Raw genomic sequence first — 56306 nt, forward strand, 5'->3', positions numbered from 1 at the left:
ACCAGCATCTTGGTGTGTGCACTTCTGTGTGCACTGATCTGGGCGGCGGTAGGGGTGTAGCCTGTGTTTGTGCGGGCGCTGGCGGTGCACGCGGTTCCAAGCCACTCCGTCCTAAGGAGCGGGTCGGGGGTTCGAATCCCTCCAGGGGCGCCACTCTCGAACGTTCGCGTCTCTGCCACGACGATTGGCGCCAATGAGTCAGGATGGGGTAGTTGGCGGCGTGGATGCCGCTTGGTCGTCGCATACAGCAGGAGTGCCCATCAGTGGTGAATCACGTCGCCTTCATTTGGAACATCGCCGAGTCCCTCCGCGGACCGTTCAAGCCCTCCGAGTACGGGTCAGTGGTTCTCCCCTTCACGGTGCTCCGCCGCCTCGACGCCGTCCTCGCAGACACGAAGCCGGCCGTGCTCGAGGCGGCGAAGGGAATCGAATCGCTCCCCGAGATGCTGCAGGCGATCAAGCTCCAAGAAGCAACGGGCCACCAGTTCTACAACACGTCCCCGTTCGACTTCGGCAAGCTCGTCGCCGATCCGGCCGACCTCCGCGCGAACCTCTCCGCATACCTCGCGGGCTTCTCGCCGAATGTGCGGGACATCTTCGAGCGGTTCGAGTTCGATAAGACACTGAACAAGCTGGCAGAGAAGAACAAGCTGTTCGCGGTGACGGAGAAGTTCGCGCAGGCCGACTTCCACCCTCGCGCGGTCAGCAACATCCAGATGGGCCTGGTCTTCGAGGAGCTGATCCGGTTCGCGAACGAGAAGTCGAACGAGACCGCCGGCGACCACTACACCCCGCGCGAAGTCATCAAGCTCATGGTCGAGCTCCTGTTCGCGCTCGACGACGACGCCCTGTCGAAGTCGGGTGTGGTGCGGTCCATCTACGACCCGACCGCCGGCACCGGCGGCATGCTCTCCGTCGCCGATGAGTACCTCCGCACCCTCAACCCGGGCATCCAGCTGAGCCTGTATGGGCAGGACTACAACGACGCGTCGTACGCGATCTGCAAGGCAGACATGGTCATCAAGGGGCAGGACGTCAACAACATCGCCCTCGGCGACACCCTCACCGAAGACCACTTCGACGACAAGAAGTTCGACTACGGCCTGTCCAACCCGCCCTTCGGGGTCGACTGGAAGGATCAGCGCACCTACGTCGACGACGAACATTCGAAGCTCGGGTTCAACGGCCGCTTCGGTCCCGGCACCCCCGCGGTCAGCGACGGGGCGATGCTGTTCCTGCTGCACCTGGTGTCGAAGATGCGCGAGCTCGAAGATGGCGGCTCCCGCATGGCGATCGTCCTCAACGGGTCACCGCTGTTCTCCGGCGGCGCCGGCGGCGGCGAGTCGAACATCCGCAAGTGGCTGCTCGACGACGACCTCGTCGAGGCGATCATCGGGCTGCCGAAAGACATGTTCTACAACACCGGCATCTCCACCTACATATGGATCCTCACCAATCGCAAAGACGAGAACCGCAGGGGCCGCGTTCAGCTCATCGACGGCCGTGAGATGTTTACCAAGCTCCGCAAGGGCCTCGGCTCCAAACGCAACGAACTCTCTCCGAAGAACATCGAGACCATCGTGGGGCTGTACGCCGGATTCGAGGACGGCGAGCAGGCGAAGATCTTCCGCAATGAGGACTTCCTGTATCGCACGATCACGGTCGAACGCCCCCTCAAACTGAACTGGCAGGCCACCGCCGAACGCATCGACGCCGTGTTCGAAGCCAAGGCCATCCAGAAGTTGAACGAGACGGATGCTGCCGCCCTCCGCGCTACCCTCGATCGGCTCGGCACCGACACAGTCTGGAAGAACCGCACCGAGTTCCAGAAGGCGATGAAGGATGCCGCGAGAGCCGAAGGCCTCACCCTCGCTGCGCCGCTACTCAAGGCCGTGACGACCGAGCTCGGTGAACAGGACGACACCGCGGACACCTGCACCGATGCCAAGGGCAACCCGGAGCCGGATGCGTCGCTCCGCGACACCGAGAACGTGCCGTGGGAGGAGGATGTCGACGCCTACGTCGCCCGCGAAGTTCTCCCGTACGCTCCCGACGCGTGGGTCGACCACACTAAGACCAAGGAAGGTGCGGAGATCCCCTTCACCCGCCACTTCTATAAGTACATCCCGCCCCGCCCGCTCGAGGAGATCGACCGCGACCTCGACGCCGTCATGGACCAGCTCCGCGCGATGCTCGTCGAGGTGGAGAGGTGACATTCCCACGCATACCTCTCCGCCGCGCCGCCCGCATCCTGAACGGTGGAACGCCTCCATCTGGAGTTGCAGAGTTCTGGGATGGCGACGTGCCGTTCGTGACGCCACCTGATCTCAACGGTCTCGATGGGGCACAGCTGGAATCGACGGCCCGAACGATCACCGCGGAGGGCGTTGCACATTCGGGTCTAGCGCCCGCAGGCAGCGTGCTCCTTTCGACCCGAGCACCGATCGGGCATATCGGCCGGTTGACTTCGCCCGCCGCCTTCAACCAGGGCTGTCGCGCGCTCGTGCCGGCCCGCAACCACGAGGCGCGCTTTCTGGCGTACGCGCTCGTTGCCTCACGTGCAGACATGGAGGCTCGCGGGCTCGGGACTACCTTTCTGGAGCTGTCTGGGTCATCTCTCGCTCAGGTCGGCGTTCCTCTCGCCCCGCTCGATGAGCAGCGGGCGATTGCGGACTTTCTGGATCGGGAGACGGCGCAGATCGACGCGTTCATCGCGAAGAACGAGGAGCTCATCACCCTCCTCACCGAACGCCGCGCCGCCGTTACCGCGCAAGCGGTGACGCGCGGCATCGACGATTCCGCGGTGCTCAAGGAGTCAGGCCTCGGGTGGCTTGGCTCCATCCCGGAAGACTGGGAAGCTGTCCGCGTCAAGTTCGCTGTTCGATCTCTCCCAGGGTTTGCTTTCGCGAGCGGCGACTTCGTCGCCGACAGCGGCGCGACGCGCTTGCTTCGCGGCATCAACGTCGGAGTGGGATCCATTTCTTGGGGGGAGACGGTCGGGATCGAGAACCCTCCGGCGTACGTTGAGAGCCGCTACATGCTCGATGAAGGTGATCTTGTCCTCGGAATGGACCGCCCAGTGATCAGTGGGGGGCTCCGCGTCGCCCGGGTAGGCCAACGGGACGCCGGCACGCTGCTCGTTCAGCGAGTGCTCCGGCTTAGAGGCGCCCTCGTCCGCAACGACTACCTTGAGTACTCGTTGGCATGGGGCGGGTTCGCGATGTACATCGAGCCCGACTTCACCGGTGTTAGCGTGCCCCACATGAGCGAACAGCAGGTCGGCAACTTCACCATTGCGCTCCCGGACCTGTCCACGCAGGCGCGCATTGTGGAATACATCCGAGATCAGCACTCAGCAATCGACGCTGCTCTAGATGCCGCGCGGCGATCGATCGACTTGATGCGCGAGCGTCGTGCCGCGCTGATTTCGGCTGCGGTGACGGGAAAGATTGATGTGGGGGTGGCTGCATGAGCGGTGTCGCTGGGGCGCACCTCGAGTCTGTGCTGGAGAACGAGATCGCCGAGCACCTCGCCGCCAACGGCTGGCTGTACTCGCCGACCGGTACTGGGTACGACCGTGAACTCGCTCTGTTCCCTGAGGATGTTTTCGGGTGGTTGGAAGATTCGCAGCCGACCGAGTTCGCCAAGGTCGTCCGCCCCGGAGACACCGAAGCTCAGCGCAAGGCCGCGGGGAACAGCATCCTGAACCGTCTCGCGAAGTCGCTGGATCTGGATCCGTCGAAGAACGGCGGGGCGATCCGGATTCTGCATGAAGGTCTCTCGATGGTGCCGCTGCATGGGGGTGCGGTGAAGTTCCGGTTGGCGCAGTTCAGGCCCGCGACGACCAACAACCCGGACACGCTTGAGGCATACCGGAAGATGCGGGTGCGGGTGATGCGTCAGGTGCACTACTCGGCGAAGCATCCCAACAAGGCATTGGATCTGGTGCTGTTCGTGAACGGCATCCCGGTAGCGACGGTCGAGTTGAAGACTGACTTCACGCAGTCGATCGGGAACGCGGTGAACCAGTACCGGTTCGACCGGTCACCGGCGGGTGAGCCCTTGTTCGGGTTCGCGAAGCGGTCGCTGGTGCATTTCGTGGTGTCGAACTCCGAGGTGCAGATGACCACGCGCCTTGCCGGACCAAAGACGCGGTTCTTGCCGTTCAACAAGGGCGCGGACGAGGGTGCGGGCAACCCGCATAACCCAGACGGGTCGGCATCCGGGTACTTCTGGGAAGAGATCCTTCAGCGCGACACTTGGTTGCAGATACTGGGGTCGTTCGTGCACCTGCAGGTCGAGGTCGATGCCGACCCCGACACCGGGAAGAAGACCCGGTCGGAGAAGGTGCTGTTCCCGCGGTACCACCAGTGGCGGGCCGTGACCCGGCTGGTCGACGCGGCCCGGGTAGAGGGGCCGGGGAACCGGTACCTGGTGCAGCATTCGGCGGGGTCGGGGAAGACGAACTCGATCTCGTGGCTCGCGCACCGCCTCTCTCAACTCCACGACGACGCCAATGAGCGGGTGTTCGACACGGTCGTGGTGGTCACGGACCGGACGGTGCTGGACAAGCAGCTGCAGGACGCGATCAGCCAGTTCGAGAAGCAGGCCGGGGTGGTGCAGTCGATCACGAAGGATGCGGGCGAGTCGAAGTCGAAGCAGCTCGCCGCCGCGCTGACCGGTGGCAAGAACATCGTGATCGTGACGATCCAGTCGTTCGAGGCGCTGATCACCGCGATCCAGACCCTGCCTGAGTTGCAAGGGCGTCGGTTCGCGGTGATCGCTGACGAGGCGCACTCATCGCAGACCGGGTCGACCGCGGGCGCGTTGACGAAGGTGCTGTCTCCGGACGAGCAGGCCGCGGTCGCCGAGGGTGCACCGATCGATTCGGATGCGTACCTGCAGTGGGCGATGGAGGTCACCGCCTCCGCCCCCAACATCTCCTACTTCGCCTTCACCGCGACCCCGAAGGCTAAGACGCTTGAGCTGTTCGGGCGGGTGCCGGAGGGTGCGAGGCCGGATGCGACTCCTGAGCCGTTCGATCTGTATTCGATGCAGCAGGCGATCGAGGAGGGGTTTATCCTCGATGTGCTGCAGAACTACACGCCGTACAAGGTGGCGTGGAAGCTGCAGCATCCCGATTCTGAGTACGACGGTGCCGGTGAGGTTGACGAGTCGACCGCGGTGAAGGCGCTGGTGCAGTACGTCCGGTTGCACCCGACGAACATCAGCCAGAAGGCGAAGATCGTCGTCGACCACTTCCGCGCCTTCGTGCAGCCGCTGCTGGACGGCAAGGCGAAGGCCATGGTCGTCACCGGGTCACGTGTCGAGGCCGTGCGGTGGAAGAAGTACCTCGATCGGTACATCACGGACACTGGGGTTCTGGGGGTGCGGTCGCTGGTCGCGTTCTCGGGAACAGTCGAAGACCCGGACGATGTCGGTGAGGGGTTGACGGAGCGGACCCAGAACCCGGGGGTGCCGTCGGATCTCGCGGAGGCGTTCAAGCCGGCCACGTACAACGTGATGATCGTGGCAGAGAAGTTCCAGACCGGGTTCGACCAGCCCCGGCTGGTCGCGATGTACGTCGACAAGAAGCTCGGCGGTGTGCAGGCCGTGCAAACCCTGTCACGCCTGAACCGCACCTACCCAGGCAAAGACAAGACCTTTGTCCTCGACTTCGTCAACGACCCGCAGGAGGTGCTGGACGCGTTCCTGCCGTACTACCGGAAGGCGACGCTGACCGCGACGACCGACCCGAACCTGGTCTACGACCTCGTGGTCAAGCTCGACTCGGCCGGGATCTACGACATGTCGGAGGTTCAGCAAGCGTTCGACGCGGCCCTCTTTGGTGGGGTTAACGCGAACTCGAAGGTGTCGGCGGCGACCGCGCCGGCGGTGGACCGGTTCCAGAAGCGGTGGGTCGCCGCGGTGCTCGATGTCGACAAGGGCGAACAGGACGAGTTGCGGCTGTTCAAGGCCGATGTGGGCAACTTTGTGAAGTTCTACGACTTCATCTCCCAGGCCCGAAACCTCGAAGACACCGACCTGCCCCGCCGGCACTACTTCTTCCGCCGCATCCTCCCGCAACTGTCCACCGCGACGATCATCGAACCCGTCGACATCTCCGACGTCACGCTCGTCGGCTACAAGATCAGCGCGGGCGAGTCCGTGAAACTGAACCTCGGGCAGGGACCTGGCCTGGACCCGATCACCGCGATCGGATCGGGCGCGATCCACGAGAAGCACCGCTCCGCGCTAGAGGAAATTATTCACAAGCTCAACGAACGCCTCGGTGACAAGTATGGCGTCGGCGTGATCGACATCACGATGAACCACATCGTCGGGAAGCTGGCATTGGATGTGGAGCTTGCCAACCAAGCCGCAGTGAACAGCCCGCAGCAATTTGCCGAGTCCCCTGCGCTGCCGAAGGCATTCACGAAAGCCCTCCTTGGGGTGCGGGACGAGACACCCGCGTTCATCGACGACCTGTTCAACGACAGCGGGCTCTATGCGGAGATGGCAAGGGTGTTGCCGGCGATGCTGTATGAGTACCTGACCTTCGGGGGAGCTTCGAGCGGCGTTAGCGGAGGCGATGCATGAACATTTGGGGAGTCCATAACAATGCGCTCACGACCGAGCTCGTGGACGAAGGATTCATCAGTCTGGGTTGGGACGATCTCGGGGACCTGCGGTCCATCGGTTCGGGTCGAGAGGGCTTGAAGAGTGCTCTCGCCGAGGCGGAGCCGGACGCTAAGCCGCGTTCGATCGCCGGACAGGCCGGCGTGCTCACACGCTTTCGCGACGAAATGCGCCCGGGCGACGTCATCGTTGCGCCTTACAAACCGACCTCAACGATCAACCTCGGTCTTGTATCGAGCGAGTACTACTACGAGACAGGGGCTGAACGGCACCGGCACCGGCGCAGGGTCGAGTGGAAGAAGGTCGGACTACCACGCACGGTCTTCTCGCAAGCTGCGCTGTACGAGATCGGCTCGGTTCTTGCGGTGTTCCGCGTCCGTAGACATGGCGACGAGTTCATAGCCGCACTGGATAGTCCCGAAGAATCACCAGACGAGCTCGCCAAGACCGTCGATCTCGCGGCAGACCAGTCTGCGAGCGATGATGAGATCGATGAGCCGCGAGCATCTCGAATTGAGCGACACACCCGTGATTTCGTGCTCGAGACGCTGCACAGGAAGTTGACGCATCAAGATTTCGAGGAGTTCACAGCCGCGTTGCTCCGCGCAGTTGGCTATCAAGCCCGCGTGACTCAGTACTCGCAGGATGGTGGAGTGGACGTGCTTGCACATCGCGACCCGCTGGGAGTCGAACCACCTCTGATCAAGGTCCAGTGCAAGCATCGGACGGGCACGGTCGGCGCACCCGACGTGCAACAGCTCATCGGCACGCAAGGCCTCGGCGAGCTCTCTCTGTTCGTCACCCTGGGCAGCTACTCGCGCGACGCGCTCGCCATCGAGCGCCAACGCCCTGGCCTGCGACTTCTGTCTGGTGAGGATGTTGTCACGATGGTGCTCGAGAACTACGCTGCACTCCCGGAGTCCTGGCGCTCAATCATTCCGCTCACGCGAGTTCTGGTCGTGGCGGATGTCGTGGAAGGTTAGCAGCCATGAACAGAGTCGATGCTCAGGCGCGAATTACTCGCAACCTTGCCACGATCCGCTATCAGCTGGAGGATCTCGCGCGACGGGGCCTATACATGCCTCGATTCACTGAAGAACTGGTTCAGCGAGCGGTGGGAGCGGCCACTGGCCGGAAGGTTCTGGATCTCAACTCGGGCACGAACAACTTCCCCGGCATCGATCTCCGGACCGACGACGAAACTGTCGGGTATCAAGCAACGGTGCGCGCGACCAAGCAGAAGTTCGATCTCACTCGCTCCGCGCTCGCAAAAGAGGCCACCTCGTCGACTTCGAGAGTCAAGCGATTGGCAGATGTGTATGTCGTCGGGATCAGCTGCGTCGACAACGCGCAGATCCGGCGCTGGAACCCGGTGGACGCTCAGTCCAACGTTCGGATGCGAGCGATCGAGCTGTACTCGCTGCTCGACCTGGCGCACGTTGGTGACGACGCGCTATACGAAGTGGACGACGTTGTTCAGGGATTCGCGAACGACTGGGGGCGGCCGCGTCAATCGGACGCCCGAGAGATCGCGACGATCGTCGCGTGGTTGGATCGGCCCGCGATTCGCGACGCACGCCATTACGAGTCAAACTGGCAGGATCTGCGCACCGCGATGCAGGACATCAGGAGACTTCTTGCGCGGGGAGTGGATGATGCTGGTGATCGGATCGCCCGACCCAAATCAACTTTTCAGCCTCCTTACTCCGCGCCTCTGCAACAGATCTACAATGCCAGCCATCAGATCAGCCGCATCCTCACCGCTTCACTCCAACACGGATCGTCCCTGACCGGAAACGACATGGGCGCAATTGATGCCTTCCGACTTGAGATCCAGCGCAACGTGACTCTGGTATGTGACGAAGCCGGCCTCGAAGCGCCTCGCTGGTAGCCCGCGCGCGACGCAGGACCGAGGAGTCGCTTGATGCGCGCAGTCGAACAGACGCGGACTTCGATTGCCAACTGGACCCAGTCTCGCGACGGTGCACGTGTGCAGACGGAACCGGCCAGGAGTTGCACAATTGCTCCGCGCGACGCCTTTAACACGCGTCACAAGCACGATCGAGACGGGGCGGTCGAGACAGAGCGCTCGAGACAGGTCGATCGAGACAGCTCGATCGAGACAGCTCGATCGAGACAGCTCGATCGAGACAGAGCGATGCACGCAGGCACCCACGGTGGACGACGCCGTTTGAAACGGCTTTGCTACAGCTACCTGCAACGCAGAGAAATCCCTGAATAACCGCAAACTCGTCGCCTACTCTGGCGCCATGCGCGGAGGCCTGGAGCGATGGAAGAGAGGCGTCGAATCCCGCGGGGTCCGGCAGGCGATCTCGTACGCACTCGAGGGCACGTGCGACGCCCACATGCCATATCCGACGGGCGCCGAGGCGCTCGAGGCGTATGGCGCAGCATCCGATTCAACCGTCTCTCGGTTCATCGTCGACAACGGCGTCATCACGACTGACCAACTCACGGCCGGCGGCGTTCGCGTCTGGCTCACCGGGCACGACCCGGTCACGGGGGAGGAGCGCGGCCCCCAGCGGCTGAGCCCCGACGCCGACCTGCTGCTCGACGGAACGCTCAACCACCCGAAGTCGTACAGCATCGCCGCGCTGCTGCATCCCGAACTCGCCGCCCAGTTCGAAGCACTGCAGGACCGGCTGCGTGACCGCATCCTGCTGACGTGGCAGACGGAGCTCGACGCACGGCGCGGGCACGGCGGCCTCATCCGCGGGGAAATCACGCATATCGAGGTCGTTGAGTTGCAGCATCGGCGCTCGCGTGCGCTCGACCCGCACATCCACCGGCATCTCTGGCTGAACATCAAGGTGCTCGGCGACGACGACCAGTGGTCGAACCTCGACTCGCGCGTCGCGATGAAACTGCACACCGTCGTCAACGCCGAGGGCGAGCTCGCAGCCCACACAGATTCCGCGGGGATCGCCGCGCTCGCCCGGCACGGATACACGCTCGACGACACTGGAGAGATCGCCGAGCTCGCCGGCGCCGTCCGTCCCGTCTCGCGTCGGTCGGCGCAGATCGAAACCAACCGCGCGCGGCTGATCGCGGGGTGGTCGGCGGCGCACGGCGGATCTGCGCCGAGCGTCGAGGTGCTGCAGCAGATCGACCGGCGCGCGTGGGCGGTGTCGCGTCCGAACAAGCCGGCCGATCTCGATGAGGCGTCGTGGGAGGCGCGCGTCCGCGACGAGATCGGAGCGATCGATCCGAGTCTGACCAGCCGATGCGCTCGAGCCGGGAGGTGGAGCGTCGCGCTGACAAATGCGATGAGGATGGTCGCTCTCAGTAAGGGATCCGCAGGGCAGCATCCGACGAGTCCGCTCAAGAAGCTGATCAGTCGGTGCTCGCCTCTTGACTCCCGATGCCGATAGCCTCGTCAGCAATGAATAGGCGCGAAGGTATCTTGCTTGGCTTCGCCGGTTTGGCGGTCGCCGGTCTCGTCGCGTTGGCAATGCCGGCAGTCGCATCGCTCGCTGATTCGGTTGGGTTTGATCCTGAAATGGCTGACGTTAGTGCCCCAGAGGCCGCTGCGACGGAGAGCCCACCACTGGACCCTGGCGCCGAAACGACGTCGCCCGTCGACGCCGAGGGCGGCATTGCCGGGTATCAAGACGTCGGCGGTGGTGTCAGCATCCCCGCGAAAGGACCGGGCGACTGCCCGACGTGGGCGATCATCACTCCGTACGATGCATGGAATCCCGCGGCTCGGCTGTCTGGAGCGATGACGGACCTCGGCCCGACGGCCTACGCGTCCGGAGAGGTCGGGCTTGACGATGACGGTGAGATTGCGACCTATGCCGTGGCGGCCGGGGACACCGGGTACGGCATCGGGGACCGCTTCTGCCTCGACTACATCGCGATGTTGTCCTACAACGACAAGTCGTTCTCTGAACCGGAGCTCCAGCCGGGCGACATTCTGTTCCTCCGCCCGTAGCGCTCGGCTAGCATTTCCGCATGGCCAAAGCACCCCGGATCACGGACGTCTCGATCGGGAGCGACGGCATCCGCCTCGGCCAGTTCATGAAGTTCGCGGGCCTACTCGACTCGGGGGGCGACGTGAAGGAAGCCATCATCGACGGCTACGTGACGGTCAACGGTGAGGTCGAGCGGCGGCGCGGACGCCAGCTGCAGATCGACGACGTCGTCAGCCACGAGGATCGCACGGTCCGCGTCCGCCCTTAGCCAGCCATTACCGCGCGCGCCAGATGGAAGAATCATTCGGTGACCGCAACTCTCGTCGCTCAGGGCCTCGCCGGCGGATACGGCCACCGCACACTCTTCGACGGCGTCGATCTCACCGTCAGCCCGGGTGACGTCGTCGGTGTCGTCGGCGCCAACGGTGCCGGCAAGTCCACGCTGCTGCGCATCTTCGCCGGACGCGATGCGCCCCAGGCGGGAACCGTCAGCCTCGCTCCCGCCGACGCCTTCGTCGGCTGGCTCCCGCAGGAACACGAGCGCGTCGAAGGTGAGACCGTCGCCGCGTACATCGCCCGTCGTACGGGATGCGCCGAGGCGACGGCCGAGATGGATGCCGCAGCATCCGACCTCGGTGATTCCTCCATCCCCGGCGCCGACGACCGGTACGCCACCGCGCTCGATCGCTGGCTCGCGAGCGGCGCCGCTGACCTCGACGAGCGCCTTCCGATTGTGCTCGCCGATCTCGGGCTGGAGCTCGACGCCGACGGCATCCATATGACCTCCCTCTCGGGTGGGCAGGCGGCACGCGTCGGACTCGCGGCGCTGCTGCTCTCGCGCTTCGACATCGTGCTGCTCGACGAGCCCACGAACGACCTCGACCTCGACGGGCTCGAGCGTCTCGAAGCGTTCGTGCGGGGCCTGCGCGGGGGAGTCGTGCTGGTCAGCCACGACCGGGAGTTCCTCGCGCGCAGCGTCACGCGCGTGCTCGAGCTCGACCTCGCACAGAACTCGCACCGCATCTACGGCGGCGGCTACGACGCCTACCTCGAAGAGCGGGCGACCTTGCGGCGTCATGCGCGCGAGAAGTACGACGAGTTCGCGGGCAAGAAGGCCGACCTCGTCGCTCGGGCCCGCGTGCAGCGCGAGTGGTCGAGCCAGGGCGTCCGCAACGCAATGAAGAAGAACCCCGACAACGACAAGATCCGCCGCAAGGCCGCGACCGAGTCGAGCGAGAAGCAGGCGCAGAAAGTGCGCCAGATGGAAAGCCGCATCGCCCGCCTCGAAGAAGTCGAAGAGCCCCGCAAGGAGTGGCAGCTCGAGTTCACGATCGGCTCCGCGCCGCGGTCGAGCTCGGTCGTCTCGACGCTCAACGGCGCGGTCGTGCGGCAGGGCTCGTTCATGCTCGGACCCGTGTCACTGCAGATCAACGCCGGCGACCGCATCGGCATCACCGGGCCCAACGGTGCCGGTAAGTCCACCCTGCTGCGCACGATCCTCGGACGGCAGCAGCCCGACGAAGGAAGCGCGAGCATCGGCTCGAGCGTGAGCATCGGTGAGATCGACCAGGCGCGTTCTCTGCTGGTCGGATCAACGCCGCTCGCCGACGCCTTCGAAGCGCTCGTGCCCGAGATGGCCTCCGGCGAGGTGCGGACGCTGCTCGCGAAGTTCGGGCTCAAGGCCGACCACGTTCTGCGCCCGGTCGGCGAGCTGTCGCCGGGGGAGCGCACCCGCGCCGGCCTCGCCCTGCTGCAGGCGCGGGGCGTGAACGTCCTCGTCCTCGACGAGCCGACCAACCACCTCGATCTCCCCGCCATCGAACAGCTCGAGCAGGCCCTCGAGTCGTACGACGGCACGCTGCTGCTCGTCACCCACGACCGGCGGATGCTGGATGCCGTCAGCACCAACCGCCGCTGGCACGTCGAGGGCGGCCGCGTCACCGAGGCCTGAGCCGCGACAGCCATCCCGATAGGGTGCAGGCATGCGATCGCTGACGAAAGCACTGCTCGTGGCCGCACCGATCCTGCTGCTCGCCGGCTGCTCGGCAGGCGATCTGCCCGAGTTTGCGACCGAGCAGACCGACCGCGACGTCGTCGCCGACGAGCGGGCGATCGAGGCCATTGCGTCCGAAACGACGCGCTTCGTCGGCGAGGTGGACGGGGTCGAGCTGTTCCTCGCGAAGAGCCAGGACGACGAGATATGCCTCATCCAGCTCCGCGACGGTGGCTTCGAGAACACGGCGTGCTCCTCGGGAGGTGGACTCGGCACGATCATCACGGGAGGGCCTGCCATCGAGGTCGGCGACTTCCGCTACCTGCCGCACGCCGAGAGCCGCCCGGGCCGAGAGCAGATCAGTGACAGCGTCGTCATCATCCGCGGTGGGCTGTAGTCCGACGCAGCCCTCAGCCGGTCGGCGGCTGCTCGGTCTGAGCGCACCACTGCGCCCGCAGCACGCTCACGACATCGTCGAGCCCCGCGCCCGTGCGCAGCGCCTCATCGGTCAGCTCGCGGATCCGCTTGAGCACGGCATGGGGGAGTACCGCCGCCGATTCCGCGACGCGAGTTCCCGCGGCGGTGCGGGTGACCACGAGCCCCTCCTGCTCGAGCAGCTTGTAGGCCTTCGCCACGGTACCGGGCGCGACGCCGAGGTCGGCGGCGGTCTGGCGGACGGTGGGAAGGCGTTCGTTGGCCGCGAGCATGCCCGACACGATGAGCCCGCGCAGCTGCAGGTAGATCTCGCGCGACGGGGTGCTCTCGTCAGCCGCGGAGAGCGGTCGGGTGGCCGTCATCGGGCGTACCCGACATCCATCACCGAGGGCCCCGCCCCCGGGGATGCCGGGGCAGCAGCCGAGGCGTGGCCGGCACCCGGCACGAGCGATCCGCCGACGACGAGAAGCATGCAGAGCGCCACGATCTCGATGATCGGTGCTGCGGCACCGGCGAGAGACGCAAGCTCCGCGTAACGCCATGCGACGTCGTACGACGTGTAGGTGCCCGGCCTGTCGATCATCAGCATCGTGGTCGAACCCGCGTTGCCGACGAGGCGCCACGCGGCGGCAAGGGCGAGGAGGCACGCACCCGTCGTGAGCCATACGATGCCGCCGGCGGTCCGGCGGCGGGCCGCACGTTCGATCGCGACGGTCTCGGGCCGAAGGAACGACCGGGCCGCGTTGCGGTCGAGGGCGCGCCAGGCGGCGACCACCAGCAGCACCAGCCCGACGAGAGCGGGCACGCCGTAGACCCAGCCGTAGAACACGACGCGCACCGGGTCGACATCCCCGGCGTTCGGGATCGGGATGACGAGCCAGAGCCAGTCGCCGGCATCGTCGGGCGACGACGCGAGCCCGGCCGCCACCGTCGTCCCCGCGAGCGCGAGGGCTGTGACCGTCAGAGCGGCAAGGGTCATCGGTGAGCTGAACGACACCCACGACCTTCGCACCGGTGGCGACACGGGCCGCTCGGGCGCGCCCGACCCGCGGGTGCGGACCAGAACGAGCGCGGCGACGACGCCCACCAGCGCGACCACGAGTGGTGCCGCCACGCGCCACCACGACGCGCCCGAACCGTCCCAGATGTAGCCGCGGAAGATGAACTCGAGAACGAAGACGAGAGAGACGGCGAAGCCCGCGCCGGCGAGAGCGATGTGCTCCCCGGCGTATCGACGCCGAACCGCGGACCGGCGTCCTCCGATGAGCCTGGGGGCGTGCTCAGCACGGCCACTCGTGTTCGCGCGGATCGCGACGACGGTCGCCGCGGCGACGAGTCCGAGAACGAATGACACTGGCGGCCACGTCGCGATGGCGCCGGTGAGCTCGAGGGGCCCGAAAGCCGCGAGAGAAGGAATAAGCATGCGTGGCGCCTTTCGCTTGTACCCCGCTGGCGTAACAAAATGTATCAGCATGATGACACAAGCGCGCGACCGCACCCAGCGAGCAACCAAGGTTGACAAGAATGCCGCGAGCAACCTAGGTTGCTTATATGGAATCCACCCAGATCGCCGGCGTCGCCGCAGACACGCGTGATCCACGTGCGGGTCTGCGCGCGATCGCGTCGCTGCGCTCTCTCACCGAGCGCCTCGAGCTGGCGCAGGTCGAGGCGGGCCTGCGCGCGGGCATGAGCTGGCAAGAGATCGCCGACGCGCTCGGCGTCTCGCGCCAGGCCGTGCACAAGAAGTACGCCAAACGGATCGATCCGACCATCGACGTCCCCAGGAGAACCCGATGAGCAAGCTGACGGTAGCGACCGCGACGATGTACGACCTGTCCCTCGCCGGTGCGGAGGAGGCATCTCGACTCGGCGAGCAGAGCGGTGACATCGACCACCTTCTGCTGGCCCTAACGATCAACGAGCAGGTGGCCGGCGAGGTTCTGCGCGCGCTCGGCGCCGACCTCGAGCGCACGCGCGCGGCAGTCGAGCAGCAGCACGCCGATCAGCTCGCGTCACTCGGAGTGCAGGCCGCCATGCCCGGTCCCGGCCGCATCACGTATCACGAGCGTGGGGAGTTCGCGTGGAACGATCGCGCCCTCGACGTCCTCCGACGCGCGGGTCAGGGAGGCAAGCGTGGTGATGCCGCCGCGGTGCTGCGCGAGCTGGTCGACGAGGGCAGCGGGCTCATCGAGGCGATTCTTCAGCGCCTCGACACGAGCCCGCAGCAGGTGCGCGAGCTTCTGGATCAGGCTGAGCGCTACCCCGCGCTGCCAACTCGCGCCGCCGACAACGGCCGGTCACTCTCGGGCGCCGGCGCAGTGCATGTCCCTGCTCCAGTGACAGACGTGTGGGCGCTGCTCAACGACCCCGCCCGGATGCCGGAATGGGATCTCCTGTTCGGACGGGTCGACGATCTGCCCGACGACGTCGCGCCGGGAGCCACATGGACCGCGTACTCGCTCGAGACGGCGCCGAACGGCAAGCCGCAACGGGTGAACCCCGAGCGTCGACGCGCCCGCATCGAACTCGTCGAGTGTGAGCCCACGACGGCGATCGAGTGGATCACGACCTGGCCCGATTCTCCGACGTCGAACAAGCGCCGGATGCGGATCGAACTTGAGCCTGCGGCCGGTGGCACGCGCCTCGTGATTCGCCACGCGTGGGAGCGCACGAGTTCGCGGCGAGGGATCCCGCTGCTGCGGTGGGTCATGCGACCGCTGAACAGCTTCGCGATCTGGCTGCAAATCTCGCAGACCGGTGCGTCGATCGGGCGCGTGTTCCGGTAGACACCCGCGTGAGGGCGCCCCGTAGGCTCGGGGGGATGACGAGCGACGCGACACCCCAGCCGAACCGTCTCGCCGAGCCGCCGCTGACTCGGCCCTACGTCGGTGCGCCGCCGCTCGCGGCGCTGCGGCGGTGGATGCAGAACTACGCGACCTTTCGCGGACGCGCGAGCCGGTCGGAGTTCTGGTGGCCGATGCTCGTGATCGTGCTGTTCCCGATCGTGGTTCAGATCGTCAACGGTCTCACCACGGGCGACTGGCGGCCCATCGACACTGGTGTCGTGCAGAACGTCCCCGACGTGATCGTGCTCGTCTTCTCGCTGGCCACCCTGCTGCCGATGCTGGCCGTCACCTGGCGTCGCCTGCACGATACGAACCGCAGCGGCGTGTGGTTCTTTCTGATCGTCCTACCGCTCATCGGCTGGATCGCCCTCGCGATGATGCTCTCGATGCGCGGTGAGCGCGGGGGAGCGCGCTTCGATCCCGTTACGAGCGGCGGGCGATGAGCAGCGCGATGACGGCGACGACACCGATGACGGCAGCGATGCGCACGGCCTTGCCGGTGCGGCGGGTGAGCGTCAGCGCGCCGTCGACGATCTTGACGTTCTGATCGATCCGGGCGGTGGCGAAGCCGGCCGCGGCGTCGACGATCTTGTCTGCGACGTCGGGAACGGCGTCGGGAAGCGCATCCTTCGCGGCATCCTGCACCTTGTGGATGGCGCCCTTGCCGGCATCAGCGACGCCATGCACGACTCGCGACGCGGCGCGCGTGACGCCCGATGCGTTCTCGGATGCTTCCGGGGCGGGCGTCCGCGCGTCGACGACGGCGGCATCGTCGACGGCAGCGTCGTCGCCCGTGGCAGGTGAGGTGTTGGCGTCCGTCATGACGGCTCCGTTCGTCGGTGCGAGAGGTCCGGACGAAACTCTCGCACCGACGACGAATTGGCGAGAGGCCCTAGCCGACGCGGCGGATTTCGCGTATGCCCGGGTCAGCTCAGAGCGTCGATGACTTCGGCGCGTCGCTGCGGAAGGTCGCGGGTCGCGGCATCCCAGATGCGCGTCATGCGCGACGGTGAGAAGTGCGGCCAGCCGGGGTCGCCCGCGCGAATGAAGGCGACCCACGCCGCGTGCATGTCGCGCGCGAGATCGGCCGGGGCGTCCGGTCCCGCGAGCAGCAGCGCCTCGGGGTCGCTGAGCCGGTCGAAGGCGAAGCCGATCTCAAGCGCGTGCGCGGCATCCAGACCCCGAACCGGGCTGCGCCAGGCGAACTCGTAGACAAACGTCGGTGCGGTGCGCGCACGGGCGACGCGGGTCGCGGGGGCGCGCAGCATCCGGTCGGTGAGCAGCTGCCCCAGAACCTCACCGGGCGATGCGCCGGGGAATGAGCGTGCGACGGCCCGGGCCGCCCGCTCGGACACCCCCATCGCGCGCCGCGCCACCCACGCCGTGAGCCGCCCGATCCGGGCGATCGCGTCGGGGGTCAGCCACAGGCGGTACTCGTCGGTGTTGGTCCCGATCATGATGGGCAGCTCCGCCGACGTCAGCGCGACCTCGGGCACCTCGGGCAGCGACTCATCGTCGAGGGCGAGGACGAATCCCGGCGCGCCGCGCAGCGGGCTCGAGCCGGCCGAGGCCCGCGACCGCGCGCTCAGGAGATCGGCGGTGGACGTTGCGGCGAACGCGTCGCGCGTCGTCGGGATGCCGAGCTCGCGGGCGATCGCGTCCGACGCCCGGCGCGCCTTGTCGGGCTCCGCAGCTTCGAGCGGCCCCGACTGGATGATCGCGCCCGCGACGAGCGCCCGCGACCGTGGTTCGCTCACCAGCGCCGCGACGAGGGCGCCGCCGGCCGACTCGCCCATGAGGGTGATGCGGGCCGGATCGCCGCCGAACGCGTGGATCTCGTCGCTGACCCAGCGCAACGCGGCGGCGGCATCCCGCAGCCCGAGGTTGAGGGGAACGTCGTCGAGCACGCTGAATCCTTCGACACCGAGGCGGTAGTTCGCTGAGACGAAGACGATGCCGTCCCGGGCGAAGGTGGTGCCGTCGTAGATCGTCTGCGCGGCGGCGCCGCGTTCGAGAGCGCCGCCGTGCAGCCACAGCACGACGGGGGCGTCCGTCGCTCCCACCGGTGCCCACACGTTGACGGTGAGGATGTCGTCGCCGTCGATCGTCGGCACCGTGAGCAGCTCGCCGAGCTCGCCCGCGTACGGGGTCTGCGGCGCCGTGGGGCCGAACCGTGTCGCGTCGCGCTCGCCGACCCACGGATCGACCGGCTCGGCGACTCGGAAGCGGCGCTCGCCGACGGGCGGTTTCGCGTACGGGATGCCGAGGTAGCGGTCGACCCCGTTCGTCCGCGAGCCCCGCAGCTCGCCGCCGCTGATGGTGACCCGCGCTTCGTCCGAGACGACTTCCTCCGGCATCCCTGCTCCCTTCGTTCTTCTCACCGTATGAAAGCCGCTTATGAGGCGTCCCGGAGCAGGTCTGCCCCGGGCGGCGTGATCAGCGGATCGTCCAGGGCGCACGCTCATTCGGCTATGTGCGTGCGCTCTCGCCGGTTCTAACGTGTGAAATCCGGCTGCTACCCGAGCAGCTTGTCGCACACATGCAAAGGGGCATCGATGTCTACTCCACCCCGGCGGCTCCGCGGCCGTCGCCTTCTCCCGCTGGCGGTCACCGTCGCCGTCATCGCGCCGCTCGCGGCCTGTTCCGCGCCGGCCGACGAGGGTCCGGTCACCCTCACGTTCCAGACCTGGGTGCCCGGTATCGACCAGGCCGTCGATCTCTTCAACGAGCAGCACGACGACATCCAGGTCGAGCTGCAGACGATCGTCTCGGGCGCCGAAGGCGGCTACGCCAAGATGCTCTCGGATGTCCAGGCCGGCAACCCCGCGGATGTCGCCCAGGTCGGCTACGACCAGATGCCGACGTTCCTCCTCAACGGCGCCCTCGAGGACATCACGGACTACGTCGGCGACGAGGTCGACGTCTTCTCCGACTGGCAGATCGGCGCGACGACGTTCAACGATCGGGTGTACGGCATCCCGCAGGCGGCCGGGCCGATGGGGCTCTACTACCGCTCCGATGTGTTCGCCGAAGCGGGGATCACCGAGGCCCCCGCGACGTGGGACGACTTCTACGCGGCCGCCGTGGCGGTGCGGGCGACGGCGCCCGACCGATACATCGCGGCGTTCGCGCCGAACCAGGCGGCCTGGATGGAGGGCCTCGCCGAGCAGGCGGGCGAGCCCTGGTTCCAGGTCGAGGGCGATGCCTGGAAGGTTGCGATCGACAACCCCGACACCCTTCGCATGGCCGAGTACTGGCAGCGCCTCATCGACGAAGACCTCGTGAAGGTTCAGGCCGACCTGTCGAGCGAGTGGTTCGCCGACGTGCAGGCCGGGCGCATTGTGTCGTGGATGAGTGGCTCGTGGGCCGACGCGATCATCCGCAACAACGCACCCGAGACCTCGCGGCTGTGGTCGGTCGGACTCATGCCGCAGTGGGACGCGGCGAACCCCCGCTCGGCGAGCTGGTCGGGCGGTTCCGCGAACGTCGTGCTGAAGGGGTCGGCGCACCCCGAGCAGGCGGCCGAATTCGCCCTCTGGCTCAACAGCAACCTCGACAGCGTGAGCCTGCTCACCGAGAACGGCGCCGGCTGGCCCGCGATCGCCGACGTCGACTCGATCCCCTCGATCCAGTCGGCCCCCGAGGTGTTCGAGTTCTTCGGCGGCCAGGACATCTGGGACGTGTTCGCCGAGTCGAACGAGCAGGTCGCGCGCGACTGGCAGTGGCCGCCGCTGGTCGACGCCCTGAACGCCAGCCTGCTCGACGAGGTCGCCGCCGCCGTCGAGTCGGGCACCCCGCTCACCGAGGCCTATGCCGCGGTGCAGGAGCGCATGGTGGCCGAGATGACGGCGAAGGGGATCTCGGTAGCCGACTGACCCGAGCGGGGCGGACGGCAGCGACGCCGCCCGCCCCGCCCGGTCGCGCCCCGAAGGGAATCGCATGCACACCACCCGAAGCCGGCTGTCGCTGTTGCTGCTGCTCGGCCCGTTCCTCCTCGCCTTCGCCGTCTTCTACGTGGCGCCCATCATCTGGGCGATCGTGCAGAGCCTGTTCTCGGTGCGTGCGAGCGGCCTCGGCCTCGGAGCGCCGGAGACGCTCTTCGTCGGCCTCGACAACTACGTCCGGGCACTCGCGAACCCCGCGTTCGTCTCGAGCCTCGGACGCATCGCCGTCTTCGCCCTCATCCAGGTGCCGCTGATGGTCGTGCTCTCGGCGGTGCTCGCGCTGCTGCTGGAGTCGACCCGGGCGCGCTGGCCGCAGTTCTTCCGCGTCGCGTTCTTCATGCCTTACGGCGTGCCCGGCGTCATCGCCTCGCTGCTGTGGAGCTTCCTCTACGTGCCGAGCACGAGTCCGATCCTCCAGGGGCTGTCTGCCGTCGGCATCTCGGCCGCCCCGATCGAATCGGGCACCGTCATGTTCGCGATCGCGAACATCGGCATCTGGACGTTCGCCGGCTACAACATGCTCGTCCTCATCGCGGCGCTCCAGGCCGTGCCCGCCGACCTGTACGAGGCCGCGCGAATCGACGGTGCGGGCGAGTGGCGCATCGTGTGGGAGATCAAGCTCCCCCTGCTGCGTCCCTCGCTCGTCTTGACCACGGTGTTCACGATCATCGGCACGCTGCAGCTTTTCGTCGAACCCCTGGTGCTGCGGCCGCTCACGACCGCCATCAACACCGACTACACGCCGAACCTCGCCGCCTACAACCAGGCGTTCACGCAGAGCAATCCGAACCTCGCCGCCGCGATGGCCGTCATCGTGGCCGTCATCGCCTTCGTGTTCTCGTTCGTCTTTCTGCGGCTGGTCAACCGGAAGGGGAACCGCGCATGGTGATCGCGCCCGTCACCGAATCCACCCGCTCGGTCACCACCGGCGCGGCATCCGATCGTCGGGATCGCCGGGCGGCTCGCCGCACCGGGGGACCGGGCGTGGGGTTCTGGGCATCGCTGCCGACCCTCGCCGTGCTCGTCACCGCTCTCGTCTACTTCGCGCTGCCGGTGGTGTGGGTACTGTTCGCCGCGACCAAGAGCAACGCCGACCTGTTCGGCTCGTTCGGACTCTGGTTCAGCGATGCGCCGCAGCCGCTGACCAACCTCCAGAACCTCTTCACGACCGATCGCGGCATCTATACGCAGTGGCTGCTCAACAGCCTGTTCTACTCGGGGCTCGGCGCACTCATCGCGACGATCCTCAGTGGTGCGGCGGGCTACGCCTTCGCGAAGTACGCCTTCGCCGGACGTGAGGCCGTGTTCGCGATGATCCTCGGCGGCGTCCTCGTTCCCGCGACGGTGATCGCCCTGCCGACCTACTTCATGTTCAATGCGGTGGGCCTCACCGGCACGTACTGGTCGTTCCTGCTGCCGAGCATCGTCAGCCCGTTCGGCGTCTACCTCTGCCGCATCTACGCCACCGCGGGCGTGCCTGACGAGGTCATCGAGGCCGCGCGCCTGGACGGCGCCGGCGACGTGCGCATCTTCGCGACCATGGCCACCCGCATGATGGCCCCGGCCCTCGTGACGGTGTTCCTCTTCCAGTTCGTGGGAATCTGGAACAACTACCTGCTGCCGCTCGTCATGCTCAACGACGCCCGCACGTTCCCGGTCACCCTCGGGCTCATGCTCTGGAACGGTCAGACGCAGCGCGCACCCCTGTACTACGAGCTCGTCGTCACGGGAGCCGCCGTCTCGGCCGTGCTGCTCATCGTGGTCATGGCCGCTCTGCAACGATTCTGGCGAGCCGGTCTCACCGCCGGCGCGACGAAGGGATGACCCGATGACCCGCTATCTCGGCTCCGGACACGAACCAGCCCCCGACACCCGGGCGCTGACGGGCGCCGTTTCCGCCCACCTGCCGCCGCGCCTCACGATCACGCTGTGGGACTTCTCCTGGTACACGCGAGCCGGCGCGGGCGAGCCCTACGCCGACCTCGGCGCCGCGCTCGACGAAGCGGTCGACCGTGGCTACAACGCCATCCGCATCTGCGCGGCGCCGCTGCTGCTGTTCGGCGGTCTCGGGCTCGACGACCGCGCGAGCGACCTCGAGATCGAAGGGCTCGGGCGCTCGCCGCACGGTGAGGTGTTCGGCAACGGAACGCGCTGGTACGACGTGCCCGGCGGCTACCGGCTCGACCTCCGCACGCGCTTCTTCGACCTGCTGCGCGGTGCCCGCGAACGCGGCATCGTCGTCATCCTCGCGAGCTGGGAGTACCAGCAGTCGCCGGCGTTCGCGGCGGACGAGCGCTGGTTCCGCGCGATCGACGCCGTGCCGCTCGAAGAGCGCTACGACCTGCTCGCATCCGCCACGATCCGGATGCTCGATGAGATCGAGGCCGCGGGTCTGGCCGACACGATCGCCTTCGCCGAGCTCCACAACGAGGTCGACTTCTCGATCGTCCCCGCGTTCGCCGACGGCGGGGATGCCGCCCTCGACCGGGTGCGTGCCGCGCACCCCGGTCACCTCGTCACCGCCAGCTACGGCAAGGCCCACTTCCTCGACCTCGCGGGACTCTCCGAGCGGTTCCAGGTCGGTCAGCTGCACGTCTACGCCTACGGCGTGCTCGACGCGCTGCAGCGGCGCATCGACATCCGCTCCGAAGGCACCGACGGCTTTCCGGGCGAGGCCATGCGAGCGCTGCTCGTCGACGACGCGCCCTCGTTCGCCGAGTACGGCCGCGCCGCCGACTGGAAGTTCGAGGCTACCGTCATCACCGATCAGCAGATCTACGGGTACGACTGGGTCGACCCCGATCTGTGGGACCGCTGGCTCTACAACCACTACGGGCTCTACCGCGAAGAAATGCTGCGTGAGATCGGGTCACGGGTGACGGCGCTCGCCGCATGGTCGCGGCGCCGCGGCATACCGGCCGTCGTGGGGGAGGGGTGGGTCGGCTACACCCCGCTCCGGGCCGACTTCGAAGACGGGCCGGTCGGAACGGAGCTCGCCGAGCACGGTGTACGCACCGCGCTCGAGCACGGGGTGTGGGGAATGGTGCTCAGCTCGAACGCGGCGCCGCATCATCCGCATTGGTCGGATGTCGCGTGGCAGCGACGCCTCAACGCCGAGATCCTCGCGGCTCCGACGACGGCGACGCGCGACCGCGGCTGAGCGGGGTCATCCGCGACGCTCCTGCCGGTAGCGGCTCGGGCTCATCCCGTGCACGCGTCGGAAGTGCCGCGAGAAGTAGAACGGGTCGCTGTAACCCACCTCGGTCGCGATCTGGCCGACGGTGCGGTCGGTGCGCTCGAGAAGAGTGCGGGCCGCCGTCATCCGGAGGCCCGTGTGGTAGGCCAGGACGCCGCCGCCCGTCGCGCGCCGGAACAGCGACGTCAGATGGGATGCCGAGACGCCGACGAGGGCTGCCAGCTCGCTGACCGGCACCGCGCTGTCGAGCCGCTCGGACAGGAACGTCATCGCGCGTTCGAGCGGGTCGCCGCGCTCGGGCAGCGCCTGGTCTGACGCGAGCTGCGTCATGAGCTTGAACGCTGCGCCCGTGACGGCGACCAGACGCACCGGCGATTGGTCGCGTTCGAGCCCGCGCACGATCTCATCGAGCAGCGACACCGCACGCTCGACGCTGTGCAGTCGCACGATCGGGCGCGCGGCTGTCGTGCCGATCGCCGCGGTGAGGTCGTCGACGTCGGAGCCGACGACATGGCACCACCAGATCGTCCAGGGGTCATCGGCATCCGCGCCGTAGGCGTGCGGCGTGCGCGCGGGGATCACCACCGCGGTCCCGGCCGGCACGCGGTGGCGTGTGCCGGCGATCTCGAGCCATCCGGCGCCGGCCGTGCACACGATGACGATCGTCGTGCGGATGCCGCGCTCGCGAGTGCGCCCGTGATCGGCGGCGTGCGGGAACCAGCCGGCATCGGTCACGACGAGTCGGCGGGTGACCGGTCGCTGCAGTGCGGCGGTGATGGCCGGCGCGGGCACGACGCACAGGCGTTCGCCCGCGAAACCGTCTGAGATGGCCATGATCGTCATCCTGGCATATCGGCGGATCGTCCAGGTGCACGGCCGCTTCCGCCATGTCGCGGCCGCGCTCGCTCGGCGACGCTGGAGGCATGCATTCGACCTCGACATCCTCGCTGCGTCTTCCCGAGCCGCCCGCGGACGAGCAGGCGACGCTCGACGACGGCGGCGTGGCCGTCTGGGAGCAGCCACTCGCGATCCCCACGTACGAGCCGGCGCAACCGGAGAAGCTCCCGATGTTCTTCGACCGTCGGGTCTACCAGGGGTCGAGCGGGCGGGTGTACCCGCTGCCGTTCACCGAGCGGATCGCCGCCGAGCCGCGCGACCGTGACTGGCGGGCCGTGCACCTCGAGAACCGCTGGATCCGGCTGGTGCTGCTTCCCGAGCTCGGCGGCCGCATCCACATCGGCTACGACAAGAGCGCCGACTACGACTTCTTCTATCGGAACAACGTCATCAAGCCCGCCCTCGTCGGGCTCGCCGGGCCCTGGGTGTCGGGGGGTGTCGAGTTCAACTGGCCGCAGCACCACCGGCCCGCGACCTTCCTGCCGATGGAGAGCTGGATCGAGCGCGAACCCGACGGGGCGGTCACCGTCTGGATGTCGGATCACGACCCCTTCGCGCGCATGCGCGGCACCCACGGCATCCGCCTGCGCCCCGACAGCTCGCTGATCGAGCTGCGGGCCCGCCTGCACAACCGCACCGAGGTGCCGCAGACGTTCCTGTGGTGGGCGAACGTCGCGGCGCGCGCGCACGAGGACTACCAGTCGTTCTTCCCGACCGACGTCCGCTATGTCGCCGATCACGCTCGTCGTGCCGTCACGGCTTTTCCCCGGGCCGACCGCCCGTACTACGGCGTGGACTACCCGGGTAGGGTCGACGCCGCCCACCCCGATGCCGACCGCATCGACTACTACGGCAACATCCCCGTGCCGACGTCGTACATGGTGGTCGAGACACGCGACGACTTCTTCGGCGGCTATGACCATGCCGCCGGTGCGGGCTTCGTGCACTGGGCGGACCGCCGCATCGCACCGGGCAAGAAGCAGTGGACGTGGGGCAGTGCCCCCTTCGGCCACGCCTGGGACGACCAGCTGACCGACGGCGACGGCCCGTACGTCGAGCTGATGGCCGGTGTGTACACCGACAACCAGCCCGACTTCGCCTACCTCGCACCCGGCGAGGTGAAGACGTTCTCGCAGTTCTGGTTCCCGATCACCGGCATCGGCGCGGCGCACCAGGCGACGAAGGATGCTGCGGTCTCGGTGCGTCTCGAAGCGGGGCGCGTGCACGTCGGCGTCGCCGTCACCGGGGCCGTACCCGCGGCCCGGGTGCGGGTCACCGTCGGGGCCGACACCGCGGAGCGTGTCACCGACCTCGAGCCGGGCCGGCCCTTCGTCGACTCGATGCCCTGCCCGGCGGGAGCGGGTGCGACCGATGTCGAGGTGGTCGTCCACGACGGCGATCGCGAGCTCATCTGGTGGCGCCCGCGCGCTGACCACGACGCCGCGCCCGAGCCTGCCGTTGCGACCGAGCCGCCGCTGCCCGCAGACATCGCTTCAGCCGACGAGCTGTACCTCACGGGCGTCCACCTCGCGCAGTACCGCCACCCAACGCGGCATTCCGAGCCGTACTGGGAAGAGGCGCTCCGCCGTGACCCCGGCGACGCGCGCTCGAACACGGCGCTCGGCGCCTCCGCCTACGGCCGCGGTGAGTACGACGCTGCCGCCGCATACCTGCGCACCGCTGTCGATCGGCTGACCTTCCGCAACCCGAATCCCGCCGACGGTGAGGCGCACTACCGCCTCGGACTCGTCGAGACGCGTCGCGGCCACGATGAGCGTGCGTACGATGCGTTCGCGAAGGCCGCGTGGGACGTGCGGTGGGCCCACCCCGCCAGCGTGCAGATGGCTCTGCTCGACGCGCGAGCCGGGCGCGACCTCGCCGCGCTCGGCCGCCTCGACGATGCGCTGCGTCACGGGTCGGACGACCCGCTCGCACGGAACCTTCGGGTGCTCGTGCTGCGTCGCCTCGGGCGCGAGGCCGAAGCCGAGGCGGAGCTCGCCGACCTCGGGCGAAGCGATCGGCTCGACGTGCTCACCGCCTACCTCGGCGGGTGCGGCCTCCCCGACGACGGTCTCGTGCTGCTCGACCTCGCCGGAGACCTCGCCCGCGCGGGGGAGCGCGACGACGCGCTCGCCGTGCTCGCCGCCGCGGCCGCGAGCCCGGCGGCCGGCACGGGAGGCGTCGCCCCGGTCGCCGAGTACGTCCGGGCGCGTGTGCTCGCCGAGGCGGGTGAGACGGATGCCGCGGCCGAGGCGCGCCGTCGCGCGCAGTGCGCACCCGCCGACTGGGTGTTCCCCGCGGGGCTCGACGCCTACGACGCTCTCGACGCTGCCGTGGCCGCGGATCCGACGGATGCGCGCGCCCGATCGCTGCTCGGCATGTGGCTCTACGACCGCGGACGCCGAGCCGACGCGCTGGTCCAGTGGCGTGCTGCGCTCGACGATGCGACGCGCGACGGCGTGCTGCTGCGCAACGCCGCGCTGGCCACGGCGGAGGTCGGGGGCGACCTCGAGGCGGCTGCCGTGCTGTACGACCGGGCCGTCGAGGTGAGCGACGACCCCCGGCTCTGGTTCGAGCTCGACCAGCTCGCGCAGCGGCGCGGCATCTCCGCAACCGCCCGGTTGGCCAGGCTCGAGCCGCACCGCGACCGGCTCATCGTGCGCGATGACCTCCTCGTGACGGTGGCCGACCTGCTGACGATGGTCGGGCGACCCGCCGAGGCCATCGACCTGCTGCTCAGCCGTCCGTTGCAGCCGTGGGAAGGCGGCGAGGGCGTCGCGATCCGCGCGTTCGCCCGGGCGTCGATCGCGCGCGCTGCGGAGGTGGAGCCGGATGCCGCGCAGGCCGCGCAGGCCGCGGCCATCCTCGAGCGGGCTCTCGACGCTCCGCGATCACTCGGCGAGGCCTGGCATCTGCTCGACAGCCGGGCGGCCCTGTGGCTGCGTCTCGGGCGGCTTCGAGCAAATCTCGGTGAGACGGCGGCGGCCGATGACGCGTGGCGGGCGGCGATGGTGGAGGCGGCAGCGGCGGAGGTCGACGCCGACACGCTCGATGGGGCGCGGGCTGCCCGTGCCCGAGGCGATGACGCTGCTGCGGCCGCCCTGCGGTCGCGAGTCGTGGCGCGGGTGACCGAGCTGCGCTCAGCTCCGGCACGGGTCGACTACTTCGCGACATCGCTACCCGAGACGCTGCTGTTCTCGCTCGACCCGGCTGAGGCAGCGGGCCGCCGGGCCGACGACCTCTCCGCGGCGCTCGCCCGCTACGACGAGGAGATCGACGCGCCTCCCGCAGAAGCGCCGACGACCGGATCTGCGGGTCAGCGGGTGCACGCATGAGCGGCATCCCCGATCGCATGATGGCGAGCGTGCTGGTCGCGCCGGGTCGTCTCGAGGTCCGCGACATGCCGGTACCGGTGATGGAACCGGGCGACGTGCTCGTCGAGCTCACCGCCGTCGGGCTCTGCGGGTCCGACGTGCACTTCTTCGAGCACGGCCGGGTGGGCGACCTCGTCGTCGAGAGCCCCCTCATCCTCGGACACGAGGCCGCCGGGGTGATCGCCGCCGTCGCCTCTCCCGCCGACGCGCACCGGATCGGAGAGCGGGTCGCGATCGACCCTCAGCGTCCCTGCCGTTGGTGCCCGGCGTGCCGGGTGGGGCGGACGAATCTGTGCGAGCGGATGCGGTTCCCCTCGGCACCGCCCGAGAACGGTGCGTTCGCGCGCTACCTCGCGGTTCCCGGCGACGCGGCGCACCCGCTGCCCGAGACGATGAGCGACGACGAGGGCGCGCTGGTCGAGCCGTTGTCGGTCGGCATCGCCGCCGTGCGCAAGGCCGGGGTGGTGCCGGGCTCGAGGGTGCTGGTGGCCGGTGCCGGTCCCATCGGCATCCTGACCGGCGCCGCGGCGCGCGCGTTCGGCGCTGCCGAGGTCGTGGTGGTCGATCCGGTCGACGCTCGTCGACAGGTCGCACTCACGCACGGGGCGACGCGGGTGCTGGAGCCCGCCGAGGTGGCGACACTCGACGGGCGGATGGACGCGTTCATCGACGCGTCCGGCGCCCGCGCGGCGATCGCCGCCGGGTTGCGTTCGCTCCGCGGCGCCGGCCGCGCCGTCCTCGTGGGCATGGGATCAGCGACGGTCGACCTCGACCTCTTCCTGCTTCAGAGTCGCGAGCTCGTCGTCGAGGGGCTCTTCCGCTATGTGGACACCTGGCCGCTCGCCATCCAGTTGGTCGCTTCGGGTGCCGTGCGCGTGGATGACCTCGTCACCGCACGCGGCGGTCTCGATGACCTCGCCGACTTCTTCAGGCGCAACTCCGACCCCGACACGATGAAGTTCCTCATCGACCCGCGCGTGCGCTGAGGCACGCCGTCCGGGCGTGGGGCGGCGGCGCGATAGCGTCGACGATGATGAGCAATCCCTTCACCGAAGTACCGGTCCTTCCCGTCGTCATCCCTTTCGGCATCGTGGTCTTGGCCGTGCTCCTGGCCGTGCTGTGGGCTCGGCGCAGCTTCTCGCTGCCTCGTGCGGCCGTGGCCGCGGCGGTCGCCGTCTACGCGGCGGGCATCGTGGGCAACACGATCTTCCCGATCTTCCTCGACAAGCCCGATTCGGGGGTGCCCTGGACGCCGGGTCTGGCGCTGATCCCGTTCGCCGACTACGAGCTCGACGACGCGCTGATGAACATGCTCGTCTTCGTGCCGCTCGGCATCCTGATTCCGCTCATGCTCGCCCGGCCGACGTGGCTGAAGGTCGTCGGCGCGGCGGCGATCACGAGCCTGACCGTGGAGTCGCTGCAGCTCGCTGCGCAGGCGTACTTCGCCGGCGGACACATCGCCGACGTCAACGACTTCCTCTCGAACGTCGCCGGCGGTGCCCTCGGCTACGGCCTGCTGCTTCTGCTCGCGCGCGTCCCCGCGCTGGCGCGGCTCATCGACCTGTTCCGCTGGTCCCCGCAGCCGCAGTCGCGCACCGGGAACAGCGCACACGAGACGGCCGCCACCCGCGGCTGAGGCCTCAGCGTCCCTGACGCTTCTTGTACGGCTTGGGCTGTCCCTTCACGATGGGGGCGCGACCCGAGCCCTTCGACGCCTTGGCCTTTCCACCGCCCGACGCCTTCTGCTTCGGCGCGACAGCCGGCGCGGGCGCCGCGGCGACCTCGGCTCGGGCGTCGGCGAGCAGGAGGGTGCCGGCCGGGGTCAGGCGCGGCTTGCCGCCGTCCTTCGTGAACAGCGGATGTCCGACCTCTTCTTCCAGGCGGTCGATCGACGAGTACAGCACGGGAAGCGACACTCCGAGCTTCTCCGCAGCGCGCGGGAAGTGCAGGGCATCGGCGGCCGCGACGAAGTGGACGAGATCGCGGATCTTCATGGGTCACCTTCCATCGCGACGGACGAGCGCCGAACGCAGCGAACGCAGCAGCAGCAGAAGGCCGCCGAGCCCGACCACACTACCCAGGAACGGAAACACCGACACCGAGTCGGTGAGCAGTGGACCGTGCTGAACGACGCCCATCATGACGCCGACGATGACCAGGGTGGCTCCCACGAGTGTCGTGGTGAGGCGTCCGGTGAGCGACTCGACCCACGAGCGGTCGTCGGGGGACTCCAGAGCGCGGAGTCGTACGGTGAGGCGGCCCGACTCGAGGTCGCTGAGGATGCCGTCCACGCGGCGGGGCAGCTCACGCGCTCGCTCGAGCCCGAGCTGCAGCTGCACCTGAGCGGTCATCGCCGCCGAGCGCGGATCGCCCATGTGCAGGGCGTACTGCGGGGCCCGAGAGAGCGCGCGCTTGATCATGTCGTAGTCGGGATCGAGGCGCCGCAGCGTCCCCTCGATCGCGCCGAGCGTCCGGAACCCCAGCAGCAGACCGGGCGGGAGTGCGAGTCGGTGGCGCCGGAGCACCTCGATCAGTGCGGTGAAGAGATGCTGGTCGGAGGTGGAGTTGTGCAGTCGTGTGAGGATGACGCCGATGTCGTGCTGAAGTGCTCCGACATCGAGCTCGGCGTCGCCGCGCGGCTTCACGAGCATCAGGACGGCATCCGTTGCACCGGAGTCGTCCTCGTTGTGCAATGCCACGAGCATCGGCAGCAGCAGGCGCCGCATACTGCGTTCGATGATCCCGACCGACCCGAAGTCGATGAGGGCGACGATCCCGTCGGGCTGCAGGATGAGGTTGCCGGGATGCAGGTCGGCGTGGAAGACCCCCCGCAGTGCGATCTGCCCGACGATGACGTCGAGCACGGCGTCGGCGATGCGCGTCGCCTCCGCGGGCGCGACGGCGCCCGGCGCGTCGCTTCCGGGCTCGGGCAGCCGGCTGAACGGGATGCCCTGGACGTGCTCCATCACGATCAGCTGCTCGGTGCACAGGTCGGGATAGACGTCTGGGATCCGCACCGCGCGAGCGTCGGCGGCCGTCATCGAGTCGCGCAGCATCTCCATGTTCGAGACCTCGACGCGGTAGTCGAGCTCTTCGCGCAGAGCGGCGGAGAACTGCGCGGCGAGGGCCGAGGCGCCGACATCCTTCGCCCACGTCGTGCGCCGCTCGAGGTCGGCGGCGGCACGCTCGATGATGTCGAGGTCGGTGGCGACCTGCGCGCGCGCCTTCGGTCGCTGGATCTTCACCACGACGGCGCGTCCGTCCTTGAGCCGTGCGCTGTGGACCTGACCGACGGATGCCGCTGCCAGCGGCGTCTCGTCGATGCCGGCGAAGACGAGTTCGATCGGCCGGCCCAGCTGCTTCTCGATCGCGGCCTTGGCCTCCGGCCAGGGGATGGGCGTCGTGTCCATCTGCAGCGAGGCGAGCGCACTCGTGATCTCGGCGGGGAGCAGATCGTTGCGGGTGGACAGGATCTGACCGAGCTTGACAAAGGTCACGCCCGCGTCGTCGAGGGTGGCCGCGAGGGCCCGGGGCAGTTCGGCGCGCGCCGACTCGCTGCGCATGCCGCCGAGGCCGTGCCGCGAGGCGATCGCGACGATACGCGCGTACCTCACGGCCCGGCGGCGGCGGTGCAACGCCTCGCGGACGTAGGTGACGGGACCGACCGGCGGCCGCGCCGGCCACATGAGCTCGAGCGTGATGAGGGCGATGAGGACGATCGCGAACAGCCAGGCCAGCACGAGCAGAACGAAGCCGAAAGCGACGGGCTGATCCGTGAGCAGCCCGCCCTGCTCCTGCAGCACGCCCGCGCCGCGCAGCACCCAGATGCCGAGCGGGCCGAAGACGACGAAGACGATGAGCGAGACGAGGGGACCGCGCACCCAGCCGACACGCGCCTCGAGCGCCCTCTTGGCGAGCCAGGTGGCCGCGATCGAGAAGACCACCGCGGCGATGGTGAAGAGCAACCACTCCGGCATCGATACCCCCTCGAGTCCGTCGACCTGCTTCGAGGCTAGGGCACCGGGCTCCGTCGCGCCGGGCCGATCATGCGATCTCGGCGGAGGCGGACTACCCTGAAGCGTGTCCACTTCTGCTGAACAGTCTGTACCCGAGTCCGTCGACGAGCCGCCCGTCATCACTTTCCGCGACCTCGGGCTGGGAGAGCAGGTGCTCAAGGCGCTCTCCGACGTGGGCTACGAGACCCCGTCGGCGATCCAGGCCGCGACCATCCCGACGCTCCTCGAGGGGCGCGACGTCGTCGGCCTCGCGCAGACCGGTACCGGCAAGACCGCGGCTTTCGCGCTGCCGATCCTCGACCGGCTCGACCTGACCCAGAAGACCCCGCAGGCCCTCGTGCTCGCCCCCACGCGCGAGCTCGCGCTGCAGGTCTGCGAGGCATTCGAGAAGTACGCCTCGCGCACGAAGGGTGTCCACGTCCTCCCGGTCTACGGCGGTCAGGGCTACGGCGTGCAGCTCTCCGCGCTGCGCCGGGGAGTCCACGTCATCGTCGGAACGCCCGGGCGCATCATGGACCACCTCGACAAGGGCACGCTCGACCTTTCCGAGCTGAAGTACCTCGTGCTCGACGAGGCCGACGAGATGCTGAAGATGGGCTTCGCCGAGGACGTCGAGACGATCCTCGCCGACACCCCCGACACCAAGCAGGTCGCGCTGTTCTCCGCGACGATGCCGGCGGCCATCCGCCGCATGTCGAAGCAGTACCTCAACGACCCCGAGGAGATCACGGTCGCGTCGAAGACGACGACCTCCTCGACGATCACCCAGCGCTACCTGATCGTGTCGTATCAGCAGAAGATCGATGCGCTCACCCGCATCCTCGAGGTCGAGAACTTCGAGGCGATGATCGTCTTCGCCCGCACGAAGAGCGCGACCGAGGAGGTCGCCGAGAAGCTGCGCGCCCGCGGCTACTCTGCCGCCGCCATCAACGGCGACGTGGCTCAGGTGCAGCGCGAGCGCACCGTCAACCAGCTGAAGTCGGGCAAGCTCGACATCCTCGTCGCCACTGATGTCGCTGCCCGCGGCCTCGACGTCGAGCGCATCTCGCACGTGGTCAACTTCGACATCTCGACCGACACCGAGTCGTACGTGCACCGCATCGGCCGCACCGGGCGTGCCGGCCGCACGGGTGACGCGATCAGCTTCGTCACGCCGCGCGAGCGCGGGCTCGTGAACGCGATCGAGCGCGCGACGCGCCAGCCGCTCACGCAGATGCAGCTGCCGAGCGTCGACGAGGTCAACGTCACGCGCCTGTCGCGCTTCGACGACCGCATCACCGCTGCGCTGGAAGACACCGACCGCATCGAGCGGTTCCGCGACATCGTCGCCCACTACGTCCGTCACCACGATGTGCCCGAAGTAGACGTCGCCGCCGCGCTCGCCGTGGTCGCGCAGGGCGAGACCCCGCTGCTGCTCGAGCCCGACCCCGAGCCGCGCGCACGCGCGCCGCGCGAGGACCGTGCCCCGCGCTCGTTCGACCGCGACGACCGCGACGGGCGTCCGGAACGCCGCCCGCGTGCGAGCAACCCGAATATGACGACCTACCGCATCGCGGTGGGCAAGCGCCACCGCGTCGAGCCCCGTCAGATCGTCGGGGCGCTCGCGAATGAGGGCGGTCTCAGCCGCGGCGACTTCGGCGCGATCCAGATCCGTCCCGACTTCTCGCTCGTCGAGCTGCCGTCCGACATGCCCCAATCGACGCTCGACCGTCTGGCCGACACCCGCATCTCGGGCAAGGCGATCGAGATCCGCGTCGACACCGGCGGCCCGAGCCGCAGCTCGCGCGGCCGCTTCGACCGTGACGACCGACCGCGTGACCGCGACCGTGACGGCGACCGCGACGACCGGCCGGCTCGCAAGCCCCGCCACCGCTCGGAGACGCGCGACTGACCGCGGCTTCCGGGAGCGGTGCGGCTCGCACGCATCCGCTCCCGGTGCAAGCCCGGTTCGCGGCATCCGATCCGCGTGCAGAGTGGAAGGTGCCTCCGCAGTCGGGGGCGCCACACGAGCCGATCGGAGAAGCCAGATGAGTGCCGACCACCACGGACGAGACGACGAGCACCAGCACGAGGACAACGAAGCGGCCTCGGCCGGTTCCGAGTCGCCGGAAGAGGGCGCCGAGGCCGAAGAGGCCGCCGAGGACGCGCGTACCGACCGCTGACCAGTGCGCCTACGGCGATGCCCGTAGCGCCTGGGAGCACCGGGCGCAACGGGCATCGCGGTGAGCGCGGTGGCGGCGATGCTTCGAGCATGGCTGCTTCCTCGCGTCTCGCCGACCTGTCCGGGCGTACCGTCGTCGTCGTGGGGGCCTCGACGGGCATCGGGAGAGGTGTCGCCCTGCGCGCGGCGAGCTTCGGAGCGGCCGTCGTCGTGTTCTCCCGGCGACCGGACGCGCTGACGAGCCTCGTCGAGCGCATCCGGGATTCCGGCGGACGAGCTCATGCCGTGGTCGGGGACGTCTCGCGTGCGGGCGACCTCGAGCGCCTCGCCGACGAGGCGGAGACGGTGTTCGAGCGCATAGACGTCTGGGCGCACAACGCCGGCGTCGGCACGATCGGCCTGTTCGGCGACGTCCCGATCGAGGAGCACGTCCGCGTCGTCGAGACGAATCTCATCGGCGCCATGCGCGGAGCGCACGTCGCGCTTGGTCGGTTCACCGCGCAGGGATCCGGCGTGCTCGTGAACACGGCCTCGGTCGAGAGCGTCGTGCCCCTGGCCTATCAGGCCTCGTACGCGGCGACCAAAGCCGGGCTGCTCAGCCTCACCCAGACGTTGCAGCAGGAGCTCCGGCTCATGGGAGTCTCAGGCGTCGCGGTGGCTGCCGTGTTGCCGTGGGCCGTGCGGACACCCTTCTGGCGGCACGCGGGCAACCACGCGGGCCGGGCGCTGCGGATGCCGCTCATGGACGAGCCGGAACCGGTCGTCGACGCCATCCTTCGTGCGGGCCTGCACCCGCGGGTCGCGCAGCCCGCCGGCTGGAAGGCGCGGGCCTCGCTCATCGGTGCGCGGCTGGCGCCACGGGTGACCGCGCGCCTGTCCGCCGACATCGCCGACGCGCGCGTCCGTCGCGGTGCGAAGACGCCGCCGAGCGACGGCACGCTCTTCGAACCCCTCGCTGATCCGGCGACCGTCGCCGAGACACCTCGGCGCTGACCGCCCGCCCGGGCTAGCTCCGCCGGACTGCCCGGCGCACGAGGCGGAACACGCCCCACGCGGCGAGCACCCACGGGCCCGCGACGAGAACGGGGTCGAGCCACGTGTGGCGCTGATCGACTCGGCCGCGTCCGAACCGCGACCGGATCGGATGCCGCCGACCGCGGTCGCGTTGGCGTTGACATTGTGGCAGTTCGAGAACAGCCCGCGTGCGCAGAAGTAGCACGATCCGCAGTAGATGTTGAACGGCACCATGACCCGGTCGCCGACGGCGAGGTTCGTCACCGCACCGCCCAGCTGTTCGACGACGCCGATGAACTCGTGGCCGAAGGTGTGACCGATCCGGGTGTCGGGCATCATGCCGTGATAGAGGTGCAGGTCCGAGCCGCAGATGGCCGCGAGCGTCACCCGCACGATCGCGTCATGGGGGTGTTCGATGCGCGGATCGGGCTTCTCTTCCACGCGGACCTTGTACGGTCCGCGATAGGTCATGGCTTTCATCGATCGCCTCTCTGCCGGGTGCTCGTGCTGTCGTCGTGTCGTCGCCCCGCACGGCCCCGAGGCAGCGCGCGCCGATGCAAGGGATCGTCGCCGACACCCCGGCCGGAACGGCATCCGATCGGGGTGTCGGGTCAGATTCCTGGTATCGGGGCACGGCCGCGTCGCCCGCAACCGTGCCCGCGAGGGTCAGAGCTTGTCGCGGATGACGCCCTCGGCCTTATCGAGGAGGTTCGGCTTCGCGTCGGTGCCGTAGAACCGGGGGTCCGGCTGCGTGGGCGGGGGCATCGGAACCGAGGTATCGGGTCCGTCGAGGTACGTGAACTCGCCCTTGCCGTCGGGGGTGGGACCCGATGCCCACGAGCCCTCGGCGGCCGCGGCGCCGTCGGAGAAGTTGATGTACTTGTACGCGTGCTCGCGCGCCTCGTTCGAGAGCGGGAAGTTCGACGGCACGGGGATGTCCTCCACTCCCTCTTCGCGCAGCTCCTGGGCCGCGCGGATCCACTGGTTCTGGTGCATGGTGTCGCGCGCCAGGAGGAACGAGAGCATGTCCCGGACCCCCTTGTCGTCGGTCATGTGGTAGATCCGCGCGACCTGCACACGGCCCTGCATCTCGGCGTTGGCGTTGGCCGTGAAGTCGGCGAGCAGGTTCCCGCTCGCGGTGATGTACGAGCCCTGCCACGGGTTGCCGTTCGAGTCGACCGGGCGCGCACCGGCACCGGCGACGATCGCGGACTGCACATCCATGCCGCCCATGACGGCGCCGAGGACGGGGTCGGACTTCGCCGCAGCCTCGGACTGCTCGGCCGGGGCCTTCTCGAGCAGCTGCGCGATCATGATCGCGAGCATCTCGACGTGGCCGAACTCCTCCGCCCCGATGCCGTAGAGCAGATCGCGGTACTTGCCCGGGATGTGGGCGTTCCACGCTTGGAACCCGTACTGCATGGCCACGGTGATCTCGCCGTACTGGCCGCCGAGCACCTCCTGCATTCGTCGCGCGAAGATCGCGTCGGGCTTCTCCGGACGGGCCTCGAACTGCAGTTCCTGTCGATGGAAGAACATCTCGCCTCCTGGGGATCGGCCGAACGCCGAGTGCGCCGGCGCCGCGAACGTATGTCTGCCCTTCCGCGAAAGCCACGGGCCTTGACTCGTCTCGAGGTCGGTGCAACCATCGCGCCCGCGCGCCGGGGGACGACCGATCGATCTGTCAACCCCCGCGCTCTCCTCCGACGTGCTCCGGATCATCGTGCGAGACCGGAGGGAGCAGGATGACGAACGATCACCGACCGCATGTGGCCGAGGTCGCCGAGGGCGTCTATCAACTCGCTCGCGGCGGGGTGAACGCCTATCTCGTCGCGTCCGACGACGGGCTCGTCTTGATCGACGCGGGGCTCCCGGGCACGTGGCCGCTCCTCGAACAGGCCCTTGCCGCGGTCGGCGCCAACCCGTCCGACATCGACGCGCTGCTGCTCACCCACGGCCACTTCGATCACGTCGGGATGTGCGAGCGCCTCGCCGACGAGCACCACCTCGTCGCCGACGTCCACCCCGGCGACGAGGAGCTCGCGCGGCACCCGTACCGCTACGCGCACGAGGCCGCCCGGTTCCCGTATCCGTTCCGCTACCCGGCGGCGCTCCCGATCCTGGCGAGGATGGTGGGCGCGGGAGCGCTCGGGGTAAAGGGCGTGCGGACCGACCCGTCGATCGTGCCCGGTCGCTCCATCCCGCTCGCCGGCGGCATCCTCCCGATCGCGACTCCCGGCCACACCGACGGACACTGCGCGTTCCTGCTCGAATCGGCCGGGATCCTGCTGACCGGAGACGCGCTGGTGAACCGGCCCCGCACGGTCGCGCGATGCCGGACTCGGCCCTCTCGTGTCAAGCCCCGTGAATCCGACGGCTGAGGGGGATCGGGTAGAAGCACCGTTCGACGACAGAGAGGGATGATCATGGAACCCCAGCAGCAGAAGGTCCCGGGAACCGACCAGGCGATGGTGCCGAAGCCCGACTACGGCGAAGAGACCTACCGCGGCTCCGGGAAGCTCGCCGGCAAGCGCGCGCTCATCACCGGCGGCGACAGCGGCATCGGCAAGGCTGTGGCGCTCGCCTACGCCCGCGAGGGAGCGGATGTCGCCATCAGCTACCTCGACGAGCACGAGGATGCCGAAGAGGCCAAGCGCTTCGTCGAAGAGGCCGGGCGCCGCGCCGTCCTCATCCCGGGTGATATCTCCGACCCGGCCCACTGCCGTGAGGTCGTCCGCCGCACCGTGGAAGAGCTCGGCGGGATCGACATCCTGGTCAGCAACGCCGCCTTCCAGATGAACCGCGAGACGCTCGAGGAGATCCCCGACGAGGAGTGGGACTTCACGTGGGCGACGAACGTCGACGCGTACTTCCACCTGACCAAGGCTGCGCTGCCGCACATGGGGCCGGGGTCGTCGATCATCGGGTCGAGCTCGGTGCAGTCCGACCAGCCCTCGCCCAACCTCCTGCCCTACGCGGCGACGAAGGCGGCCATCGCGAGCATCACGGCATCGCTCGCGCAGATGCTGGGCGAGCGCGGCATCCGCGCGAACAGCGTCGCCCCGGGGCCCATCTGGACCCCGCTGATCCCGGCGACCCTTCCGGCGGATGCGGTGGAGAGCTTCGGCGAGCAGACGCCGCTGGGACGCGCCGGGCAGCCTGCCGAGCTCGCCTCGGCCTACGTGCTGCTGGCGTCGGACGAAGCGTCGTACATCTCGGGCGCACGTCTGGCGGTCACGGGAGGCAAGCCCATCCTCTGAGCCCGGCTCTCGGGACCGGCGTCCGGCGCCGTTCGTTCACGCAACGCTCGTCCGCGGTTCACTCGCCGCGGGCGGGCGTTGCCGCACGATGGATCGCACCCGCCGCGTCGATCCCGAAGGTCCTGAATGAGCGCTCCGCTTCGCGTCCTCTCCCTCACCGAGGGCTTCTTCGCCGGCGGGGCTCGAATCCTGCACAGCGATGTCGTCGTCGGCCTCCACGCGCGGGGCGAACAGCACCACAGCGTGCTCGCCATCGCGTCGCGGGCGCGGCGCGAGTCGACCGTCCAGCACATGGCCGGCGACCCGCGGTATCGGGCGCTGCGCGCCTCGGGTATCGGGGTCACGTCTCTGGGAAAGACGGCGGGGGCGGTGCCGCACGCGCCGCACACCTTCTCCTCGCGACAGCTGCGCACCGCGGCGCGTGCGATCGCCGCGGCCGACGTCGTGCTCACCCTCAAGGAGCAGCCACTCGGGCTCCTGCTCGCGCTCGATGAGGCGATGATGCTGGCCGACCGGCCTGTCGTGACGTGCCTGCACCGGTCCGACCCGGAGCATTCGGGCGATGCTCTGGAGTGGCTGGGCGAGAGCGTCCGTCGCGGGATCGTCACGGCGGCGGTGTCATGCGCGCGGTCGACGGATGCCGCCTACGCGTCGGTCCTGGGCGACGCGCAGCGTCATGTCGTCGACAACGGCATCGACCTCTCGCGCTTCGAGCCGTCGGTCACCCGCGGGGGTGACCGCGTGCGGCGTGAGCTCGGCATCCCCGACGGGGCGGTCGTGGTCGCCTATGCGGCCCGGTTCGACGCGATGAAGGATCCCGAGCTGTTCCTGCGGTCGGTCGCCGCGCATCGAACGCTCGTGCCCGACGCGCACTACGTCATGTGCGGAGCAGGGATGACGCGCGAGAACCCCCGTCTCACGGAGCTGCTGGAGGTCATCGGCGGCGACCGCATCCATGCTCTCGGCATCCGTGACGACATGCCCGCGATCTACCGCGCCGCGGACGTCGTCTCACTCACGAGCGCGTTCGGCGAGGCGGCCCCCCTGTGCCTGCTGGAGGGGGCGGCGAGCGGTGCGGTACCGGTCACGACGGATGTCGGCGACGCGGCCCGCCTCGTCGAGGGGATCGGCATCGTCACCCCGCGCGACCCGGATGCGATCGCGGCCGGTTGGGGTCGTGCCGTCGAAGAGCGCGTCGCGTTCGGAGGCGCCGCGCTCGCCGCTCGGGACCGGTTGGGTCGAGACCGGATGATCACGGAGTACGGCGCCGTCATCGCCGACCAGGTCGCCGGCCTGCGCATCGCCGCCTGAATCCGCGGTCAGGGCAGCAGGCCGAGACGCCGCGCGCGCGCGACGGCCGCATGACGGGTCGACGCGTCGAGCTTGGCCATCGCCGCCTGGAGGTACGACTTCACGGTTCCCTCTTTGAGGCTCAGAGCCCCCCCGATCTCGGCGTTCGTCGAGCCGAGGGCGCAGCAGGCGAGAACGTCGAGCTCCCGCGGAGAGAGCTGCACCTCGGCATCCTTCGCCGACGCCGCGCCGTCGCCCGCGACGGTGGTGAGGCGGCGCTCGATCGCCGCCAGCCGCGCCCGCAGGTCGGCGTCGTCGATCGTCGCGGCAATGCTGCGCAGCTCGGCGAAGCTCTCGCGCAGATCCTCTCGCGCGGCGGGGGAGAGGCCGGCCGCGGACTCGGGTGCCGGCGCCAGCGCCAGCCGGCGCTGCACCTCGTCGCGGATGCGCAGCTCGGTGCTGATCGCGTCAGCCGCTCGGAACGCCGGACGCGCCACGAGGTCACCCACCGGAGCCTGCGACCAGGAGCCGCAGTACAGCACCCCGCGCGCCCGGCCCTCGGTGACGATCGGTACGGCGAAGAGGGTGGCGATGCCCTCGCCGAGAATGGCCCGGTCGTAGTCGTGCGTGATGGTGCGCGCGGTGCGGTAGTCGAGAGCGAGCCGCGGACGCCGTTCGACCATCGCGGCGCCGCCCAGCCCGCGGCCGACGCGCACCACCAGATCGTCGATGGAATGCGACCGCGCTCCGGCGATCGCGGTGACGTGAACCGAGCCCTGGCTCTCGAGGCCGCCGAAGACGACGGGAAAGCGTGTGCTGCGCGCGAGGTCGTCGACCGCGCGGGAGACCAGCTGCGCGTCGTTCTCGGGTGCCGCCAGTGCTGTCACGCACTACCTACTTCCGGGGGTGACGGCCTCGTTGCCGCCTTTCGTAGCGTCGACCCTACCATCGCGGTCGCTCGACGACGACGGCCGCTGGAGAGCTGCTCACCATGAGGCAAGGAGGCCACATGACCGCATCGCCCACCCACTCGCCGCCTCCCGGCGGAGTGGACTATGTCGCCGTCGAGGAGTCGGCGCCGTTCCGCGAGCTGAAGCGCAAGCACCGCAGCTTCGTGTGGCCGCTCACGATCGTGTTCCTCGTCTGGTACTTCGTCTATGTGCTGCTGTCGTCGTTCGCGACCGACTTCATGGCGCAGCGCGTCTGGGGCGACATCACCGTCGGCCTGCTGTTCGGGCTCGGCCAGTTCGTCACGACCTTCGCGATCACCATGGGCTACGTCTGGTACGCCAACCACAAGCTCGACCCGATCTCGTCGGCGATCCGGAACGATCTCGAGCGACAGGAGGCCGGATCGTGAACGGATTCTGGGAAGCGGTGAACGGCCTGGGGGCGGCCGTCGTCGCGGCGGGAGAGACCGTCGACAACAACCCGGTGCTGAACATCTCGATCTTCGGCGCATTCGTCGCGGTGACGCTGTTCATCGTCATCCGTGCCAGCCGCAACAACAAGACCGCGGCCGACTACTACGCCGCGGGCCGCTCGTTCACCGGGCCGCAGAACGGCTTCGCGATCGCGGGCGACTATCTGTCGGCGGCATCCTTCCTCGGCATCTGCGGCGCGATCGCGATCAACGGATACGACGGGTTCCTGTACTCGATCGGATTCCTCGTGGCCTGGCTCGTCGCGCTGCTGCTCGTCGCCGAGCTCATGCGCAACACCGGCAAGTTCACGATGGCCGACGTGCTGTCGTTCCGGCTGAAGCAGACGCCGGTGCGGATGGCGGCCGCCATCACCACGCTCGCGGTGTGCTTCTTCTACCTGCTCGCGCAGATGGCGGGAGCGGGCGGTCTGGTCTCACTGCTGCTGGGCATCACCGAGCAGGTCGGCCAGTCGATCGTGGTCGCCGTCGTCGGCGTGCTGATGATCGTCTACGTGCTGATCGGCGGCATGAAGGGCACGACGTGGGTGCAGATCGTCAAGGCGTTCCTGCTCATCGGCGGCGCGCTCGTCATGACGATCTGGGTGCTGGCGATCAACGGGTTCAACCTCAACACTCTGCTCGAGAGTGCGGTCGCCGCCTCTCCGAAGGGCGAGGCGATCCTCGGACCGGGCCTGCAGTACGGCGCCAACCCGTGGGACTTCATCTCGCTCGCGGTGGCACTGGTGCTCGGAACGGCGGGTCTGCCGCACGTCCTCATGCGCTTCTACACGGTGCCCACCGCGAAAGAGGCCCGTCGCTCGGTGGTGTGGGCGATCTGGCTCATCGGCCTCTTCTACCTCCTCACCCTCGTGCTCGGGTACGGTGCGGGCGCGCTCGTGGGTCCGGAGCGCATCGCCTCGGCGCCCGGCGGGGTCAACTCCGCTGCTCCGCTGCTCGCGCTCGAGCTGGGCGGCCCCCTGCTGCTCGGCTTCATCTCGGCGGTGGCCTTCGCGACGATCCTCGCCGTCGTGGCGGGGCTCACGATCACGGCGGCGGCGTCGTTCGCACACGACATCTACGCGAACGTCGTGAAGAAGGGGAACGTGCCGCCCGACGGCGAGGTCAAGGTCGCGCGCCGCACGGTCATCGTGATCGGCATCCTCGCGATCGTCGGCGGCATCGGCGTGCAGGGACAGAACGTCGCGTTCCTGGTGGCCCTCGCCTTCGCCGTCGCGGCGTCGGCGAACCTGCCGACGATCATCTACTCGCTCTTCTGGCGCAAGTTCACGACGCGTGGCGCGGTGTGGAGCATGTACGGCGGGCTCGCGGCAGCCATCATCCTCATCGTCCTGTCGCCCGTGTTCTGGGGCACCGAGACCAGCGTGTTCAAGAACGTCGGCACGGCCATCTGGCCGCTGAACAATCCGGGCATCGTGTCGATCCCGTTGGGCTTCTTCCTCGGCTGGCTGGGTTCGGTCACCGAGCGTCGGCGGGAGGACCCGGTGAAGGCGGCCGAGATGGAGGTGCGTTCTCTGACCGGTCATGGGGCGGAGAAGGCCGTCGACCACTAGGCCGCGACACCTCGCCGACCGAACGGCGGCCCCGGGCGCGCTGCCCGGGGCCGCCGTCGTTTCGGCGCGGCCTACACGCGGCCGGAGTCGCCTCTGCTCTCGAGGTCGAGCAGAAATCGCTTGCGCTCGGGATGGCCGCCATACTCTCCGATCGATCCGTCGCTGCGGACGACACGGTGTGCGGGCACGACGATCGAGATCGGCGTCCGCGCGCACGCAGACCCGACGGCGCGGTGCGCTCGCGGTGAGCCGGCGGCGATCGCGATCTCGCCGTAGGTCGCCACCTCGCCGTAGGGAACTCGGCACACCGCGCGCAGTGCGGCGCCGGCGAATCCCGGCGGGGCCAGGAGCCAGTCGATCGGCGTCCGGAAGTGCCGCAGCCGGCCCGCGAAGTACTCGTCGAGTTCGGCGGCCACGTCGGCAACCGCGCCGGGGTCGTGGACCGGGAGCGCGCCGAGGCTCAGGGCGAGGTCGACGAGGGCGACGTCGGCAGGGTGGTCGAGGATGTCGAGGTGGGCCAGGCCGGTTTCGGTCACGACGAGGAGGGCTTCGCCGATCGGCGTGGGGTGCACCGCGAATGCTGCGTCGGTCATTGCTCCATCATCTCGGGCCGGCTCGCCGCCCCCGGACGCCCGGAGTCGATGCGGGGATGAAGGGTGGCGACGGGCGCCGGGGGAGGAACCGCCGATCATCCGGCGTGTCGGAAATAGCGCGAAACTCGGCGGCGCCTGAGGGTCGGATGCAGGCGCGCCGCTTAGGGTGTGTGCTGTGTGGCGAGGAGATCGAGGAGCCGTCCGTACGGACGCAGCCGACGAGGTTCGGGTCGATTCGGTGACCCCGGCGCAACTCGATGTCGCCGAAGACGACGTCACCGTCGCCCACGTGGCCGACCCGGAGCGCGAACGCATCCGTGTGCAGGCCGCCCGCCTCGGCGGCCGTTCGACGCTGCTCCACTACATCGCTTCCGACGATGTCGGCATCGACATCACCAAGGCGCATCCGGGCAGCCTCCCGCAGTTCATCACCGGCCGTTCGACGCTCCTGTCGAACCTCTTCCGCGACGAGGTGGCGCTGCGCACGGCCCGCCTCGCCGCCGGGCGCATCACCGCGAAGGACGTCGAACTCCGCACCACGCGCGGCCTCGACACCGTCCACCTCGGCGTCGGATTCGCCTCGTGGCGGGCCGGAGGTCTCACCTACAACGCCCCGGTCCTTCTCCGCCCGCTCGCCATCCGCCGCCATCACGGCGACTTCGATCTCAAACTTCACGGCTCGTTCTCCGTCAATCCCGAGCTCGTCGAGATCGCGCGTGCGCACTTCGGAATCGACCTCGACCGGCGCGGGCTCGCCGCGCTCGCGTACGACGGCGGCGTCTTCAAGCCGCAGCCCGTCATCGACCATCTGCGCGCCCTGACCGCCCATGTCGACACCTTCACGGTTCAGCCACGGCTGATCGTCTCGACGTTCGCGGATGTCGCCGCTCGCGCCGAGCGCGATGCGGCAGACCTCGACGTCCCCGTGCTCAACGCTCTCGCCGGCCACGAGGACGACCGCGCGCTCGTGGCTACTCGTTACCCCGTTCCCGACGCCGTTCCCTCGGACGACCGCCCGCCGGCATCCGACCGACTGCTGCTCGACGCCGACGCCGAGCAGGAAGGCGTCCTCGACCGGATCGTCGCCGGGCAGTCGCTCGTCGTCCACACGCTGCCGGGCACAGGGGGCACGCAGACGATCATCAACGCCGTCGGCGAGCTGGTCCGCCGCGGCAAGCGCGTCCTCGTCGTCAGCGCTCGCCGCTCCACTCTGGAGGGAGTCCGTCACCGCCTCGCCGGCATCGGGCTGCCCGGGCTGGCCGTCTCGCCCCGGGGCGTCCACCGCGACCTCATTCGCGCGATCGCCCGCAACGAGAAGGCGCAGCACCCGAAGATGGGCGAGATCGACGACGCCCTCGTTCGGCTGCGCACGGTTCTGCGCGACTATCGCGTCTCGCTGACCCAGCGGCATCCCATGCTCGGCGTCTCGCCGCTCGAAGTGCTGCAGAAGCTGACGACGATCGCGGCCGAGTCGCCGCAGCCGTCGGCAGCCACGCGCTTCGATGCCGCGACCCTCCAGCGCCTCTCGACGCGTCGCGCCGAAGCGGCCGCATCGCTCGCGACCGCCGCTCGGCTGGGCGAGTTCCGTTTCGGGCCCGATGACTCGCCGTGGTACGGCGTCGCGTTCGAGACGACCGAGCAGGCACGCGCGGCACACGCTCTGGCAGGCCGCCTGCACCGCACCGAGATCCCCGAAATCCTCGAGCGCGCATACGAGCTCATCGGGCAGACCCGGATGCGGCCGTTCACGACGCTCGCCGAGCTCGGTGCGTACATCCGCCTTCTCCAGGGGATCCGCGCGTCGCTCGACCGCTTCAGCCTGACCGTCTTCGAGCGTCCGCTGGGCGATCTGATCGAGGCGCACTCCACCCGCCGCGACACTCCCGAGATGAACGGTGCGACACGGCGTCGCCTGCGACGGCTCTCGAAGGAGTACGTCCGGCCGGGCATGCACGTCACCGACATGCACGACGCCCTCGTGCGCGTGCAGAAGCAGCGCGAGCAGTGGCAGCGTCTGGCCGAAGTGGGCGTCGTCCCCGAGATCCCCGCGGGTCTCGACGCGGTCGCGACCTCGTGGCAGCGCGTCGACGCCGACCTCGCCGAGCTCTCGCGCGTGCTCGGCCCAGGGCACGATCTGCTCGCGACGCCGATCCCCGAGCTCGTGCGCATCCTCGCCGGGCTCGCCGCGGAGTCCGACGTGTTCGACAACCTCGTCGAACGAGCGACGCTGCGCGGTGAACTCGCTTCCCTCGGCCTCGAGGGCCTGCTCACCGAGCTTTCGGTGCGCCATGTGCCCGAGGAGCGCGTCGCGGCGGAGTTCGAGTTCGCCTGGTGGCAGTCCGCCCTCGAGGCGATGCTTCGCAGCGACCGTGCACTGCTCGGAGCCAACACCAGCGTCGTCGATCGTCTCGAACGCGACTTCCGCCTCGTCGACGAGGCGCACGCCGCCTCGGCGGGGCAGCAGCTGGCGGCCGAGCTCGCGACGCGATGGAAGATCGCGATCGTCGACGAGGCTGACGAGACCGCGGCGCTCAAGGCCGCGCTGCGCGAGGGCACAGCGTCGGCTGCCGAACTGCTCGCCGTCGCACCGAAGCTCCTGCGCACGCTCGCGCCCGTCTGGATCGCGTCGCCCTACGAGGTGGCCTCCCTGCCAGCCCGGCCCGCGTTCGACGTCGTGATCCTGGCGGATGCCGGCGCCCTGAGCGTCGCCGAATCGGCCTCGGCCCTTCGCCGCGGGCGGCAGATCGTCGCGTTCGGTGACCCCGTCACGCAGCGCCCCACGCCGTTCGAGATTGCCGCCGACCGCGATCCGTCGGACGAGCCGATCGCAGACCCCGACGAGCGGAGTGTCTTCGAGCGCCTCGCCGAGATCGTTCCGGTCGAGACCTTGACCCGCAGCTATCGCGCGGGCGGCGAAGACCTCGCCGAACTCGTCAACGAGGCCTTCTACGGGGGCGAGATCGTCTCGTTCCCCTGGGCCGGCTCGTATCTCGGACGCGGCAGCCTCAGCGTCGACTACGTCGAGGGCGGTGTCGGTGCACCGGACCCCGACTCGGGAGCGGTCGAGAGCCCCGATGCCGAGGTCGCCCGTGTCGTGACGCTCGTCGTCGAGCACGCCGTCAACCGGCCGAACGAGTCGCTGATGGTCGTCACGGCGTCGACCAAACACGCCCTCCGCATCCGGGCCGCCGTCGAGGCTGCTTTCGCCGGACGATCGGATGTCGCCGAGTTCGTCGGCCGCGAGACGGCTGAGCCGTTCGCCGTGCTCGGGCTCGAGGAGTCGGTCGCCGAGAGCCGAGACCGCGTCGTGTTCTCGCTCGGTTACGGTCTGACGCGCCACGGGCGCGTGCTGAGCGACTTCGGTGTGCTGTCGGGGCCGGATGGTGAGCGGCTGCTGACCGTCGGCATGACGCGCGCCCGCCGTTCCATGGTGATCGTGTCGTCGATCCGGCCGTCGGCGTTCGACGACGGACGACTCGAGAACGGCGCTGCCATGCTCATGTCGATCCTCGGGGGAATCGCGGCACGCGCTCGCGAGGCCCGTCTCGAAGACCTCGCCGACCCGCTGACTCTGGCCCTCGCGCAGAACCTCCGCCGTCTGGGCGTCGCGGTCGATGTCGCGTATCGCGGGCTGCTGCCGCTGGTCGCCCAGCGTGACGGCAAGGCCGTCGTCGTCGAGGGTGACCCTGAGACGATCGGACAATCGCTCCGGGAGTCGCTGCGGCTGCGGCCCCAGATTCTGCGGCGGCTGGGATGGCACTACATCCGCGTGCACTCGTTCGACCTTTACAGCGACCCTGCCGGTGTGGCCGCGCGCGTCGCTGCGATCCTGGGCGTCGAGCCCGAGGCGCCGACCGCGGACGCGAGCACCGAGCCGCTCGATGTCATCGAGTGACCGACAGCGGGTCGAGCGGGTCGGCAGCCGCCGAGCTCGACTGACCGCCGCTCCGGGTACGACGGCCGAGCCGACATCGGCCGATGAGACGACGGATGCCCCGGCCGGCGCCGAGGGCGCGGCCGGGGCATCCGGTCCGAATGATGCGCGGATGCGGAACGAGGTTCCGCCGCACTACTGATCCGGTCAGGCGGACGGCGCCGCCGGGGGAGTGTTCTGCGAACGGCGCAGCGGGGCGTCGGTGGTCGCGGCTGCGGCGCTCGAAGCGTTGTTCTTCTCCAGCAGATCGCGGATCTGGATGAGGAGCTCCTGCTCGGTCGGGAGCTTCGCCGCCTCTTCGACGACGCCGGCCTTGGCGGCCTGACGCTCCTTCCACTTGTTCATCGGAACGACGAACACGAGGTACACGACGAGAGCGACGGCGAAGAAGCTGATGATCGCGCTGATGAGCCCGCCCAGGGGGAACGGGACCGGCTGACCGTAGATGCCGGTGAGCGTCGGGCCGGCGATGCCCTCTTCGTTGGGCTGGTAGAACAGCTCGACGAGTGGGTTGATGATGCTCGATACGATCGCATTGACGATGGCGGTGAACGCACCGCCGATGACCACGGCGACCGCCAGGTCGATGACGTTGCCGCGCATGATGAAGTCGCGGAAGCCCTTGATCATGGCTCTCCTCTCTCCGGACGCGCCGGGTGTCATGAACCCGCCGCGGCGGGGGAGGACTTCGCCTCCGACTTCGATGATGCCGAAGACGAGGAGTCGCCGCCACCGGTTGACGTGCCCGCCCCCGAGCCGCTTGCGCGGGAGTCGGTGCGGTAGAAGCCACCGCCGTTGAACGTCACGCCGATCGACCCGTACTGCTTGCGGAGCTCGCCCGAGCACTCGGGGCAGACGGTGAGAGCGGGGTCGGCGAAGGACTGGACCGCATCGAAGCGGTGCCCGCACGACTTGCAGGCGTAGGCGTAGGTGGGCATGGTTCCTCGGTCTTCAGTGCGCCTCGGGGGCGAGGACGACGGTTCGGGTGGGAGTGACGACGCCGGTGACCGGCTGATCATGCAGATCGCGCGGCACCTCGTCGACGAGTTCGGAGTCGAAGAGCACGGCGTACACCGGCGGGCGGTTCTCCATCGAACCGAGGGTCTTGTCGAAGTAGCCTCGGCCCCAGCCGAGACGCATGCCGGCGGAGTCGACCGCGGCGGCGGGGATCACCAGCAGGTCGACCTCCCCGACGGAGATCGGACTGAGCACCTCACCGATCGGCTCGGGAATGCCGAACAGTCCGTCCGAAACCGCGGCGCCCGGCTCGGCGACGACCCAGTCGAGTAGACCGTCGTTGCGGCTGATGGGCAGGAGTACCCGGACGCCCGCGGCGACGGCTTCGTCGATGAACGCGCGCGTGCCGGGCTCGGTGGGCGCCGAGAGGTAGCACGAGATGGAGCGGGCACCGGTGCTGGCGACGAGTTCGCGGAGCTGTGTGCGGATGCCGTCTGCCGCAGCTTCGCGAGCGGCATCCGACATCCCGTACCGGCGTTCGCGGAGGTCCGCCCGCAGAGCGCGCTTGGCGTTGTCGATCGCGTCGGACATGCCCCCGATTGTAAAGGGTGGGCGTCAAACCACTCGCCTGCGCCACCTGATCGATATGGTGGACCCATGTCTCAGCAGCGCATCAAGGCGGTCATCCCCGCCGCAGGCCTCGGCACCCGCTTCCTTCCCGCCACGAAGGCGATGCCGAAGGAGATGCTGCCCGTCGTCGACAAGCCGGCGATCCAGTACGTCGTCGAAGAGGCGACGCAGGCCGGCATCGACGACGTCCTGATCATCATCGGCCGCAACAAGAACAACCTGTCGAACCACTTCGACTCCGTTCCCGAGCTCGAGCACAACCTCACCCGCAAGGGCGACGACGTCAAGCTCCGCAAGGTGCAGGAGTCGTCCGACCTCGCCGACATCCACTTCGTCCGTCAGGGCGAGCCGAAGGGCCTGGGGCACGCCGTGCTGCGCTCGCGGGCGCACGTCGGTGACTCGAACTTCGCCGTCATGCTCGGCGATGACCTCATCGACGAGCGCGACCCGCTGCTGCCGAAGATGCTCGCGGAGCAGGAGCGCTCGGGTCTCACGGTCGTCGCCCTCATGGAGGTCGACCCCGACCAGATCCACCTCTACGGCGCCGCGGCCGTCGAGCCGACCGACGATCCGGATGTCGTGAAGGTCACCGGCCTCGTCGAGAAGCCGAAGAAGGAGGACGCCCCCTCCAATTACGCGATCATCGGGCGTTACGTCCTCAAGCCGAACGTGTACGAGATCCTCGAGCGCACCGAGCCGGGCAAGGGTGGCGAGATCCAGCTGACCGATGCGCTGCAGGAGCTCGCGACGACCGAGGGAGTCCTGGGTGTCGTCTTCCGCGGACGCCGTTATGACACCGGGGACCGACTGGACTACATCAAGGCCATCGTGCAGCTCGCCTCTGACCGTGATGACCTCGGACCCGAGCTCCGCCCGTGGCTGAAGGACTTCGTCGGAAACCTCTGACACGAGAACCGGAACGCGCGTGGATGCCACCGCACCCCGCCACCACGGACCGGTGGCCATTCGGCTGATCAGGCCGCGCGATGCCCGCACTCTGCAGGCAGAACTCCTCGCGAACCGTTCCTGGTTGCAGCGGTGGGAGGCGACGAGCCCGGACGGGCCGGTGTCTTTCGACATGCGGCTCGGCATCCGGCGTCTGTTGCAGCAGTACCGTGATGGCACCGGTGTGCCCTTCGTCATGGAGCACGACGGGCAGATCGCGGGACAGCTGAACGTCTGGGGCATCGCGCGCGGCTCACTGTCGTCGGCGACGATCGGGTACTGGGTGAGCGAGCGGTTCGCCGGCAAGAGCATCACGCCGACCGCTGTCGCCTTGGCGACCGACCTCTGCTTCGAGGAACTGCGGCTGCACCGGATGGAGATCTGCATCCGGCCGGAGAACCGGGCGAGCCTGCGGGTGGTCGAGAAGCTCGGGTTCCGTTACGAGGGGCTCCGCCGTCGCTACATCCACATCGACGGCGACTGGCGCGATCACTTCGCTTTCGCGCTCGTCGCGGAGGAGGTGCCGCGCGGCGTCCTCGGGCGCTGGCTCGAGGGCGCGGTGCCGCCTGATGCGGCGGCCATCCCCCGTGCCGACCGTCGCGCGGCGGGACTCGAACCTTAAAGTTGAACAAGAACTTCAGACACGCGTGTGTCTGAGGTGTCACCACGCGGGATGCCACGTACGGTTGTCCCCATGGGTGGGCAGGTTCTCGGCGGCGGCGTGATCGTCCTCGTCGCGGTCGCGTTGTGGATGGTCTATCTGCTTCCGTCCTGGCACAGTCGTTACCGCTACGACGCCGCCGAACGCAACGCCGTCCGCCTGAACCAGGCCCTGCGCGTGCTCGCCGAGACGGCTGAGGCGCCGGAGGAAGTGCGGGTCGAGCTCTCGACGCGTACCGCGCTGGCGCAGCAGAAGCTCGCGCGTCAGGTGCAGCACGAGAAGGAGCAGCTGCGACTCGAGAGCGAGCGCCGCCGGCTCATCGAAGCGCGCCGCGAAGTGCGTGTCGCGCGCTCCGCACGCATGACGTCGCCCGAGCACCGCGCGCGTGTCCGTCGCCGTTTCCGCCTGGCGACGACGATCGTCGCTCTGCTGGCTGTCGGCGCGAGCGGCGCCGGCGGCTGGATGCTGGCATCGTCCGGATCGGCCGCGCTGCTGATCGCGGGCATCGCGACCCTGCTCGTGGCCACCGTCGTGCTCAACCGTATGGCTGCGGTTGCTCGACGCGCCGCCCGCTCTGCCGTCGTCGCGCCGTCTGTCACCGCTACCGTCCAGCCGGCCTCAGCCGTGGTGCCCGAGTTCGAGTTCGCCGACGCGCGTGCCACCTGGACTCCCCGCGAGCTGCCCCGCCCGCTTACGGCCTCGGCCGGGTCGCGTGCCGCCGCCGTGCTCGACGAGGTCGACGCGCGCGAAGCTCTCCGTCAGGCCGCCGTCGGTGAGGCGATCCAGCGAGAGGCCGCGCGTCGCGCGCCGGCATCCCTTGCCGCCAGCCGCGCCGCCAAGGCACCCACCCCGGCGTTCGTGCCGACGGGTCAGGTCGACGACGCGCAGATCGAGGACCACGTCCGGCGACTTCTCGCGCAGCGCGCAGCAGGCTGATCCCGGCTCAGCGCTGGAACAGGACGCGCCCGTTCCCCACGACGAGCTCGCGCTCGGGCGTCCGAACGAGGGCGTCCATCGGGTTCTCTGCGTCGACGAGGATGATGTCGGCGCGAGAGCCCGCCTCGATCCGGCCGACCGGCAGTCCCGCGAAGGGGGCCGAACCGCCCGTCGCGATGTCGACCACACGGCGCAGGTCGTCGTCGCGGACGAGGCTCGAGGCGCGGGCGTACTGCCAGGCGATGCCGAGCAGGTCGCCGGTGCCGTACGGGCTCCACAGGTCGCGGATGCCGTCGGTGCCGAAGCCGAAGCGCACGCCCGCGGCATCCAGGTCGTGAAGCGGGAGCTGGGGAAGGCGAAGGGGCGCCACTGTCGTCATCGTGATGTCGAGCGCGGCCATCGCCTGCAGCAGGTCGCGTCGGAGCGACGCGCCGACCTGTGCGAGCGCGAACCCGTGCGCGAGGTTGACGCGTCCCGCGAGGCCGAACCGCTCGGTCCGCTCGATGATCAGCTCGATCTGGAACGCGCCGAGCTCGGCGGGGTCGTGCAGGTGCAGGTCGATTCCGACGCCGCGGTCGGCGGCGACGCGGAAGAGCGCGTCGAGCTGGCCGACCGGGTCGCGATCGATCGATGCGGGATCCAGCCCGCCGATGAACTCCGCGCCCGCGGCGGCCGCCTCGTCGAGCAGGTCGATGACGCCGGGGCGGCGCAGCACGCCGTCCTGGGGGAAGGCCACGATCTGCACCTGGAGGGCCCCGTCGTATGCCGCGACCGCTTCGCGTACCGCTTCGATGCCGCGCTGGGCGACACCGAGGTCGACATCGACGTGCGTGCGGATCGCGGTCGTGCCGTGACGGACGAACTGTTCGAGAACGTGTGCCGTCGTCGTGACGCTGGGGATCCCCAGCTCGTCGCGGCGGGCGCGTTCGTGTCGGATGCGGCCGTCGGTGCCGCCCTCGCCGCCGTAGGGCTGCCACGGCAGGCCCCACCACGACTTGTCGACGTGAGCGTGGGTGTTCACGAGGCCGGGCAGCGCGAGCATCCCGCGCCCGTCGATCTCGAGGCCAGTGTCGCCCGCGTCTGCGGACGGCGCCTGCGGCGTCGACGGCTCGACGGAAGTGATCAGGCCGTCGGCGATGCGGATGTCGACGGCGGTGGCGTTGGAGACACGGACGTTGCGAATGACGGATGCCGCGGGGTGGTGCATCCCTCCATTGTGCGCGCGCGGGTGCACCCTGACAGCGTGATAGTGTGGGGGAGTTCCGGGCCTGTGGCGCAGTTGGTAGCGCGCTTCGTTCGCAATGAAGAGGTCAGGGGTTCGAATCCCCTCAGGTCCACCGAGAAAGCCCCCGCATCGCGGGGGCTTTCGCGTTTTACGACGAGTACACTGTATGCAAATGAATCGATCCCCCGGGAGGCTTCGTCCATGACCACCTACAACGTCGGCGTCATCGTCGGCAGCATCTCGTCGACCTCGATCAACCGTCGTCTGGCGAAGGCGCTCACCAAGCTGGCCCCGCAGGCCGGGCTCGAGCTCACCGAGATCCCGATCGCACCGCTGCCCTTCTACTCGGCTGACAACGACGCGTCGATCCCCGCCGAGGCTGCCGAGTTCAAGGCTGCGGTCGAGAAGGCCGACGGTGTCATCATCGTCACCCCCGAGTACAACCGCTCGGTGCCCGGCGTCCTGAAGAACGCTCTCGACACCGCGAGCCGTCCGTGGGGCGACAACAGCTTCGCCGGCAAGCCGTCCGCCGTCATCGGCATCTCCATCGGCGCGGTGGGAACCGCTGTCGCGCAGCAGCACCTGCGCTCGATCCTCTCGTTCCTCGCGTCGCCCGAGCTCTCGCAGCCCGAGGGCTACCTGCAGCTCACCGAGGGACTGATGGATGACGACGGCACCGTGACGAACGAGTCGACGTCGGAGTTCCTGCTCTCCTGGCTGAAGGCCGTGCACGCGCACGTCGCGAAGAACCTCGCTGCCGCCAGCTGATCAGCAGACCCCTCTCGACAGGGCGCCCGACCACACGGTCAGGCGCCCTGTCGTCGTTGTACCGGCGGTGCACGACGGTTCCTCCCAGGTCGAAGGGCATACGATGGTCGGCGGGGTTCGGCCCGCGGCATCCGATGTGCCGCCGCCCGGCCCGTGATCGACGGCAGATCCTCATCTGCCCGTCGTCGACCTGCGAGAAAAAGGAAGTGAGGTGAGGTGCTCAATGAGCGGTGATAGTTGCCATCGCGAGATCATCAGCGCCGCGCCCGCTGCCGGCCCGCTCGTCGACCGAATCGACTCCTGAGCGGACGAGCCGGGTGCGACGCGCCAGCAGGCTTCGCGATGTTCTCCGTGCCGTCGTCGTAGAGACGATGCCGCGGATGCGCGCGCGTCCACATGAGGAGGGCTCCCATGACTCCGGAGCAGATCAACGAACTGACCATCGTCGTCGACGGCATCGCCGCGCCCCTGTCGCGCGGTGATCTGCCGTCGGCCGCGACCGCACTCGCCGACGTCGAGCCCGAGCGTCTCGCCGAGGTGCTCGAGCGACTCGACGGTCGTCGCCGCGCCGTCGCCTACCGGCTGCTGCCGAAGGACCACGCGCTGCAGGTCTTCGAAGCGCTCTCGCCGAACATGCAGGGGGAGCTCATCGGAGACCTGCGCGACGCCGAGGTGGCGCACATCTTCGGCGACCTCGACCCCGACGACCGCGCCTGGCTCGTCGACGAGCTGCCGGCATCGCTCGCATCCCGGCTGATGCGCGGGCTTCCCGCTCACGAGCGCGAGATGACCGCCGCCGTGCTCGGCTACCGTCGCGGCTCGATCGGGCGCCGCATGAGCCCGGAGTTCGTGTCGGTTCCGATCGGCAGCACGGTCGCGGGCGCGCTCGACCGGGTGCGGGCGCGTCTGCACGACGCCGAGACGGTGTACACGCTCCCCGTCGTCGACGCGGGTCGTCGCGTCGCCGGGGTCGTCAGCCTGCGCGACCTGCTCGCCGCCGACCCCGACGCCGGCGTCCGCGACATCATGCAGAGCGCGCAGACCGCGAGCGTGGACGACGACGCCGAGACCGCCGCGCGTCGCTGCACCGAGCGGGGCCTGCTCGCGCTGCCCATCGTCGACAGTGAGGAGCGGCTCGTCGGCATCCTGACGGTCGACGACGCCGCCCGCATCCTGGAGCACGAGGAGAGCGAGGATGCCGCGCGCCAGGGCGGCGCCGAGCCGCTGCGCCGGCCCTACCTCTCGACGCCGATCCTGCAGATCGTGCGGTCACGCGTCGTCTGGCTGCTGGTGCTGGCTGTCGGAGCGACCCTGACCGTGCAGGTGCTGTCGGCGTTCGAGGCGACGCTCGCCCAGATCACGGTGCTCGCGCTGTTCGTCCCGCTGCTCATCGGCACCGGCGGCAACACCGGCAATCAGGCGGCGACGACGGTCACGCGTGCGCTCGCGCTGGGCGACGTGCGACCTCGCGACGTCGTGCGGGTGCTGAGCCGCGAGGTGCGCGTGGGATTCTTCCTCGGCAGCATCCTGGGGCTCGTCGGGTTCGCGGTCACGGCCCTCGTCTATGAGCCGCGCATCGGTCTCGTCATCGGGGCGACCCTGATCGCGGTGTGCACGATGGCCGCGACGGTCGGGGGAGTCATGCCCCTGCTGGCCCGGGCGATCCGGGTGGACCCAGCGGTGTTCTCGAACCCGTTCATCACGACGTTCGTCGACGCCAGCGGGCTTATCCTGTACTTCCTGATCGCCCGCGCCATCCTGCAGATCTGAGGTCCTGCCTGCGCCGTGGGTCGGTGCCGGGATGCAAGGGATCGGGCGCGGCGCGCCGGTGCGGATGCCGTTCCGTCGGCGTGTCGGCCACGATCCCCTGCATCCCGGTTGCGCGGTCAGACCAGGGCGTCGCGCGCTGCCCCGGCGGCGAGGCGTTCGGCAGCGAGCGACTCCGCGGCGGCGAGCGGGGTGACACCGCGCGCGTCGGCCTCGTCGAAGATGCGCCGCAGGACATCGCCGATGCCCTCGACACGCGTCGTGATCTCGCTGCGGTCGCGCTGCTTGGCGGCGAGGTCGAGGTAGATGACGCCGCCGGCGTTCACGACGAAGTCGGGGGCGTACAGGATGCCGCGGGCGGCCAGCCGGTCGGCGCCGGAACGGTGCGCCAGCGGGTTGTTCGCCGGTCCGCACACCGCCCGCGCATCGAGGGCATCGATCACCTCGTCGGTCAGCACGCCGCCGATGCCGGCGGGCACGAACACGTCGGCCGAGGCGAGGTGGGCCTCGGCGGGCTCGATCCAGGTGGCGCCCAGGCTCGTCGCGAGCTCGCGCTTGGCCGGGTTCACATCGGTCACGGTGAGCTCTGCGCCCTCGGCGGCGAGCTGCACGGCAAGCCGGCTGCCCACCTGCCCGAGCCCGGCGATCGTGACCCGGCGTCCGGCGACCTCGCGAGAACCGGTCGCGCGCTCGAGCGTCGCGAGCAGCGACGCGTGCACGCCGATGCTCGTGGGGCCGGCGGGCTCGCCCGAGCCGCCCACACGGTCGGGGAGCCCCACGACGTGTGCCGTTCGCTCGCTGACGGTCAGCATGTCGTCGGTGGTCGAGCCGACATCCTCGGCCGTGCGGTACAGGCCGCCCAGCGACTCGACGGCGTCACCGAGGTCGAGGAATGCGGCACGGCGCCGCTCGGCGTCGAGCACGGTTCCCGGAGGCAGTCCGATCACGGCCTTGCCGCCGCCGGCATCCAGACCCGCGGCTGCGTTCTTCAGCGTCATCGCCGCCGACAGGCGCAGGGCGTCGCCGAGGGCGTCGCTCCAGTGCGGGTACGTCCACACCCGGGCGCCGCCGAGGGCGGGGCCGAGCACCGAGGAGTGCAGCGCGGCGGCGATGAAGAGGCCGCTCCGCCGCCCCGTGATCACCTCCACGCGCTCGTGCGTGAAATCGGGCAAGGGCAGGGCGTGGGTCATCGCGATCCTCTTTCGGCGGAGCCTTGTGGGCTCATGCTCTCCGTGCCGCGGCGTTGCGGCATCCAGCCCATTGTGCCCCTTCTAGAGTGTGAGCGTGACCACCGATCTGCCTCCACGAAGCCGAATCGTCCACGACTCCCTGCGCGCTGCCGGCATCCTCGGCGACATCGTCGTTCTGCCGGATGCCGCATCCACGGCCGCCCTCGCCGCAGCGGCGCTCGGCGTCGAGGTGGGGGCAATCGCCAACAGCCTCGTCTTCTGGTCCGACGGCGAGCCGCTGCTGGTCATGACCAGCGGGGCGCACCGCGTCGACACGGCCGCACTGGCCGAGCGCACCGAGCGCAGCGCGATCACGCGCGCGAGCGTCGAGCAGGTCCGCGCCGCGACGGGACAGGCGATCGGCGGGGTCGCGCCGACGGGACACCCGGCACCTCTCGCGACGCTCATCGACGAAGACCTCGCGCAGTACGACGAGATCTGGGCGGCCGGCGGCACCCCGCACACCGTCTTCCCGCTGACCTTCGACGAGCTGGTGCGCCTCACCGGCGGAACGGTCGTCGCCGTCGACTGAGCCGGAGCCGCCGGCGCGGGTTCAGCCCTTCGGGCTGTCGAAGCTCCACTCGTCGGGATCGGTCGCGGTCGCGACATCCCAGTCGTCGGTCCGCCACGTGAAGGTTGCCACCGCGCACGTCGGCATCTCACCGAT

At 69.1% G+C, this 56306-nt stretch carries 52 protein-coding genes, 1 tRNA gene and 1 pseudogene (1 of these 54 running past the window's edge); 37 read left to right on the plus strand and 17 right to left on the minus strand.

Going from position 1 to position 56306, the window contains the following annotated elements:
• The first annotated feature begins 263 nt into the window (after window positions 1-263).
• The 10 genes from O1W71_RS15095 (at window position 264) to O1W71_RS15140 (ending at window position 12964) form a co-directional block, all read left to right on the plus strand.
• A complete protein-coding gene (locus tag O1W71_RS15095) occupies window positions 264-2213 on the plus strand; it encodes a type I restriction-modification system subunit M (RefSeq protein ID WP_331282661.1) in 1950 nt (649 codons plus the stop codon).
• Window positions 2210-3472, plus strand: a complete 1263-nt coding sequence (locus O1W71_RS15100; protein ID WP_269268667.1) for a restriction endonuclease subunit S — start codon at window positions 2210-2212, stop codon at window positions 3470-3472. The genes O1W71_RS15095 and O1W71_RS15100 overlap by 4 nt, the downstream gene beginning before the upstream one ends.
• A gap of 29 nt (window positions 3473-3501) precedes the next feature.
• Entirely contained in the window at window positions 3502-6600 is a 3099-nt protein-coding gene (locus tag O1W71_RS15105; protein ID WP_269268668.1) for a type I restriction endonuclease subunit R, read from the plus strand.
• Window positions 6597-7622, plus strand: a complete 1026-nt coding sequence (locus tag O1W71_RS15110; protein WP_269268669.1) for a restriction endonuclease — start codon at window positions 6597-6599, stop codon at window positions 7620-7622. Before O1W71_RS15105 ends, O1W71_RS15110 begins: the two co-directional genes overlap by 4 nt.
• A gap of 5 nt (window positions 7623-7627) precedes the next feature.
• Window positions 7628-8530, plus strand: coding sequence for an SMEK domain-containing protein (locus O1W71_RS15115; protein WP_269268671.1), 903 nt, complete (start codon window positions 7628-7630; stop codon window positions 8528-8530).
• Window positions 8531-8909: 379 nt separating this feature from the next.
• A complete protein-coding gene (locus O1W71_RS15120) occupies window positions 8910-10031 on the plus strand; it encodes a relaxase domain-containing protein (protein ID WP_269268672.1) in 1122 nt (373 codons plus the stop codon).
• Between the two features lie 11 nt (window positions 10032-10042).
• A complete protein-coding gene (locus O1W71_RS15125; protein WP_269268673.1) occupies window positions 10043-10594 on the plus strand; it encodes a hypothetical protein in 552 nt (183 codons plus the stop codon).
• Window positions 10595-10614: 20 nt separating this feature from the next.
• On the plus strand, window positions 10615-10842 hold the full coding sequence (locus O1W71_RS15130; protein ID WP_269268675.1) for an RNA-binding S4 domain-containing protein: 228 nt from the start codon (window positions 10615-10617) through the stop codon (window positions 10840-10842).
• A gap of 39 nt (window positions 10843-10881) precedes the next feature.
• Window positions 10882-12525: an ABC-F family ATP-binding cassette domain-containing protein gene (locus tag O1W71_RS15135; RefSeq protein WP_269268676.1), complete on the plus strand. Its 1644-nt coding sequence runs from the start codon at window positions 10882-10884 to the stop codon at window positions 12523-12525.
• Window positions 12526-12556: 31 nt separating this feature from the next.
• Entirely contained in the window at window positions 12557-12964 is a 408-nt protein-coding gene (locus O1W71_RS15140) for a hypothetical protein (protein ID WP_269268677.1), read from the plus strand.
• Window positions 12965-12977: 13 nt separating this feature from the next.
• On the opposite strand, the gene O1W71_RS15145 is transcribed toward O1W71_RS15140, so the two are convergent.
• Together O1W71_RS15145 and O1W71_RS15150 are read right to left on the minus strand one after the other, a co-directional pair.
• Complete coding sequence (locus tag O1W71_RS15145; protein WP_269268678.1) at window positions 12978-13364, minus strand: GntR family transcriptional regulator; 387 nt, start codon at window positions 13362-13364, stop codon at window positions 12978-12980.
• A complete protein-coding gene (locus O1W71_RS15150) occupies window positions 13361-14425 on the minus strand; it encodes a hypothetical protein (RefSeq protein WP_269268679.1) in 1065 nt (354 codons plus the stop codon). Before O1W71_RS15150 ends, O1W71_RS15145 begins: the two co-directional genes overlap by 4 nt.
• A 128-nt stretch (window positions 14426-14553) precedes the next feature.
• Here O1W71_RS15150 and O1W71_RS15155 point away from each other — a divergent pair, with 128 nt between their 5' ends.
• Genes O1W71_RS15155 through O1W71_RS15165 form a run of 3 tightly spaced genes read left to right on the plus strand, consistent with a single transcriptional unit; the run spans window position 14554 to window position 16291 of the window.
• Window positions 14554-14799, plus strand: coding sequence for a helix-turn-helix domain-containing protein (locus O1W71_RS15155; RefSeq protein WP_064954960.1), 246 nt, complete (start codon window positions 14554-14556; stop codon window positions 14797-14799).
• On the plus strand, window positions 14796-15788 hold the full coding sequence (locus O1W71_RS15160) for an SRPBCC family protein (protein WP_269268680.1): 993 nt from the start codon (window positions 14796-14798) through the stop codon (window positions 15786-15788). The genes O1W71_RS15155 and O1W71_RS15160 overlap by 4 nt, the downstream gene beginning before the upstream one ends.
• A 35-nt stretch (window positions 15789-15823) precedes the next feature.
• Complete coding sequence (locus O1W71_RS15165) at window positions 15824-16291, plus strand: DUF805 domain-containing protein (protein WP_269268681.1); 468 nt, start codon at window positions 15824-15826, stop codon at window positions 16289-16291.
• Here the strand turns inward: O1W71_RS15165 and O1W71_RS15170 are convergent.
• Both O1W71_RS15170 and O1W71_RS15175 read right to left on the minus strand, forming a co-directional pair.
• Window positions 16272-16670, minus strand: a complete 399-nt coding sequence (locus O1W71_RS15170) for a hypothetical protein (protein WP_269268682.1) — start codon at window positions 16668-16670, stop codon at window positions 16272-16274. The genes O1W71_RS15165 and O1W71_RS15170 overlap by 20 nt on opposite strands.
• Window positions 16671-16774: 104 nt before the next feature.
• Window positions 16775-18205, minus strand: coding sequence for a carboxylesterase/lipase family protein (locus O1W71_RS15175; RefSeq protein ID WP_269268683.1), 1431 nt, complete (start codon window positions 18203-18205; stop codon window positions 16775-16777).
• Between the two features lie 198 nt (window positions 18206-18403).
• Here O1W71_RS15175 and O1W71_RS15180 point away from each other — a divergent pair, with 198 nt between their 5' ends.
• From O1W71_RS15180 to O1W71_RS15195, 4 genes are all read left to right on the plus strand, one after another.
• The gene (locus tag O1W71_RS15180; RefSeq protein ID WP_269268684.1) at window positions 18404-19723 is read left to right on the plus strand and encodes an ABC transporter substrate-binding protein; all 1320 of its coding nucleotides are present in this window, start codon (window positions 18404-18406) and stop codon (window positions 19721-19723) included.
• A 64-nt stretch (window positions 19724-19787) separates the two neighbouring features.
• A complete protein-coding gene (locus O1W71_RS15185) occupies window positions 19788-20681 on the plus strand; it encodes a carbohydrate ABC transporter permease (RefSeq protein WP_269268685.1) in 894 nt (297 codons plus the stop codon).
• The gene (locus tag O1W71_RS15190; RefSeq protein WP_269268686.1) at window positions 20675-21616 is read left to right on the plus strand and encodes a carbohydrate ABC transporter permease; all 942 of its coding nucleotides are present in this window, start codon (window positions 20675-20677) and stop codon (window positions 21614-21616) included. Before O1W71_RS15185 ends, O1W71_RS15190 begins: the two co-directional genes overlap by 7 nt.
• Window positions 21617-21620: 4 nt before the next feature.
• A complete protein-coding gene (locus O1W71_RS15195; protein ID WP_269268688.1) occupies window positions 21621-22952 on the plus strand; it encodes a cellulase-like family protein in 1332 nt (443 codons plus the stop codon).
• 6 nt (window positions 22953-22958) lie between these two features.
• Here O1W71_RS15195 and O1W71_RS15200 read toward each other — a convergent pair whose 3' ends face one another.
• Window positions 22959-23822 carry a helix-turn-helix transcriptional regulator gene (locus O1W71_RS15200; RefSeq protein WP_269268690.1) on the minus strand — a complete coding sequence of 288 codons (864 nt, stop codon included), beginning with the start codon at window positions 23820-23822 and terminating at the stop codon, window positions 22959-22961.
• 89 nt (window positions 23823-23911) lie between these two features.
• Between O1W71_RS15200 and O1W71_RS15205 the strand changes: the two genes are divergently transcribed.
• From O1W71_RS15205 to O1W71_RS15215, 3 genes are read left to right on the plus strand one after another with little or no spacing between them, the layout of a single operon-like run.
• Window positions 23912-27220, plus strand: a complete 3309-nt coding sequence (locus tag O1W71_RS15205; RefSeq protein WP_269268691.1) for a DUF5107 domain-containing protein — start codon at window positions 23912-23914, stop codon at window positions 27218-27220.
• A complete protein-coding gene (locus tag O1W71_RS15210; RefSeq protein WP_269268692.1) occupies window positions 27217-28245 on the plus strand; it encodes an alcohol dehydrogenase catalytic domain-containing protein in 1029 nt (342 codons plus the stop codon). The genes O1W71_RS15205 and O1W71_RS15210 overlap by 4 nt, the downstream gene beginning before the upstream one ends.
• Before the next feature lie 44 nt (window positions 28246-28289).
• On the plus strand, window positions 28290-28895 hold the full coding sequence (locus O1W71_RS15215; protein ID WP_269268693.1) for a VanZ family protein: 606 nt from the start codon (window positions 28290-28292) through the stop codon (window positions 28893-28895).
• A 4-nt stretch (window positions 28896-28899) separates the two neighbouring features.
• Here the strand turns inward: O1W71_RS15215 and O1W71_RS15220 are convergent, their stop codons facing one another.
• Complete coding sequence (locus O1W71_RS15220; protein WP_112617045.1) at window positions 28900-29253, minus strand: helix-turn-helix domain-containing protein; 354 nt, start codon at window positions 29251-29253, stop codon at window positions 28900-28902.
• Window positions 29254-29256: 3 nt separating this feature from the next.
• Window positions 29257-31236, minus strand: a complete 1980-nt coding sequence (locus O1W71_RS15225; RefSeq protein ID WP_269268694.1) for an ABC1 kinase family protein — start codon at window positions 31234-31236, stop codon at window positions 29257-29259.
• A gap of 103 nt (window positions 31237-31339) precedes the next feature.
• Between O1W71_RS15225 and O1W71_RS15230 the strand changes: the two genes are divergently transcribed.
• The 3 genes from O1W71_RS15230 to O1W71_RS15240 all read left to right on the plus strand — a co-directional run bounded on the left by O1W71_RS15230 (window position 31340) and on the right by O1W71_RS15240 (window position 34429).
• Window positions 31340-33166, plus strand: a complete 1827-nt coding sequence (locus tag O1W71_RS15230; protein ID WP_112617043.1) for a DEAD/DEAH box helicase — start codon at window positions 31340-31342, stop codon at window positions 33164-33166.
• Between the two features lie 136 nt (window positions 33167-33302).
• Window positions 33303-33437, plus strand: coding sequence for a hypothetical protein (locus O1W71_RS15235; RefSeq protein WP_269268695.1), 135 nt, complete (start codon window positions 33303-33305; stop codon window positions 33435-33437).
• Between the two features lie 89 nt (window positions 33438-33526).
• On the plus strand, window positions 33527-34429 hold the full coding sequence (locus O1W71_RS15240; protein ID WP_269268696.1) for an SDR family NAD(P)-dependent oxidoreductase: 903 nt from the start codon (window positions 33527-33529) through the stop codon (window positions 34427-34429).
• Window positions 34430-34579: 150 nt separating this feature from the next.
• Here the strand turns inward: O1W71_RS15240 and O1W71_RS15245 are convergent.
• Together O1W71_RS15245 and O1W71_RS15250 are read right to left on the minus strand one after the other, a co-directional pair.
• Window positions 34580-34930, minus strand: a pseudogene (locus tag O1W71_RS15245) (alcohol dehydrogenase catalytic domain-containing protein); the annotation flags it as partial.
• Window positions 34931-35116: 186 nt separating this feature from the next.
• A complete protein-coding gene (locus O1W71_RS15250; RefSeq protein ID WP_112617034.1) occupies window positions 35117-35989 on the minus strand; it encodes a manganese catalase family protein in 873 nt (290 codons plus the stop codon).
• A 206-nt stretch (window positions 35990-36195) separates the two neighbouring features.
• On the opposite strand from O1W71_RS15250, the gene O1W71_RS15255 reads away from it, so the two are divergent.
• The 3 genes from O1W71_RS15255 (at window position 36196) to O1W71_RS15265 (ending at window position 39021) form a co-directional block, all read left to right on the plus strand.
• On the plus strand, window positions 36196-36831 hold the full coding sequence (locus tag O1W71_RS15255) for an MBL fold metallo-hydrolase (protein WP_269268697.1): 636 nt from the start codon (window positions 36196-36198) through the stop codon (window positions 36829-36831).
• Between the two features lie 39 nt (window positions 36832-36870).
• Complete coding sequence (locus O1W71_RS15260; RefSeq protein WP_442924580.1) at window positions 36871-37710, plus strand: SDR family oxidoreductase; 840 nt, start codon at window positions 36871-36873, stop codon at window positions 37708-37710.
• Window positions 37711-37836: 126 nt separating this feature from the next.
• On the plus strand, window positions 37837-39021 hold the full coding sequence (locus O1W71_RS15265; RefSeq protein WP_269268699.1) for a glycosyltransferase: 1185 nt from the start codon (window positions 37837-37839) through the stop codon (window positions 39019-39021).
• An 8-nt stretch (window positions 39022-39029) separates the two neighbouring features.
• On the opposite strand, the gene O1W71_RS15270 is transcribed toward O1W71_RS15265, so the two are convergent.
• Complete coding sequence (locus tag O1W71_RS15270; protein WP_269268700.1) at window positions 39030-39887, minus strand: LuxR C-terminal-related transcriptional regulator; 858 nt, start codon at window positions 39885-39887, stop codon at window positions 39030-39032.
• 122 nt (window positions 39888-40009) lie between these two features.
• Here O1W71_RS15270 and O1W71_RS15275 point away from each other — a divergent pair, with 122 nt between their 5' ends.
• Both O1W71_RS15275 and O1W71_RS15280 read left to right on the plus strand, forming a co-directional pair.
• A complete protein-coding gene (locus O1W71_RS15275; RefSeq protein ID WP_112617029.1) occupies window positions 40010-40360 on the plus strand; it encodes a DUF485 domain-containing protein in 351 nt (116 codons plus the stop codon).
• Window positions 40361-40377: 17 nt separating this feature from the next.
• Window positions 40378-41994, plus strand: a complete 1617-nt coding sequence (locus O1W71_RS15280; RefSeq protein WP_269268730.1) for a solute symporter family protein — start codon at window positions 40378-40380, stop codon at window positions 41992-41994.
• A 71-nt stretch (window positions 41995-42065) separates the two neighbouring features.
• Here O1W71_RS15280 and O1W71_RS15285 read toward each other — a convergent pair whose 3' ends face one another.
• Entirely contained in the window at window positions 42066-42587 is a 522-nt protein-coding gene (locus O1W71_RS15285; RefSeq protein WP_269268701.1) for a methylated-DNA--[protein]-cysteine S-methyltransferase, read from the minus strand.
• A gap of 166 nt (window positions 42588-42753) precedes the next feature.
• On the opposite strand from O1W71_RS15285, the gene O1W71_RS15290 reads away from it, so the two are divergent.
• The gene (locus O1W71_RS15290) at window positions 42754-46482 is read left to right on the plus strand and encodes an AAA family ATPase (RefSeq protein ID WP_269268702.1); all 3729 of its coding nucleotides are present in this window, start codon (window positions 42754-42756) and stop codon (window positions 46480-46482) included.
• Entirely contained in the window at window positions 46469-46663 is a 195-nt protein-coding gene (locus O1W71_RS15295; protein WP_112617026.1) for a hypothetical protein, read from the plus strand. Before O1W71_RS15290 ends, O1W71_RS15295 begins: the two co-directional genes overlap by 14 nt.
• Before the next feature lie 5 nt (window positions 46664-46668).
• Here the strand turns inward: O1W71_RS15295 and mscL are convergent, their stop codons facing one another.
• Genes mscL through O1W71_RS15310 form a run of 3 tightly spaced genes read right to left on the minus strand, consistent with a single transcriptional unit; the run spans window position 46669 to window position 48069 of the window.
• Window positions 46669-47151, minus strand: coding sequence for a large conductance mechanosensitive channel protein MscL (gene mscL, locus O1W71_RS15300; protein WP_269268703.1), 483 nt, complete (start codon window positions 47149-47151; stop codon window positions 46669-46671).
• A 29-nt stretch (window positions 47152-47180) separates the two neighbouring features.
• Window positions 47181-47459: an FmdB family zinc ribbon protein gene (locus O1W71_RS15305; protein WP_112617024.1), complete on the minus strand. Its 279-nt coding sequence runs from the start codon at window positions 47457-47459 to the stop codon at window positions 47181-47183.
• A gap of 13 nt (window positions 47460-47472) precedes the next feature.
• Window positions 47473-48069, minus strand: a complete 597-nt coding sequence (locus tag O1W71_RS15310) for a 5-formyltetrahydrofolate cyclo-ligase (RefSeq protein WP_269268704.1) — start codon at window positions 48067-48069, stop codon at window positions 47473-47475.
• A gap of 66 nt (window positions 48070-48135) precedes the next feature.
• On the opposite strand from O1W71_RS15310, the gene galU reads away from it, so the two are divergent.
• The 3 genes from galU (at window position 48136) to O1W71_RS15325 (ending at window position 50650) form a co-directional block, all read left to right on the plus strand.
• Entirely contained in the window at window positions 48136-49014 is an 879-nt protein-coding gene (gene galU, locus O1W71_RS15315; RefSeq protein ID WP_112617022.1) for a UTP--glucose-1-phosphate uridylyltransferase GalU, read from the plus strand.
• A 19-nt stretch (window positions 49015-49033) separates the two neighbouring features.
• A complete protein-coding gene (locus O1W71_RS15320) occupies window positions 49034-49675 on the plus strand; it encodes a GNAT family N-acetyltransferase (protein ID WP_269268705.1) in 642 nt (213 codons plus the stop codon).
• 72 nt (window positions 49676-49747) lie between these two features.
• Window positions 49748-50650 (plus strand): large exoprotein, encoded by a 903-nt coding sequence (locus O1W71_RS15325; protein ID WP_269268706.1) that lies wholly within the window; start codon window positions 49748-49750, stop codon window positions 50648-50650.
• A gap of 7 nt (window positions 50651-50657) precedes the next feature.
• Here the strand turns inward: O1W71_RS15325 and O1W71_RS15330 are convergent, their stop codons facing one another.
• Window positions 50658-51857 (minus strand): amidohydrolase family protein, encoded by a 1200-nt coding sequence (locus O1W71_RS15330; RefSeq protein WP_269268707.1) that lies wholly within the window; start codon window positions 51855-51857, stop codon window positions 50658-50660.
• Window positions 51858-51914: 57 nt separating this feature from the next.
• Here O1W71_RS15330 and O1W71_RS15335 point away from each other — a divergent pair.
• The 3 genes from O1W71_RS15335 to mgtE all read left to right on the plus strand — a co-directional run bounded on the left by O1W71_RS15335 (window position 51915) and on the right by mgtE (window position 54413).
• Window positions 51915-51987: transfer RNA gene (locus O1W71_RS15335), tRNA-Ala, on the plus strand.
• Between the two features lie 89 nt (window positions 51988-52076).
• Entirely contained in the window at window positions 52077-52643 is a 567-nt protein-coding gene (locus O1W71_RS15340; protein WP_269268708.1) for an NADPH-dependent FMN reductase, read from the plus strand.
• Between the two features lie 411 nt (window positions 52644-53054).
• Window positions 53055-54413 (plus strand): magnesium transporter, encoded by a 1359-nt coding sequence (gene mgtE, locus O1W71_RS15345; protein ID WP_269268709.1) that lies wholly within the window; start codon window positions 53055-53057, stop codon window positions 54411-54413.
• A 116-nt stretch (window positions 54414-54529) separates the two neighbouring features.
• Here the strand turns inward: mgtE and O1W71_RS15350 are convergent, their stop codons facing one another.
• Window positions 54530-55600, minus strand: coding sequence for a Glu/Leu/Phe/Val dehydrogenase family protein (locus O1W71_RS15350; RefSeq protein ID WP_269268710.1), 1071 nt, complete (start codon window positions 55598-55600; stop codon window positions 54530-54532).
• Window positions 55601-55694: 94 nt separating this feature from the next.
• Here O1W71_RS15350 and O1W71_RS15355 point away from each other — a divergent pair, with 94 nt between their 5' ends.
• Entirely contained in the window at window positions 55695-56171 is a 477-nt protein-coding gene (locus O1W71_RS15355) for a YbaK/EbsC family protein (RefSeq protein ID WP_269268711.1), read from the plus strand.
• A gap of 21 nt (window positions 56172-56192) precedes the next feature.
• Here O1W71_RS15355 and O1W71_RS15360 read toward each other — a convergent pair whose 3' ends face one another.
• Window positions 56193-56306, minus strand: partial view of a SixA phosphatase family protein gene (locus tag O1W71_RS15360; RefSeq protein WP_269268712.1) — the final stretch only. Its footprint extends 360 nt past the window's final position; only the last 114 of its 474 coding nucleotides appear in the window; its start codon lies beyond the right edge, outside the window; the stop codon is at window positions 56193-56195.

The organism is Microbacterium sp. H37-C3, assembly GCF_027157935.1.
GTDB lineage: Bacteria > Actinomycetota > Actinomycetes > Actinomycetales > Microbacteriaceae > Microbacterium > Microbacterium plantarum.

What these genes read in the sequence shown, in the direction of transcription:
- O1W71_RS15110 (WP_269268669.1), top strand. Translation starts at nt 6,597, where the DNA reads ATGAACATTTGGGGAGTCCATAACAATGCGCTCACGACCGAGCTCGTG.
- O1W71_RS15115 (WP_269268671.1), top strand. Translation starts at nt 7,628, where the DNA reads ATGAACAGAGTCGATGCTCAGGCGCGAATTACTCGCAACCTTGCCACG.
- O1W71_RS15120 (WP_269268672.1), top strand. Translation starts at nt 8,910, where the DNA reads ATGCGCGGAGGCCTGGAGCGATGGAAGAGAGGCGTCGAATCCCGCGGG.
- O1W71_RS15125 (WP_269268673.1), top strand. Translation starts at nt 10,043, where the DNA reads ATGAATAGGCGCGAAGGTATCTTGCTTGGCTTCGCCGGTTTGGCGGTC.
- O1W71_RS15130 (WP_269268675.1), top strand. Translation starts at nt 10,615, where the DNA reads ATGGCCAAAGCACCCCGGATCACGGACGTCTCGATCGGGAGCGACGGC.
- O1W71_RS15140 (WP_269268677.1), top strand. Translation starts at nt 12,557, where the DNA reads ATGCGATCGCTGACGAAAGCACTGCTCGTGGCCGCACCGATCCTGCTG.
- O1W71_RS15145 (WP_269268678.1), bottom strand. Translation starts at nt 13,364, where the DNA reads ATGACGGCCACCCGACCGCTCTCCGCGGCTGACGAGAGCACCCCGTCG.
- O1W71_RS15150 (WP_269268679.1), bottom strand. Translation starts at nt 14,425, where the DNA reads ATGCTTATTCCTTCTCTCGCGGCTTTCGGGCCCCTCGAGCTCACCGGC.
- O1W71_RS15155 (WP_064954960.1), top strand. Translation starts at nt 14,554, where the DNA reads ATGGAATCCACCCAGATCGCCGGCGTCGCCGCAGACACGCGTGATCCA.
- O1W71_RS15160 (WP_269268680.1), top strand. Translation starts at nt 14,796, where the DNA reads ATGAGCAAGCTGACGGTAGCGACCGCGACGATGTACGACCTGTCCCTC.
- O1W71_RS15165 (WP_269268681.1), top strand. Translation starts at nt 15,824, where the DNA reads ATGACGAGCGACGCGACACCCCAGCCGAACCGTCTCGCCGAGCCGCCG.
- O1W71_RS15170 (WP_269268682.1), bottom strand. Translation starts at nt 16,670, where the DNA reads ATGACGGACGCCAACACCTCACCTGCCACGGGCGACGACGCTGCCGTC.
- O1W71_RS15175 (WP_269268683.1), bottom strand. Translation starts at nt 18,205, where the DNA reads ATGCCGGAGGAAGTCGTCTCGGACGAAGCGCGGGTCACCATCAGCGGC.
- O1W71_RS15180 (WP_269268684.1), top strand. Translation starts at nt 18,404, where the DNA reads ATGTCTACTCCACCCCGGCGGCTCCGCGGCCGTCGCCTTCTCCCGCTG.
- O1W71_RS15185 (WP_269268685.1), top strand. Translation starts at nt 19,788, where the DNA reads ATGCACACCACCCGAAGCCGGCTGTCGCTGTTGCTGCTGCTCGGCCCG.
- O1W71_RS15190 (WP_269268686.1), top strand. Translation starts at nt 20,675, where the DNA reads ATGGTGATCGCGCCCGTCACCGAATCCACCCGCTCGGTCACCACCGGC.
- O1W71_RS15195 (WP_269268688.1), top strand. Translation starts at nt 21,621, where the DNA reads ATGACCCGCTATCTCGGCTCCGGACACGAACCAGCCCCCGACACCCGG.
- O1W71_RS15200 (WP_269268690.1), bottom strand. Translation starts at nt 23,822, where the DNA reads ATGGCCATCTCAGACGGTTTCGCGGGCGAACGCCTGTGCGTCGTGCCC.
- O1W71_RS15205 (WP_269268691.1), top strand. Translation starts at nt 23,912, where the DNA reads ATGCATTCGACCTCGACATCCTCGCTGCGTCTTCCCGAGCCGCCCGCG.
- O1W71_RS15210 (WP_269268692.1), top strand. Translation starts at nt 27,217, where the DNA reads ATGAGCGGCATCCCCGATCGCATGATGGCGAGCGTGCTGGTCGCGCCG.
- O1W71_RS15215 (WP_269268693.1), top strand. Translation starts at nt 28,290, where the DNA reads ATGATGAGCAATCCCTTCACCGAAGTACCGGTCCTTCCCGTCGTCATC.
- O1W71_RS15220 (WP_112617045.1), bottom strand. Translation starts at nt 29,253, where the DNA reads ATGAAGATCCGCGATCTCGTCCACTTCGTCGCGGCCGCCGATGCCCTG.
- O1W71_RS15225 (WP_269268694.1), bottom strand. Translation starts at nt 31,236, where the DNA reads ATGCCGGAGTGGTTGCTCTTCACCATCGCCGCGGTGGTCTTCTCGATC.
- O1W71_RS15235 (WP_269268695.1), top strand. Translation starts at nt 33,303, where the DNA reads ATGAGTGCCGACCACCACGGACGAGACGACGAGCACCAGCACGAGGAC.
- O1W71_RS15240 (WP_269268696.1), top strand. Translation starts at nt 33,527, where the DNA reads ATGGCTGCTTCCTCGCGTCTCGCCGACCTGTCCGGGCGTACCGTCGTC.
- O1W71_RS15250 (WP_112617034.1), bottom strand. Translation starts at nt 35,989, where the DNA reads ATGTTCTTCCATCGACAGGAACTGCAGTTCGAGGCCCGTCCGGAGAAG.
- O1W71_RS15255 (WP_269268697.1), top strand. Translation starts at nt 36,196, where the DNA reads ATGACGAACGATCACCGACCGCATGTGGCCGAGGTCGCCGAGGGCGTC.
- O1W71_RS15260 (WP_442924580.1), top strand. Translation starts at nt 36,871, where the DNA reads ATGATCATGGAACCCCAGCAGCAGAAGGTCCCGGGAACCGACCAGGCG.
- O1W71_RS15265 (WP_269268699.1), top strand. Translation starts at nt 37,837, where the DNA reads ATGAGCGCTCCGCTTCGCGTCCTCTCCCTCACCGAGGGCTTCTTCGCC.
- O1W71_RS15275 (WP_112617029.1), top strand. Translation starts at nt 40,010, where the DNA reads ATGACCGCATCGCCCACCCACTCGCCGCCTCCCGGCGGAGTGGACTAT.
- O1W71_RS15285 (WP_269268701.1), bottom strand. Translation starts at nt 42,587, where the DNA reads ATGACCGACGCAGCATTCGCGGTGCACCCCACGCCGATCGGCGAAGCC.
- O1W71_RS15295 (WP_112617026.1), top strand. Translation starts at nt 46,469, where the DNA reads ATGTCATCGAGTGACCGACAGCGGGTCGAGCGGGTCGGCAGCCGCCGA.
- mscL (WP_269268703.1), bottom strand. Translation starts at nt 47,151, where the DNA reads ATGATCAAGGGCTTCCGCGACTTCATCATGCGCGGCAACGTCATCGAC.
- O1W71_RS15305 (WP_112617024.1), bottom strand. Translation starts at nt 47,459, where the DNA reads ATGCCCACCTACGCCTACGCCTGCAAGTCGTGCGGGCACCGCTTCGAT.
- O1W71_RS15310 (WP_269268704.1), bottom strand. Translation starts at nt 48,069, where the DNA reads ATGTCCGACGCGATCGACAACGCCAAGCGCGCTCTGCGGGCGGACCTC.
- galU (WP_112617022.1), top strand. Translation starts at nt 48,136, where the DNA reads ATGTCTCAGCAGCGCATCAAGGCGGTCATCCCCGCCGCAGGCCTCGGC.
- O1W71_RS15325 (WP_269268706.1), top strand. Translation starts at nt 49,748, where the DNA reads ATGGGTGGGCAGGTTCTCGGCGGCGGCGTGATCGTCCTCGTCGCGGTC.
- O1W71_RS15330 (WP_269268707.1), bottom strand. Translation starts at nt 51,857, where the DNA reads ATGCACCACCCCGCGGCATCCGTCATTCGCAACGTCCGTGTCTCCAAC.
- O1W71_RS15340 (WP_269268708.1), top strand. Translation starts at nt 52,077, where the DNA reads ATGACCACCTACAACGTCGGCGTCATCGTCGGCAGCATCTCGTCGACC.
- mgtE (WP_269268709.1), top strand. Translation starts at nt 53,055, where the DNA reads ATGACTCCGGAGCAGATCAACGAACTGACCATCGTCGTCGACGGCATC.
- O1W71_RS15350 (WP_269268710.1), bottom strand. Translation starts at nt 55,600, where the DNA reads ATGACCCACGCCCTGCCCTTGCCCGATTTCACGCACGAGCGCGTGGAG.